The organism is Nostocoides vanveenii, from assembly GCF_039531165.1.
Lineage (GTDB): Bacteria > Actinomycetota > Actinomycetes > Actinomycetales > Dermatophilaceae > Nostocoides_A > Nostocoides_A vanveenii.
Genome location: NZ_BAAAPN010000019.1, coordinates 1 through 55,940, shown reverse-complemented (window position 1 = coordinate 55,940; position 55,940 = coordinate 1). Strand labels below are relative to the sequence as shown.

At 68.1% G+C, this 55,940-nt stretch carries 56 protein-coding genes, 1 tRNA gene and 3 pseudogenes (1 of these 60 running past the window's edge); 27 read left to right on the top strand and 33 right to left on the bottom strand.

The window, feature by feature from the left end:
- The 7 genes from ABD209_RS03835 to ABD209_RS03805 form a co-directional block, all read left to right on the top strand.
- Positions 1–814, top strand: partial view of a ParB N-terminal domain-containing protein gene (locus ABD209_RS03835; protein ID WP_344062365.1) — the 3' portion only. Its footprint begins 182 nt before the window's first position; only the last 814 of its 996 coding nucleotides appear in the window; its start codon lies off the left edge, out of view; the stop codon is at positions 812–814.
- A 36-nt stretch (positions 815–850) separates the two neighbouring features.
- Positions 851–1,543 carry a hypothetical protein gene (locus ABD209_RS03830; RefSeq protein WP_344062362.1) on the top strand — a complete coding sequence of 231 codons (693 nt, stop codon included), beginning with the start codon at positions 851–853 and terminating at the stop codon, positions 1,541–1,543.
- Between the two features lie 13 nt (positions 1,544–1,556).
- Entirely contained in the window at positions 1,557–3,167 is a 1,611-nt protein-coding gene (locus ABD209_RS03825) for a M23 family metallopeptidase (RefSeq protein ID WP_344062359.1), read from the top strand.
- Positions 3,168–3,173: 6 nt separating this feature from the next.
- A complete protein-coding gene (locus tag ABD209_RS03820) occupies positions 3,174–3,440 on the top strand; it encodes a DUF6112 family protein (RefSeq protein WP_013601305.1) in 267 nt (88 codons plus the stop codon).
- A 169-nt stretch (positions 3,441–3,609) separates the two neighbouring features.
- Positions 3,610–3,906: a DUF6112 family protein gene (locus ABD209_RS03815; protein ID WP_227007205.1), complete on the top strand. Its 297-nt coding sequence runs from the start codon at positions 3,610–3,612 to the stop codon at positions 3,904–3,906.
- Positions 3,907–3,937: 31 nt separating this feature from the next.
- Entirely contained in the window at positions 3,938–5,299 is a 1,362-nt protein-coding gene (locus tag ABD209_RS03810) for a conjugal transfer protein TrbL (protein ID WP_344062430.1), read from the top strand.
- 3 nt (positions 5,300–5,302) lie between these two features.
- On the top strand, positions 5,303–6,772 hold the full coding sequence (locus tag ABD209_RS03805; RefSeq protein ID WP_344062345.1) for a PrgI family protein: 1,470 nt from the start codon (positions 5,303–5,305) through the stop codon (positions 6,770–6,772).
- Positions 6,773–6,782: 10 nt separating this feature from the next.
- On the opposite strand, the gene ABD209_RS03800 is transcribed toward ABD209_RS03805, so the two are convergent.
- On the bottom strand, positions 6,783–8,000 hold the full coding sequence (locus tag ABD209_RS03800; RefSeq protein ID WP_344062342.1) for a hypothetical protein: 1,218 nt from the start codon (positions 7,998–8,000) through the stop codon (positions 6,783–6,785).
- A gap of 110 nt (positions 8,001–8,110) precedes the next feature.
- On the opposite strand from ABD209_RS03800, the gene ABD209_RS03795 reads away from it, so the two are divergent.
- The 8 genes and pseudogenes from ABD209_RS03795 to ABD209_RS03760 form a co-directional block, all read left to right on the top strand.
- On the top strand, positions 8,111–8,941 hold the full coding sequence (locus ABD209_RS03795) for a hypothetical protein (protein WP_344062339.1): 831 nt from the start codon (positions 8,111–8,113) through the stop codon (positions 8,939–8,941).
- Positions 8,938–10,422 carry an ATP-binding protein gene (locus ABD209_RS03790; protein WP_344062336.1) on the top strand — a complete coding sequence of 495 codons (1,485 nt, stop codon included), beginning with the start codon at positions 8,938–8,940 and terminating at the stop codon, positions 10,420–10,422. The genes ABD209_RS03795 and ABD209_RS03790 overlap by 4 nt, the downstream gene beginning before the upstream one ends.
- Positions 10,419–10,967: a hypothetical protein gene (locus ABD209_RS03785; RefSeq protein ID WP_344062333.1), complete on the top strand. Its 549-nt coding sequence runs from the start codon at positions 10,419–10,421 to the stop codon at positions 10,965–10,967. Before ABD209_RS03790 ends, ABD209_RS03785 begins: the two co-directional genes overlap by 4 nt.
- The gene (locus ABD209_RS03780) at positions 10,964–12,766 is read left to right on the top strand and encodes a TraM recognition domain-containing protein (protein ID WP_344062330.1); all 1,803 of its coding nucleotides are present in this window, start codon (positions 10,964–10,966) and stop codon (positions 12,764–12,766) included. The genes ABD209_RS03785 and ABD209_RS03780 overlap by 4 nt, the downstream gene beginning before the upstream one ends.
- Positions 12,767–12,828: 62 nt before the next feature.
- Positions 12,829–13,269 carry a single-stranded DNA-binding protein gene (locus ABD209_RS03775; RefSeq protein WP_006591932.1) on the top strand — a complete coding sequence of 147 codons (441 nt, stop codon included), beginning with the start codon at positions 12,829–12,831 and terminating at the stop codon, positions 13,267–13,269.
- A 37-nt stretch (positions 13,270–13,306) separates the two neighbouring features.
- Positions 13,307–13,846: a hypothetical protein gene (locus ABD209_RS03770; RefSeq protein ID WP_344062427.1), complete on the top strand. Its 540-nt coding sequence runs from the start codon at positions 13,307–13,309 to the stop codon at positions 13,844–13,846.
- A 4-nt stretch (positions 13,847–13,850) separates the two neighbouring features.
- Entirely contained in the window at positions 13,851–14,078 is a 228-nt protein-coding gene (locus ABD209_RS03765) for a hypothetical protein (RefSeq protein ID WP_344062320.1), read from the top strand.
- Positions 14,079–14,260: 182 nt separating this feature from the next.
- Positions 14,261–15,301, top strand: a pseudogene (locus ABD209_RS03760) (recombinase family protein); the annotation flags it as partial.
- 243 nt (positions 15,302–15,544) lie between these two features.
- Here the strand turns inward: ABD209_RS03760 and ABD209_RS03755 are convergent.
- From ABD209_RS03755 to ABD209_RS03730, 6 genes are all read right to left on the bottom strand, one after another.
- The gene (locus tag ABD209_RS03755; protein WP_344062317.1) at positions 15,545–15,817 is read right to left on the bottom strand and encodes a hypothetical protein; all 273 of its coding nucleotides are present in this window, start codon (positions 15,815–15,817) and stop codon (positions 15,545–15,547) included.
- A gap of 97 nt (positions 15,818–15,914) precedes the next feature.
- A tRNA-Ala gene (locus ABD209_RS03750) sits at positions 15,915–15,987 on the bottom strand.
- A gap of 228 nt (positions 15,988–16,215) precedes the next feature.
- Complete coding sequence (locus ABD209_RS03745) at positions 16,216–16,854, bottom strand: histidine phosphatase family protein (RefSeq protein WP_344062315.1); 639 nt, start codon at positions 16,852–16,854, stop codon at positions 16,216–16,218.
- Between the two features lie 7 nt (positions 16,855–16,861).
- Positions 16,862–17,269: a ribosome silencing factor gene (gene rsfS / locus ABD209_RS03740; RefSeq protein ID WP_324388353.1), complete on the bottom strand. Its 408-nt coding sequence runs from the start codon at positions 17,267–17,269 to the stop codon at positions 16,862–16,864.
- On the bottom strand, positions 17,256–17,867 hold the full coding sequence (nadD, locus tag ABD209_RS03735) for a nicotinate-nucleotide adenylyltransferase (protein WP_425564560.1): 612 nt from the start codon (positions 17,865–17,867) through the stop codon (positions 17,256–17,258). Before nadD ends, rsfS begins: the two co-directional genes overlap by 14 nt.
- Positions 17,868–17,929: 62 nt before the next feature.
- Positions 17,930–18,148, bottom strand: coding sequence for a hypothetical protein (locus ABD209_RS03730; RefSeq protein ID WP_344062310.1), 219 nt, complete (start codon positions 18,146–18,148; stop codon positions 17,930–17,932).
- Positions 18,149–18,714: 566 nt separating this feature from the next.
- Between ABD209_RS03730 and ABD209_RS03725 the strand changes: the two genes are divergently transcribed.
- Together ABD209_RS03725 and ABD209_RS03720 are read left to right on the top strand one after the other, a co-directional pair.
- Complete coding sequence (locus ABD209_RS03725; protein WP_344062307.1) at positions 18,715–19,680, top strand: glycosyltransferase family 2 protein; 966 nt, start codon at positions 18,715–18,717, stop codon at positions 19,678–19,680.
- Positions 19,677–20,540 carry a spermidine synthase gene (locus ABD209_RS03720; protein WP_344062304.1) on the top strand — a complete coding sequence of 288 codons (864 nt, stop codon included), beginning with the start codon at positions 19,677–19,679 and terminating at the stop codon, positions 20,538–20,540. Before ABD209_RS03725 ends, ABD209_RS03720 begins: the two co-directional genes overlap by 4 nt.
- 6 nt (positions 20,541–20,546) lie before the next feature.
- On the opposite strand, the gene ABD209_RS03715 is transcribed toward ABD209_RS03720, so the two are convergent.
- Together ABD209_RS03715 and ABD209_RS03710 are read right to left on the bottom strand one after the other, a co-directional pair.
- The gene (locus ABD209_RS03715) at positions 20,547–21,242 is read right to left on the bottom strand and encodes a class I SAM-dependent methyltransferase (protein WP_344062301.1); all 696 of its coding nucleotides are present in this window, start codon (positions 21,240–21,242) and stop codon (positions 20,547–20,549) included.
- Positions 21,242–22,522 (bottom strand): glutamate-5-semialdehyde dehydrogenase, encoded by a 1,281-nt coding sequence (locus ABD209_RS03710; RefSeq protein ID WP_344062298.1) that lies wholly within the window; start codon positions 22,520–22,522, stop codon positions 21,242–21,244. The genes ABD209_RS03715 and ABD209_RS03710 overlap by 1 nt, the downstream gene beginning before the upstream one ends.
- A gap of 112 nt (positions 22,523–22,634) precedes the next feature.
- On the opposite strand from ABD209_RS03710, the gene ABD209_RS03705 reads away from it, so the two are divergent.
- Both ABD209_RS03705 and pdxY read left to right on the top strand, forming a co-directional pair.
- Positions 22,635–23,144, top strand: coding sequence for a hypothetical protein (locus tag ABD209_RS03705; protein ID WP_344062295.1), 510 nt, complete (start codon positions 22,635–22,637; stop codon positions 23,142–23,144).
- A 58-nt stretch (positions 23,145–23,202) separates the two neighbouring features.
- Positions 23,203–24,057: a pyridoxal kinase PdxY gene (gene pdxY, locus ABD209_RS03700; protein ID WP_344062293.1), complete on the top strand. Its 855-nt coding sequence runs from the start codon at positions 23,203–23,205 to the stop codon at positions 24,055–24,057.
- 127 nt (positions 24,058–24,184) lie between these two features.
- Here pdxY and proB read toward each other — a convergent pair whose 3' ends face one another.
- The 7 genes from proB to ABD209_RS03665 all read right to left on the bottom strand — a co-directional run bounded on the left by proB (position 24,185) and on the right by ABD209_RS03665 (position 34,092).
- Entirely contained in the window at positions 24,185–25,264 is a 1,080-nt protein-coding gene (gene proB, locus ABD209_RS03695; protein WP_344062424.1) for a glutamate 5-kinase, read from the bottom strand.
- Between the two features lie 257 nt (positions 25,265–25,521).
- Positions 25,522–27,042 carry a GTPase ObgE gene (gene obgE, locus ABD209_RS03690; RefSeq protein ID WP_344062290.1) on the bottom strand — a complete coding sequence of 507 codons (1,521 nt, stop codon included), beginning with the start codon at positions 27,040–27,042 and terminating at the stop codon, positions 25,522–25,524.
- 241 nt (positions 27,043–27,283) lie between these two features.
- Complete coding sequence (gene rpmA, locus ABD209_RS03685; RefSeq protein WP_344062287.1) at positions 27,284–27,550, bottom strand: 50S ribosomal protein L27; 267 nt, start codon at positions 27,548–27,550, stop codon at positions 27,284–27,286.
- Between the two features lie 34 nt (positions 27,551–27,584).
- On the bottom strand, positions 27,585–27,893 hold the full coding sequence (gene rplU / locus ABD209_RS03680) for a 50S ribosomal protein L21 (RefSeq protein WP_344062284.1): 309 nt from the start codon (positions 27,891–27,893) through the stop codon (positions 27,585–27,587).
- 351 nt (positions 27,894–28,244) lie between these two features.
- Complete coding sequence (locus ABD209_RS03675; protein WP_344062282.1) at positions 28,245–31,688, bottom strand: Rne/Rng family ribonuclease; 3,444 nt, start codon at positions 31,686–31,688, stop codon at positions 28,245–28,247.
- Between the two features lie 149 nt (positions 31,689–31,837).
- A complete protein-coding gene (locus tag ABD209_RS03670; RefSeq protein WP_344062279.1) occupies positions 31,838–32,545 on the bottom strand; it encodes a TIGR03936 family radical SAM-associated protein in 708 nt (235 codons plus the stop codon).
- Positions 32,546–32,670: 125 nt separating this feature from the next.
- Positions 32,671–34,092, bottom strand: a complete 1,422-nt coding sequence (locus ABD209_RS03665) for a C40 family peptidase (RefSeq protein ID WP_344062276.1) — start codon at positions 34,090–34,092, stop codon at positions 32,671–32,673.
- A gap of 528 nt (positions 34,093–34,620) precedes the next feature.
- On the opposite strand from ABD209_RS03665, the gene ABD209_RS03660 reads away from it, so the two are divergent.
- On the top strand, positions 34,621–35,397 hold the full coding sequence (locus tag ABD209_RS03660; RefSeq protein WP_344062273.1) for an SDR family oxidoreductase: 777 nt from the start codon (positions 34,621–34,623) through the stop codon (positions 35,395–35,397).
- Between the two features lie 13 nt (positions 35,398–35,410).
- Here the strand turns inward: ABD209_RS03660 and ABD209_RS03655 are convergent, their stop codons facing one another.
- The 13 genes and pseudogenes from ABD209_RS03655 to ABD209_RS03595 all read right to left on the bottom strand — a co-directional run bounded on the left by ABD209_RS03655 (position 35,411) and on the right by ABD209_RS03595 (position 43,261).
- Entirely contained in the window at positions 35,411–35,929 is a 519-nt protein-coding gene (locus ABD209_RS03655) for a pilus assembly protein TadG-related protein (RefSeq protein WP_344062270.1), read from the bottom strand.
- On the bottom strand, positions 35,926–36,381 hold the full coding sequence (locus ABD209_RS03650; RefSeq protein WP_344062267.1) for a TadE family protein: 456 nt from the start codon (positions 36,379–36,381) through the stop codon (positions 35,926–35,928). Before ABD209_RS03650 ends, ABD209_RS03655 begins: the two co-directional genes overlap by 4 nt.
- Positions 36,378–36,785 (bottom strand): TadE family protein, encoded by a 408-nt coding sequence (locus tag ABD209_RS03645; RefSeq protein WP_344062264.1) that lies wholly within the window; start codon positions 36,783–36,785, stop codon positions 36,378–36,380. The genes ABD209_RS03650 and ABD209_RS03645 overlap by 4 nt, the downstream gene beginning before the upstream one ends.
- A gap of 8 nt (positions 36,786–36,793) precedes the next feature.
- On the bottom strand, positions 36,794–37,009 hold the full coding sequence (locus tag ABD209_RS03640; protein WP_344062261.1) for a hypothetical protein: 216 nt from the start codon (positions 37,007–37,009) through the stop codon (positions 36,794–36,796).
- Positions 37,010–37,057: 48 nt separating this feature from the next.
- The gene (locus ABD209_RS03635) at positions 37,058–38,008 is read right to left on the bottom strand and encodes a type II secretion system F family protein (protein ID WP_344062258.1); all 951 of its coding nucleotides are present in this window, start codon (positions 38,006–38,008) and stop codon (positions 37,058–37,060) included.
- Complete coding sequence (locus tag ABD209_RS03630) at positions 38,005–38,877, bottom strand: type II secretion system F family protein (protein WP_344062255.1); 873 nt, start codon at positions 38,875–38,877, stop codon at positions 38,005–38,007. The genes ABD209_RS03635 and ABD209_RS03630 overlap by 4 nt, the downstream gene beginning before the upstream one ends.
- 3 nt (positions 38,878–38,880) lie before the next feature.
- Positions 38,881–39,147: pseudogene (locus tag ABD209_RS03625) on the bottom strand (CpaF family protein); the annotation flags it as partial.
- Positions 39,148–39,314: 167 nt separating this feature from the next.
- On the bottom strand, positions 39,315–39,626 hold the full coding sequence (locus ABD209_RS03620; protein WP_344062253.1) for a hypothetical protein: 312 nt from the start codon (positions 39,624–39,626) through the stop codon (positions 39,315–39,317).
- A gap of 69 nt (positions 39,627–39,695) precedes the next feature.
- Entirely contained in the window at positions 39,696–40,118 is a 423-nt protein-coding gene (locus ABD209_RS03615; RefSeq protein ID WP_344062250.1) for a hypothetical protein, read from the bottom strand.
- A gap of 184 nt (positions 40,119–40,302) precedes the next feature.
- Positions 40,303–41,160: a hypothetical protein gene (locus tag ABD209_RS03610; protein WP_344062247.1), complete on the bottom strand. Its 858-nt coding sequence runs from the start codon at positions 41,158–41,160 to the stop codon at positions 40,303–40,305.
- A gap of 150 nt (positions 41,161–41,310) precedes the next feature.
- Entirely contained in the window at positions 41,311–41,823 is a 513-nt protein-coding gene (locus tag ABD209_RS03605) for a hypothetical protein (RefSeq protein ID WP_344062244.1), read from the bottom strand.
- Positions 41,816–42,520, bottom strand: a complete 705-nt coding sequence (locus ABD209_RS03600) for a hypothetical protein (RefSeq protein ID WP_344062242.1) — start codon at positions 42,518–42,520, stop codon at positions 41,816–41,818. The genes ABD209_RS03605 and ABD209_RS03600 overlap by 8 nt, the downstream gene beginning before the upstream one ends.
- 108 nt (positions 42,521–42,628) lie before the next feature.
- Positions 42,629–43,261: a ubiquitin family protein gene (locus tag ABD209_RS03595; protein WP_344062240.1), complete on the bottom strand. Its 633-nt coding sequence runs from the start codon at positions 43,259–43,261 to the stop codon at positions 42,629–42,631.
- 428 nt (positions 43,262–43,689) lie between these two features.
- On the opposite strand from ABD209_RS03595, the gene ABD209_RS03590 reads away from it, so the two are divergent.
- The 3 genes from ABD209_RS03590 to ABD209_RS03580 all read left to right on the top strand — a co-directional run bounded on the left by ABD209_RS03590 (position 43,690) and on the right by ABD209_RS03580 (position 48,581).
- Complete coding sequence (locus tag ABD209_RS03590) at positions 43,690–44,004, top strand: hypothetical protein (protein ID WP_344062237.1); 315 nt, start codon at positions 43,690–43,692, stop codon at positions 44,002–44,004.
- Positions 44,005–44,149: 145 nt separating this feature from the next.
- Complete coding sequence (locus tag ABD209_RS03585; protein WP_344062234.1) at positions 44,150–46,093, top strand: site-specific DNA-methyltransferase; 1,944 nt, start codon at positions 44,150–44,152, stop codon at positions 46,091–46,093.
- 1 nt (position 46,094) lies between these two features.
- A complete protein-coding gene (locus ABD209_RS03580) occupies positions 46,095–48,581 on the top strand; it encodes a DEAD/DEAH box helicase (RefSeq protein WP_344062231.1) in 2,487 nt (828 codons plus the stop codon).
- Positions 48,582–48,626: 45 nt separating this feature from the next.
- Here ABD209_RS03580 and ABD209_RS03575 read toward each other — a convergent pair whose 3' ends face one another.
- Positions 48,627–48,866, bottom strand: coding sequence for a helix-turn-helix domain-containing protein (locus ABD209_RS03575; RefSeq protein WP_344062228.1), 240 nt, complete (start codon positions 48,864–48,866; stop codon positions 48,627–48,629).
- Positions 48,867–49,144: 278 nt separating this feature from the next.
- Here ABD209_RS03575 and ABD209_RS03570 point away from each other — a divergent pair, with 278 nt between their 5' ends.
- Positions 49,145–50,293, top strand: coding sequence for a hypothetical protein (locus ABD209_RS03570; protein WP_344062225.1), 1,149 nt, complete (start codon positions 49,145–49,147; stop codon positions 50,291–50,293).
- Positions 50,293–51,081, top strand: a complete 789-nt coding sequence (locus ABD209_RS03565; RefSeq protein WP_344062222.1) for a hypothetical protein — start codon at positions 50,293–50,295, stop codon at positions 51,079–51,081. Before ABD209_RS03570 ends, ABD209_RS03565 begins: the two co-directional genes overlap by 1 nt.
- Positions 51,082–51,085: 4 nt before the next feature.
- Here ABD209_RS03565 and ABD209_RS03560 read toward each other — a convergent pair whose 3' ends face one another.
- Together ABD209_RS03560 and ABD209_RS03555 are read right to left on the bottom strand one after the other, a co-directional pair.
- Positions 51,086–51,451 (bottom strand): hypothetical protein, encoded by a 366-nt coding sequence (locus tag ABD209_RS03560; protein WP_344062219.1) that lies wholly within the window; start codon positions 51,449–51,451, stop codon positions 51,086–51,088.
- A 309-nt stretch (positions 51,452–51,760) separates the two neighbouring features.
- Positions 51,761–52,066 carry a helix-turn-helix domain-containing protein gene (locus ABD209_RS03555; RefSeq protein ID WP_344062215.1) on the bottom strand — a complete coding sequence of 102 codons (306 nt, stop codon included), beginning with the start codon at positions 52,064–52,066 and terminating at the stop codon, positions 51,761–51,763.
- Between the two features lie 171 nt (positions 52,067–52,237).
- On the opposite strand from ABD209_RS03555, the gene ABD209_RS03550 reads away from it, so the two are divergent.
- A complete protein-coding gene (locus ABD209_RS03550; RefSeq protein WP_344062212.1) occupies positions 52,238–53,329 on the top strand; it encodes a hypothetical protein in 1,092 nt (363 codons plus the stop codon).
- Between the two features lie 26 nt (positions 53,330–53,355).
- The gene (locus ABD209_RS03545; RefSeq protein ID WP_344062209.1) at positions 53,356–55,236 is read left to right on the top strand and encodes a hypothetical protein; all 1,881 of its coding nucleotides are present in this window, start codon (positions 53,356–53,358) and stop codon (positions 55,234–55,236) included.
- 273 nt (positions 55,237–55,509) lie between these two features.
- On the opposite strand, the pseudogene ABD209_RS03540 reads toward ABD209_RS03545, so the two are convergent.
- Positions 55,510–55,836, bottom strand: a pseudogene (locus ABD209_RS03540) (ATPase, T2SS/T4P/T4SS family); the annotation flags it as partial.
- Positions 55,837–55,940: the final 104 nt, after the last annotated feature.

The following is a 55,940-nucleotide window of genomic DNA, read 5'->3' as shown; positions in this document are numbered from 1 at the left end:
CCTGGCCGCGATCAAGAAGCTCGGCTGGCGCACCGTCAACGTGTGGGTTCGCAGCGGCCTGTCCGACCGGCTCGGGCAGCTCCTCGCCGAGCAGGACGACAACATGCTCCACAAGCCATACACCCAGCTCGAAGCCGCCGGCCTCTACCGCGAGATCAAGCAGGTCATGGCCGAAGACGCCGCCCGCCGCAAGAGCGCGACCCAGTTCAGCAGCGAGAACCAGCCCGGAAACGACGGTGGTGCAAACTTTGCACCACCGTCGAGCGGGCCACTCGGGAAGACCCGTGAACAGGCGGCGGCGATGATTCCCGGCGGTGCCTCCCACACGACGTTGGAGAAGATCGGCTACCTCGAAGACATCGCCAACAACCCCACTCAGCCCGAGACTCTGCGCGCCGAGGCCGCCGCCGGGCTGGACCGGATTGAGGCCGGCGATCCGGTGCATCCGATCTATCAAGCGATCCGCGATGCCGACACCACCGAGCGGGAGCGGCGCGAGGCCGAGCTCCACGCCCGCGCCGAAGCAGCCGTGGCCCGCGCGAAGTCGATCAAGAAGCGCACCCCACCGCAACCACTGCCGCTCGTCACGGGCGACGGGCAGCCCGTCCGCTATCCGCTCCGGGCGTTCGTCCAGACCTGGGGCAAACTGGCCGCCTGGTGGACCCACTACAACGCCGACACCCTCGCAGGCGAACTGACCGACGAGCAGTTCGAGAACTTCCTCGCCACCGCCGACGGCACCGTCCGGTTCGCCGACGCCCTCCGAGCCGCCCGCGAAGGGGCGGCGGAGCGGCCACGACTCCGCGCGCTCTGACCACAGACCCCGGTGGTGGGTGCGCACCTGCTCGGCATGAGCCCTGCACCCACCAATCCCCGGAACCGCCGCCGACTCGTCGCCCTCATCGCCACCGGCATCGTCCTGCTGCTCCTCGCCGGGGTCGGCGTCTACGGACTCCTCACGGGCCCCCGCAGCAACACCAGCCCCGATCCCGACTCGCAGCCCGGCCCGGTCACGACGGAACCGCCGACCGCGGCCCCGAGCACGCCCCGGCCGCCGCGGGTTCCAGCGGTTCCGCGTTCGGCCGATCCCGAGACTTTCGCTCGGGGCGTCGCGTCCACTCTGTTCGCCTGGGACACGGCCTCGGGGCTGTGGCCGCTGGACTACACCTCGGCGATCCTCACGGTCGGTGACCCCAGCGGAGACGAGCAAGCCGGGCTCGCCTCCGATATCGCCGCGTACCTGCCGACCCGTGACGCCTGGATCGAGCTGCGGCAGTACGCCACCCGCCAGCACCTCACCATCGACACCGCCTACATCCCCGACGCCTGGGCCGACGCCGTCGCGCAGGCCCAGCCGGGGCAGCTCGCTGTTGGCACGACGGCTGTCACGATTGAGGGCACCCGGCGTCGTGCCGGGGTCTGGAACGGCCAGCCGGTCACCAGCGAGCATCCGGTCGCGTTCACGGTGTTCGTCGTCTGCGCCCCGACCTATCCGACGTGCCATCTGCTGCGGCTGTCGCAGCTCGACAACCCGCTGCGTTGAAGGGGTTGTCGTCGTGTTCCGCAAAGCCTCCATCGCGGCCCTGGCGCTGCTGTTCTTCGCCCCTGCCGCAGCACTCCTCGGGATCGGGGTGCTGATGAACCCCGCTGCCGCGTACTGCGCCACCCCCGCCGGAACCGTGAACCTCGGCCCGATCCCGGACTCACTCACCGTGAGCACCGCAAACGGCGAGACGTTCACGCTCAGTCGTCAGCAGCTCACGCACGCGGCCACGATCATCGCGGTCGGCAACGGCATCACCGACGTGGGCCGGTCGGGAATCAAGATCGCGCTGATGGCAGCGCTCACCGAGTCCACGCTGCGGATGCTGACCAACACGAGCGCCTACCCGGAGTCGGCGAACTATCCGAACGACGGCAACGGCGGCGACCACGACTCGCTCGGCCTGTTCCAGATGCGTCCTCAATCCGGCTGGGGTTCGGTCGCCGAACTGATGGACTCTAACTATCAGGCGCGAGCGTTCTTCGGCGGGCCGACTGGACCGAACTACCCCTCACCGCGCGGCCTGCTCGACATCCCCGGCTGGCAACAGATGGACCCCGGCGAAGCCGCCCAAGCCGTCGAGGTGTCCGCCTACCCCGACCGCTACCGCAACTACGCGCCCGTCGCCGACAGCATCCTCACCGCCCTCACCAGAGGAGGCAGTACCGCTGGCGGAGTGGGTGGCCCGGCGGTCTCGTCGTCGCGGGTGGTGTTCCCGCTGCCCGAGGGCACCTGGGTGCTGACCTCGCCGTTCGGGATGCGGGTGCACCCGATCACGGGCGAACGGAAGATGCACACCGGCACCGACTTCGCCGCGGCCGATGGCACACCGATCCTCGCCGCCGCGGACGGCACAGTGACCGTCGCGGAGTTCTCCGGTGGGTACGGCGGTCTCATCGTCATCGAGCACACCATCGACGGCAAGACCGTCGCGACCGCGTACGCGCACATGTGGCAGAGCGGCATCCACGTCCGTCGTGGTGACCGGGTGAGCGCCGGGCAGCACATCGGCGATGTCGGCTCCTCCGGCATGAGCACCGGCGCACATCTGCACTTCGAGGTCCGGCCCGGCGGCACCAACGGCGAGGCCACCGATGCCGCCGCCTCGCTCAACGAGCACGGGCCCGCGAACCTGCCGACGGCAACCAGCGGTTCACCCGCCGCCTGCAACAACACCACCGCGGGCACACCGACCGGCGTCGACGGGGACCCCGACCGGCTCGTCGACGATCCCACCAGCTCGGGCAAGATCACCGCCCGCATGCTCCACCTCTACGAGCAGACCCTCGCCGCGTTCCCCGACACCGGCTGGGGCTGCTACTCACCGCGCCCCGGCACAAAGTCCGAGCATCCCCTCGGCAGGGCGTGCGACATCACCTTCGGCAACCGCATCGGCCAGCGACCCACCCCGACACAGCTCGACGCCGGCTGGAAGGTCACCAACTGGATGAAGGACAACGCCGACGTGCTCGGCGTCGAGTACCTGATCTGGCAAGGCCAAATCTGGTCAGTCGCCCGCGACGCCCAGGGCTGGCGACCCTACAACGGCGGCGGCATGCACGACCCCGCCTCCATCACCGGGGGCCACTACGACCACCTCCACGCCACCGTCAAAGCAGGGTGATCGGCGATGGGTGTCTTCCCAGACTTCGACGGGCTCGGCGGCATCGGCGACCTCCGCGCCGTGGTTGGCGCGCTGCTGACGTTCGTCCTGATCGTCGCCGTCCTCATGCTGATCGTCTCCGCGATCGTGTGGGCGATCGCCACGGCCCACGGCAACTACGCCACCGCCAGCAAAGGCCGAATCGGAGTGCTCGTCGCGGTCGGCGCGGCCGTCCTCGCCGGAGGCGGCGTGGCCTGGATGAACTGGCTGCTCAACCTCGGCCAGCAACTCTGACTCTGAACCTCTCTGAGCTCGATGCCCACGTCCTCGCCGACGTGGGCATCGCTGTGTCTGCTGTCGAGGGGCTGCGGGTGCACCTGTGGCGTGTACCCCGTCTGCGAGTTCGTGGGCGGGCCGCCCGTCGCCAAGGAGACCTACCGTGTTCGATCTGCTCGCCACCGTCATGTCCGCGCCGCTGCTGGTGCCGATGGACATCAACATCGACCCCAACACCAACGGCCTGCCAGGGATCAACCAGCTGCGCACCATCGTCGGCGCGGTGATGACCATCGGCCTGATCCTCAGCGTGCTCGCGCTGATCGTGTCCGCGATCGTGTGGGGCTTCGGCGCGAACTCCTCGAACCCGCACCTCGCCTCGCGCGGGAAGATCGGCGTCCTCGTTTCCTGCGGCGCTGCGGTGATCTGCGGCGCGAGCGTGACGCTCATCAACTTCTTCTGGAACGTCGGCCAGTCCGTCTGACCCCGCCTTTCGTCGAGAGCTGGTGTTCGTGATGGGCGTGTGCGACGTTCCCGTGATCTCCTCGGTCTGCGATGCCGTCGGCGAAGGAGCCGCGTCTCTGGTTGCGGCCCCGTTCGACTGGCTCGCCCAGGCGATGGGTGCCGCCGCCGGGTGGCTGTTCGAGGCGGTCTGGTCGGTCTTCGACACCACGACGCTGGTGGATGTCACCAAGCCCGGCTACATCGCCGTCTACAACCTGCTGTTCGGCATCGCGGTCTTCGTGATGCTGATCTTCTTCTGCCTCCAACTCATCACCGGTCTGATCCGCCGCGACCCCACCGCCCTCACCCGCGCCGCCCTTGGCCTGGCGAAGTCCGTCCTCGGGTCGTTCGTGGTCATCACGCTCACTGCGTTGCTGCTGGAGGTCGTCGACCAGCTGTGCATCGGGATCGTGCAGGCCGCCGGGGAGACCACCGAGTCGATGGGCGACAAGATCGCGCTCCTCGCCGCAGGGCTGGTCGGCATCAACATCGCCGCCCCCGGTGTCGGAGCGATCATTACGATCTTCATGGCAGGACTCGCGATCACCGCCGCCGCGATCGTGTGGCTGTCCCTCCTCGTCAGGAAAGCGCTCCTGCTGGTCGCGGTCGTGTTCGCGCCGCTCGCCTTCTCTGGTGCCTCGTGGGATGCCTCGCGGGGGTGGATCGGGAAGTGGGCGATGTTCGTCGTCGCGCTGATCTGCTCCAAGCTCGTGCTCGTTGTGATGTTCCTCGTCGCGATCACCCAGGTCTCGGCACCCATCGATTCGGACCTCGCCTCGGTCAGCGACCCCATCGCGGGGATCGTGCTGATGGCGATGGCCGCGTTCGCCCCGTACCTGACGTACAAGTTCATCGCGTTCGTCGGGTTCGACATGTACCACGCGATCGGCTCGGAGCAGGACGCCAAGAGCGCACTCAACCGTCCGATCCCGGTCCCGGCCAAGCCGCAAGGCGGCGGCGACCCGAAGAAGGTGCTCGACGGAACCAGCGGTGGCGGCGAGAACGCGGGTGGAGGCTCTGGCGGTGGGAGCAGCGCCCCGCCACCGCCGAAGACCCCGGCACCGGCACCCGCCGCCAGTGGCGGAGGGGCCGCAGCAGGTGGAGGCGGCGCAGCCGCAGCCGGTCCCGTCGCAGCAGGGGTCGTGGTCGGGGCGAGTGTCGCCAAGGGTGCCGCGACCGCCGGGCCGAAGGCCGGAACCGCGTTGGGAGCCCAGGGCGAGCATGCCGCCGACGCGGCCGCGCAGACACCGCCACCGCCCGCCGCATCGCCTGCGGCACCGCCGTCGAGTCCGGCACCACGACCGCCGAGCAGCGACCCGTCACCGCCGCCGAAGCAGCCCCCGCCGCCAGCGCCCCGCCCACCGAAGGAGTAGACGATGAGCAGCACGAACAACGACCGGCCCACCGCGGGCGAACTCGTGCCGGTGAAGTTCTCCCGCCTCACCCGCCGCGGTGTCCTCCTCGGCCTGTCGCTGACCCAGCTCATCACGCTCGCCATCGGCGGAGCCACGCTCATCGGCGCGTTCTACGCCGGCGGCGGGATGCTGCTCGCCTACACCGCCCCCATCTGGGTACTCGCCGCCGCGCTGACATGGATACCCATCGCGGGCCGGCCCATCGTGGAGTGGCTGCCCATCGCCTGCTGGTGGCTGTGGCGCACCACCGGCGGGCAGCTGCTGTTCCTGCGCAGGATCGTCGTCCCGCGTCCCGTCGGCACCCTCGCCCTGCCCGGCGACATGGCGCGACTGCGCGAGTACACCGATCCCGACACCAACGCCGGGATGATCCACGACCCCCACGCCGCCACGTTGACCGTCGTGTGTGAGGTCACCCATCCCGCGTTCGTGCTCCTCGATCCCGGCGAACAGGAACGCCGCGTCAGCTCCTGGGGCCGAGTCCTGGCCACCGTCTGCCGATCCGGGCGAATCGCGACGCTACAGGTTCTCGAACGCACCCTCCCCGACTCCGGAACCGGACTCGCCGAATGGTGGGCCACCCACGGCACCCCGGACGGCTCATGGGCAGCCGACACCTACGCCGAACTCATCCACCGTGCCGGACCCGCCGGCGAACGCCACGCCACCACGCTCTCGCTGTCACTGGACATGAAGACCAGCGCACGGCAGATCAGGACCGCCGGAGGCGGGATACGCGGGGCCGCCGCCGTGCTGCGGCAAGAGATGAACACCCTCGTCGCCGCGCTCCGCTCCGCCGACCTCTCACCGTCGGGATGGATGACACCGGGGCAGATCGCGGTGATGCTGCGCTCTGCCTACGACCCGGCGATCGCGGCCACCCTGGAACGCCACGGCAGGCTCGGCCAGTCCCTCGCCACGGCCGGGCCAGTTGCGGTCACCGAGACCTGGGGCAAGCTGCGCACCGACTCCGCCCACCACGCCGTGCTCTGGGTCAGCGAGTGGCCCAGGTCGCTCGTCTATCCGGGGTTCCTGTCGCCGGTACTGCTGTCCACCGGCATCCAGCGGTCGTTCTCGCTGATCTGCACACCGATGCGCTCCGACCAGGCCGCACGTGACATCCGCAAGAAGAAAGTCGAGCACATCTCCGACCAGGCCCAGCGCGCGAAGATCGGCCAGATCGAAGACGCATCCCAGACCGCCGAATACCACGACGTGCTCCAGCAAGAAGCCGACCTCACCGCCGGACACGGCATCCTCCGCTACACGGGCCTCATCGCCGTCTCAGCACCCACCGTCGAAGAACTCGACGCCGCCGTCGCCGCCATCGAGCAAGCAGCGATCCAAGCCTCCTGCGAGACCCGGCTCCTCGTCGGCCAGCAAGCCGCAGCGTTCACCTGCGCCGCACTCCCGCTCTGCCGGAGGGTGTGACTTCAGTCATTCAGGCGTCTCCGCCAGACGATCCCTTCGAGTCGCCGTTCTTGAGGACCGCCCCGACGACGAGGGTCCCGATGCCCAGGACACCCACAGCAACATTCGGCCCAGCCTCTGCTGCGGCGTTTCGCAACTGCTGCGGATCGCGCACTGCGTCTCTCCAACGAGTGCTGGTCAGCGCTTCCCGGTCGGACTCGATCGCAAATGGCGTGTGGAAGTCGTCAATGGAGTCGCTGACGGTGTTGATCGAGTTGATTACCTTGCGTGCGGCGCGGGCATGCAGCACGACGTTCTCGCGCGCGACACCACCAGCCTGATCGAGGCGAGTCATGAGGTGCCCTGTCTTCAGGACGATCTTGCTGCGTCGCTGCTGGAGCGCAACATCGAGACCGATCCGATGTCCATCCAGCGAAGCCGGCGCTGTGTCGAAGACATGATCCAACTCCAGCACCGCATACTCGTTCTGCAACTGGAAGCATCGCGCAAGCACGGCGAGCCAGATGCCGACCTCTGCTTCAATGTCCTGGGTCGCCCTTGCGAGTGCACCCACGCCCGACTGGTCGTTGGCCTTGTCGGCGAGGGCTTCCAAAGCACGTAGTGCGTCTGCTTGGACCTCGGCGATTGTGCCCACCTCGGTCTTGACTTTGTCCCAAGCGGTTTCGCGGTCCCCGCCGTGTTCGCGTATCGCCATCGCTTCGTCGATGACGAAGCTGACGCGATCCATCTTGGCGAGGACTTCGTCCCTTTGCCTACGGCGTACGTCGTCGAGCTTTCCGTCGATGGTGACAAGAAGTTGCTTCAACTCCTGTGCCTCTTGCTGCCGAGCAACCTGAGCCATCACTCCGGCAGCGCCGGAGAGGATCGCGGGGTTCATGAGAAGTGATGCCGGACCATGCTCGATCTGAATCCACTTGCTGATGGAGCCGGGGTCGCCCAGCATCGCGTGGCTGATGCCCTTGGTCTTCGTAGGCATCAGGCCGAATTCCTTGACCTGCTCGGCCGACTCCTTGGTGAGTCTCACGTACCGGCCAGCGTTCTCAGCGATGTTGGATGCCGCTTCCGCCATCTTCGACCCCGTGTCGAGCATTGATCCGACCCTGTCGAGACGAAACTCACGGGAGATGGACAACAGCCCCGCTGAATCAAGGAAGCGCTCGACGGCCGACGGGTTGCCGATGACAGCCAGCCCCTCGCCGTCATGGATCAACTCGATCTCATCAGCCACCTGCCGCTCCTCCTCTGTGTGCGTCCTGACTCAAGAGTATTCGTGACCGCCGACAGCCGAGTGGGAGTCCTGCGCACCTCCAAGACACACGACGCGCTAGGAGGCCCATGATGCCCACGTTCTTCGATTCGACTGCCGATGCTGCTGAGGCGTCCGAGGCGCTGCGGGGGCTCGCGCACGCGAGTCGGGAGTTCGATCAGCCTGCCGAGATGTACGGGGTGATCGGTGATCTGTCTTCGGGGATGCGGTCGCTGCGGCAGGCGCTCGACCAGATCGCCGATGTTCATGAGCGCAAGGCCGCGCACGCCTTCAACGACGCCGGCAACCACGAGGCAGGAGTGCGAGACGCCCTCACCACTGCGGAAGAACTGCGTCAGGCCGCGAACCTCGTTGACCAGGCGTACGACCGGCTCGCGAAAGGCTTCATCGCCGCCGGGCGAATCGGCTGGCACTCCGACCCTGTCGTCAAGGAGGAGGTGCCGTCGCGGTGGGTCAGCGTGGTCTTCCTGCAAGGCGAGGAGGCCGACCGGCCGTTGCGCATCCTCGGCGAGCTGGGGCATGTCGATGCGGTGGACTACCTGGCGCAGTGGGACTACGGAGACGAGACCACACGGGCCGCGCTGGAGAACGGGTACGTCTACGACGAACCCGGCCAGGGCACCAACGATCGCGTGGTGCTCTCGGGCGACTACGCACTGGTCGTCAACCCGCACGTCGGCTACGTCTCGCTGCTGCGCCGCTACACCGAACCAGAGGCAGAACCCCAGGATGCCGAACAGGTCGGACCGGCTCCGGTACAGGGCGGGCCGGAACTGCTGGATTCGTACTCGTCGCCGGGCGCTCCGAAGCGGGCCGACCTTCCGGCGGCGAAGCGGGACGCTTCGTGGTTCGAGCCGGCCAAGATCACGGCAGTCAAGCAGGCGCGGGGGCTGGTGCTGTGACCCCGGATCGCGAGCGGCTGCACACCGCCGTTCTGGTGGCACCGTCGAAGGAACGCCGGAAACTCCGCAAGCAGCGCCGTCGCGCAGAAGCCCGCTTGCATGCCGAGCAGCGTAAGGCTGCGCTCGCTGCCGCGAAGGAGAAGGCCGAGCAGGGGCGGGCCGAGCGGCGAGCCACGATCTACCTGCCGAAGGCCGGCGAGCCAGGTGCCGCGCGGTTGCGGACGCCGGGCCGGTTCCATCTGACGCGCCATCAGGACACCTCTGCCACCTTGGCGGGGGCGTATCCGTTTGTCGCCGAGGGTGGCCTCGGTGCGGATGGGGTGTTCGTGGGTCAGGATCTGTACTCGGGTGGGAGCTTCGTTTACGACCCGTGGGTGTTGTACGCGCGCGGGATCATCACTGCCCCGAACGTGGTGCTGGCTGGGATCGTTGGCTCTGGGAAGTCGAGCCTCGCCAAATCGCTCTATACGCGGTCGTTGCCGTTCGGGCGGCGCGTGTACGTTCCCGGCGACCCGAAGGGCGAACACACCGCCGTCGCCAACGCCGTCGGCGGACGTGCGATCGTGCTCGGCCACGGGCTCAACACCCGGCTGAATCCGCTCGATGAGGGCCACCGACCCGCCGGGCTGTCGGATGAGCAGTGGGCCTCGACGGTTGCGGCCCGGCGTCGTGACCTGATCGGCGCGCTCACCGAGACCGTGCTCGCGCGAGGGTTGTCGCCGTTGGAGCACACCGCGATCGACATCGCACTGACCCAGACCGTGCGGGAAAACGACGTGCCGATCCTGCCGATGGTCGTCGAACGCATCCTCGCCCCCAGTTCGGATGCCGACGGCAGGTTGGCCGAGGACGGCCGGCTCGTAGGCCACGCGCTGCGCCGTCTCGTCGCCGGTGACCTGGCTGGGCTATTCGATGGCCCGTCCACGGTCAGGTTCGATCCATCGTTGCCGATGATCTCCCTCGACCTCTCCCGGGTCACCGAGAACTCGACCCTCATCTCGGTGTTGATGACGTGCTCGTCGGCATGGATGGAGTCCGCGCTGCTCGACCCGAACGGCGGGCAGCGGTGGGTGATCTACGACGAAGCCTGGCGGCTCATGTCCCACCCGGCGCTGCTGCGGCGGATGGACGCGCACTGGCGACTCGCCAGGCACTACGGGATCGCGAACATGTTGATCTTCCACAAGCTCACCGACCTCGACAACGTGGGCGACCAAGGCTCCGCCATGCGCTCCCTGGCCAACTCACTGCTCGCGAACGCCGAGACGCGGATCGTGTACCGGCAGGAGTCCGACCAGCTCGGGCCGACCGCAACCGCTCTCGGTCTGACCGGCACCGAGCAGCAGCTCTTGCCGAACCTTGGCGTCGGCCAAGGCCTGTGGCGGATCAAGGCCAGGAGCTTCGTCTGCCAGCACCAACTCCACCCCGACGAGCTCGCCCTGTTTGACACCAGCAGCCGCGCAGCAGGAGGCTACCGATGAACCTCACCAGCCCGCGCCGATCGGGCCCGAACGACGACGATGCGACGGCTCCCGTCGAGCTGCCGCACGTCCTCGTCACTGTCGCCGCAGACGGCACCCTCACCGCGACGGTCGATGGAGCACCGTTTCCGTCGCCGGACGCGACCCCGTGGACGCGGGCGACGTTCGGGCCGCTCATGGATGCCATCACCAAAGACCACACGATCGCGGTCCGAGTCGAGGTGCGCGAGAGCGACGGGAGTGTCTTCACCGATATCCTCCGCACCCGCAGGCCCCGACGCGCCGTGGTCTCGTCTGAGGCCCCTGTGCCGGAGACTCGTCAGAGTCGCCACGCCCGACGGGTGCCACGTCTGGCGGAGGTCACCGCGGGCGGGTTCGTGCCGGGCGAGGATGTCGCCGTCGCGACGATCGTCTCCCGTACCGACGCCACCGGGACAGGCGAAGCGCGGTCGCTCATCGACCTCGACGACCTGCCCGACGGCACACACGAGATGATCCTGTTAGGGCGTATCTCGGGCACGCTCGCGGTGCGGCGGCTGACATGAACCAGCGGCAGGCCGGGGGTATGGGCGACGAACTCACCAACGCCGCCCTGATTGGCCTGATCGGCACGTTCGGGATCGCTCTCGTCCTCCGCGCCGCCGGCAGCGTCGCCGCATTCCTCACCGGCACACCACAGCCCGACGCCGGCGCAGCAGCGGGGCTCGCCGTGCTGTTCAACCCCGGCGACCCGGCGACCGCGCTCGGTGCCGACGGGCTCAACCCAGTCGTCTACTGGCTCGTCAGCACGGCACTGCTCGTCGGACTGGCCGCCGGGACCGTCTGGGTATGGATCGTTCTGCGCCGACACACGCGGAAGACCGAGACCGACCCGCACCAACTCGCGGGGATCGCGACCAGCCACGAGGTCAAGACCGCAGCATCCGCGAAGGCACTGCTTCACCGCGCGGCCACTCTGCGGCCCTCCTTGCAGACGCCAGCACCGCAGGATGTCGGCTACCTCCTCGGTGCCAGCCGTAGAACGAAGGTATGGGCATCGGTCGAAGACTCGATCCTGCTGATCGGCCCACCCCGCTCAGGCAAGGGCCTGCACGTCGTCATCAACGCGATCCTCGACGCACCCGGCGCGGTCGTCACCACCAGCACGAGGCCCGACAACCTCACCGCGACCCTCCGGGCCCGACGCCGCAAGGGCGGGCCGGTCGCCGTGTTCGACCCCCAACACCTCGCCGAAGGCATCCCCGCAGGACTCCGATGGTCACCCATTCGCGGCTGCGACGACCCGCTGACAGCGATGATCCGCGCCAACGGCCTCGCCGGCGCCACCGGCCTCAGCGCTGGCGGGGTCGAGTCCGGCGGGTTCTGGGAAGGCAAGACCCGCACCGCACTCCAGTCGCTGCTGCACGCTGCCGCGCTCGACGGTCGCCCGCCCGCCGAGCTGTTTCGGTGGACCCTCGACCCCAGCGCTGCGTCGGAGGCCGTCGCCATCCTCAACTCCCACCCGAATGCGGCGATGGGCTGGGACGACTCACTGGGCGCGATGATCGACGCCGACCCCAAGACCCGCGACAGCATCTGGCAAGGCGTCTCCCTCGCCCTCGCCGCCCTCGCAGACCCGCGCGTACTCGATGCCGTCACACCAGGCCCACACGAACACTTCGACCCCGAGACCTTCCTCACCGAACAAGGCACCCTCTACCTCCTCGCCACCGGTGCCGGGGCAGGAGCCTCCGCATCGCTGATCGCGGCGTTCGTCGAAGACCTCATCGAAACCGCCCGCCGGCTCGCCGCCCGCTCACCCGGGGCACGGCTTGACCCCCCGTTGCTGCTCGCGCTCGACGAGATCGGCAACCTCGCACCGCTGCCGTCACTGCCGACGCTCATGGCCGAAGGCGGCGGCACCGGGATCACAACCATGCCGGTCTTGCAGTCCCTCGCCCAAGCTCGCGACAGGTGGAGCGAGCACCAGGCCGGCGCGATCTGGGACGCCAGCATCGTCAAGATCATCCTCGGCGGCGCATCCAACAGCCGCGACCTCCAAGACCTCTCCACGCTCATCGGCGAGCGAGACGAGTACACCGACAGCGTGACCCTCGGCGACCACGGAACCCGCTCCAACCAGCGCTCGATCCGCCGCGTCCCGATCCTGCCGCCAGACCGCATCCGAACTCTGCCATTCGGCACCGGCATCACGATGTTGCGCTCCGCGCCGCCTATCGTCACCGACCTCCGCGCTTGGCCGACCCGCGCCGACGCCGCACAACTCCGCAGCGATCGCGACGAACTCGAAGCACTGCTGCGCCCGTCGCCCCGCCTCCTGAACTTGGGCGCTTGGGTGCCGTAGCGCACCTGCCTGACAGAGCGACCCACACGCAGTTGGTCGCCCGAGTTCAGGAGGAGGCCATCATGGCCATTCACACCCAGGAATCGCTGTCAGGCTTCATCGCCTCGGAGCCGTTACTCACCGAGACGACCAAGGGAGACGCCAGGTTCTTCGCCCGTATCGGCAAGGAGCACTTCCGCCGCGAGGACGACGGCTCGTTCACGCAGACCGAAACGACCTACCACCACCTGGTGATGTTCGGGCGTTCCGCTGAGCACGCGCACGCGAACTTCGCCCAGGGCGACAACTTCGTCGCCGAGGGCTACACCCGGCCGGTCAACTACGAGCGCAATGGTCAGGCGATCGAGGGCGAAGAGTTCGTCGCCAAGAAGATCGGCCATGACGCCGCCCGAACCCGCTACGAGGTCGACCGGACGCCGCGCAACGGAGTCGGTCGGGATGCAGCGGCGTACGACCCGACGCAGCGAGCCGCAACCGCGGCGCACGCCCCGGTCAGCATGTGAGATCGGGAGCCACGGCATCATGAGCGATCAGCATGAGATGGATGAGCCGGACGTCTTCGACTCACCGCCCCGCGTCACCAGCGCGGACATGCCCGAACCGCCTCACCCCGTGAACTGGAACCTGCTGACAGCGCACGAGCTGGAGCAGGAATGGCTCGCGCTGAACCGATGGGTTGACTGGCTGCGACGCACCTACGGCCTCACCGTCGCGGTGGTGCCGCCGTTCTGGCACCACCACCCTGAGATGGTCTGGGAGCTGTCGGCACTGCACCTGCACTGGCTGGGTGCCTACGACCCCGAGCAGAACGCATCCGCGCCGCTCGGCTGGCATCGTGACTTCGCCGACGCGCGAGAGCGGCTTCGCTACTGGGTCACCGCCTGCGGCACCCGCGGCGACCGCGACCGCCCGACCCGGCAAGCTGTGTGGCCCGGTGAAGACCCAGCTCCCACGATCCAGGACTTCACCTTCACTGACCGGGACACCGAGTTCGTCGAGTTCGTGATCGCGCAAGTCCGCAAGCGCCAGGAGGCCGAAGACGAGTTCTACGCCAACCTGGCCGACGACGAGATGCCGTAGACCAATGAGCCGCTACACGAAGAAGACAGATCGTCGCCCGTACGAGGAGCGGTCGTTCTCCGTCCGGGCCGTCCACCGCGAACGCGCCGACCTGCACAAGCTCGCCGAGGTTCTCATCCGGCTGACGTTGCAGGAGACCGGCGAGAGCCGCGCGGCCCGCGAGGCCGTGCGGGTGCCCGACACCTACCGGGCGGCGACGGATGGCCTGGCCGCTTCTGAAGCCGCCCGGTAGAATGAACCCTGCAAGCCTCGCGATGCGGGGTGTTGTGGCCTAAACCTCGCCGCTCGGCGGGCAACACGCACCGAGACCATCGGGTCTCGCCCTACAGCCTTCACCGGCTGCTCTCACGATCAACACCCCTCCCACGAACAGTTGGGAGCGCGAGGGTCGAACCGCGTGAGAGTGAGCCCCGGATGACCACCATTGCCGATGATCCGGCAGCCAGCCTCATCGACCCGCCCAAGACTGCGGCTGCCGCCGTGTCCTACCTGCGGGTCTCCACCCGCGAGCAGGCAGAGAAGGGCGGGACCGACGAGGGCTTCTCGATCCCGGCCCAGCGCGAAGCGACCCGGCGCAAGGCCGAACAGCTCGGCGCCGGCATCGTTGAGGAGTTCGTCGACGCGGGCGCCTCAGCCAAGTCGTCCGACCGGCCCGAGCTGATGCGGATGATCCAGTACGTCAAGGCCAACAAGGTCGCGTACTGCATCGTTCACAAGGTCGACCGGCTCGCTCGCAACCGCGCCGACGACGTGAGCATTCACCTCGCACTCCAACAGTGCGGGGTCATGCTCGTGTCCGCGTCGGAGAACATCGACGAGACGCCCTCGGGGATGTTGCTGCACGGCATCATGTCCACCATCGCCGAGTTCTATTCCCGCAACCTCGCCACCGAGGTCGCCAAGGGCATGAACCAGAAGGCCATCGGTGGCGGCACGAACGGGCGCGCCCCCGTCGGGTATCTGAACGTCCGCAAGCGCGACGAACTCGGCCGTGAAGTCCGCACCATCGAGCTCGATCCCGAGCGAGCGCCGATGATCGAGTGGGCGTTCAAGGCGTACGCTTCGGGCAACTGGAGCGTCAGCCAACTGCACGACGAGCTCACCTCGCGCGGGCTGCGGAGCCTGCCGACTCCGAAGAGGCCGGCGAAGCCGCTGGCTGTGTCCACCATCCATCGACTCCTGACCAACCCGTACTACAAGGGCGATGTCATCTATCGAGGCACCCGCTACAAAGGCAACCACCCGGCGCTCGTTCCTGCCGAGGTCTGGTACCAGGTCCAGTCTGTGCTCACCGCGCACCAGTGCGCCGTCGAGGCAACCCAAGTCCACGGCCACTACCTCAAAGGCACCATCCACTGCGGCCGGTGCGGCTCCCGGCTCATCGTCTCCAACGCGAAGAACCGCCACGGTAACGTCTACTGCTACTTCGTATGCTCCGGCCGGCACTCCAAGCGCACCGACTGCACGCGCCAGGCGATGCTCATCGAAGATGTCGAGAAGCTCGTCGAGGACTACTACACGCGCGTCCAGATCACGCCCGCCCAGCAGGATGCGCTCGCGGGCATGCTCCACCACGAGTTCGATCGGCTCATGGCTGCCGAAACCGAGGAACTGGAACGCCTCACGACCAACCGCGACCGGCTCGAAAGCGAGCAGGATCGCCTCATGCAGGCGCACTACGCCGACGCGATCCCGCTCTCAGTGCTCAAGCGCGAGCAGGACCGCATCGTCGCCGAACTCGACCAGGTGACCCGCCGCATCGATGCCCACTTCGGCGACTACGCCGAGGCCCGCGCCCACCTCGACGACGCCCTCGGCCTGCTCGCCAACTGCGCCGACATCTACACCCGCTGCGACGACACCAACCGGCGGCTGTGCAACCAGGCATTCTTCACGAAGGTCTTCATCGACGAGGACAACGAGCTGCGCGTCGAGCACAACCGACCTTTCGAGATGCTCCTTGATCCGCAAGTCAACGCCAACGCTCTGACCTGGGCGGCAGACGCACACAAGGCCCGAACCTCGGCCAGCGTTTCCGTTGGCAAGGGTTCGAGCCTTGTGCGTGGGGTGGAGCTGAGGGGATTCGAACCCCTGACCCCCTCCATGCCATGGAGGTGCGCTACCAACTGCGCTACAGCCCCGTGCTGCCGGTGTCGGCGAGCAACCTGCGGAATATTACCCGGCCGCACGCACCTAACCCAAATCGCCGAGTCGATGGCCGTCGACTGGCACCCGTCGTGGCCAAGTGCGGCAACAGCGTGCGGCCTCGCCCACGCAGAGCGTCGGACCCATACGACCCTGAACCGGCCTCTCGACGACCCTGAACCGGCCTCTCGACGGGGTTGGGCGGGATGCGGATCAGCTGCCGGTCAATGGGCGCTGGGGTTTGGTGACAGAGCGCGGAGGTTCCAGCCGGCGATCCGCCAGCCGGTCGTGCCCTCGACCAGGTCGGCCCATTCGCAGTTGCCGGGAACGGTCAGCAGGCGCGAGGTCGTGAGCGTGTCGAGGCCCAGGAGCAGCGCGGCGATGATCTTGATGGTGCCGCCGTGGCTGATGATGACCGCGCACTGCGAGTCCGGGAGCGCGCCGATCAGTTCGGCGAGCGCCGGGCGGACGCGGTCGGCGACTTCAGAGGGGCCCTCCCCGTCGATCCCGCGCCGTTGCTCCTCGCCACGCAGCGCCCGCTGTCGCTCCTGGGGATGGAGCGCGATCACCTCGGCCGAGGACAGTCCGGTCCACTGGCCCACGTCGAACTCGCGCCAGCGCGCGTCCAGGTCGAGCGGGAGCCCACACACGTCGGCGAGCGCCCGGCCGGTGACCGCGGTCCGCTGGAGGTCGGAGGCCACAACCCGCACCGGCCCGTAGGCCGCAACCACCGGCGCGGCAGCGGCCGCCTGGGCGATGCCACGCTCGGTCAGCGGAACATCCAGATGGCCCTGCCAGACACCGGTCACATTGGCCTGGGTCTCCCCGTGCCGCAGCAGGATCAGGCGACGTGGCGCGGCCATACGCGAATCAGCGGGCGTCGGCGGCGGCTGAGCCGGCGGCCGGCGTCTGCTCGGTCCCGACAACGCCGAGGTCGAGTTGCGGGCAGTCGCGCCAGAGCCGTTCGAGGTCGTAGAAGTTGCGTTCGTCCTCGTGGAAGACGTGGACGACGATGTCGCCGAAGTCGAGGAGCACCCAGCGGCCCTCCCGGGCGCCCTCGCGACGCAGCACCTTGGCACCGGCCAGGCGCACCTGCTCCTCGATCTCGTCGACGATGGCGGCGACCTGGCGTTCGTTGCTCGCCGAGATGATGACGAAGGCATCGGAGAGGGGTAACTGTCCGCTGACGTCGAGGCCGACGATGGTTGCGGCGATCTTGTCTGCGGCTGCCTGCGCGGCGGCGCGGGCCAGGGTCGTGGCGCGGTCAGATGCTGGCACTGCTCTCCTTGGGCTCGGCCGCGTCGGCAGGCGTGTCCGCCGCATACAGCCGGTATTTGTTGATGTATTGCACGACACCGTCGGGCACGAGGTACCAGACGGGTTCGCCCTTCGCCACGCGTTCGCGGCAATCAGTAGAACTGATTGCCATCGCCGGAACTTCCTGCAGGTGCACGCGGTCGGCCGGCAGGCCGTGTTCGGTCAGCTCATAGCCCGGCCGGGTGACGCCGACGAACTGGGCCAACTCGAAGAGTTCGTCCGCGTCCTTCCAGGACAGGATCTGCGCCAGTGCGTCGGCGCCGGTGATGAAGAAGAGTTCCTGATCGGGGCGCTCTCGGTGCAGATCCCGCAGCGTGTCGATCGTGTAGGTCAGGCCGGGCCGGTCGATGTCGACCCGGCTGACCGTGAACCGGGGATTGGAGGCCGTCGCCACGACGGTCATCAGGTAGCGATGCTCGGCCGCGCTGACCGACCGCCCGGATTTCTGCCAGGGCTGCCCGGTCGGGACGAAGACGACCTCGTCTAGACCGAAGAGCGAAGCGACCTCACTTGCGGCGACCAGGTGACCGTGGTGGATCGGGTCGAAGGTGCCGCCCATGACGCCCAACCGGGCGCCCCGACCGGCAGCCACGAGCGCCGTCGAGGAGTCGGCGTCGCCGGTCAGTGGTGGCCGTTCTCGGAGCCGTGCCCGTGAGCGTCGTGGCCGTGCCCGCGGCCCGGCTGACCGAGCTTGGCGGCGGTGCCGCGGAAGAACCAGAGAACAGCCAGGCCGAGAGCGAACAGCGCCAAGGCGATCACGGCATACAGATAGGCCGGCATCGGCAGTTCGCGCAGGTGTTCTTCGCCCTCGGCGGCGAACTGGACAATGCTCATCGACATGGCCCAACCTTAGCGCGCCGCCGCCACCGGCCGCCCCCGTGCACGAGCGCGCCCGTTACCCGGCCGCGGGTTCTCCACCAATTTCGCCCACAGACCTGTGTAAGACGCGATGCCCGAACGGGCGGCGTGTGGATAACCGCGCGCGTCGCGGTGGACAGCCCGTGGAGGTCGTTGCACGCCAGGGCGGTGGTGACTTTAATGGGTCCGTACGTCGGGTCGATGCGCCAGCAGTAGTCGGCCCGGTGTTCGGTGGAGGAGATAACGAGGCATAGCTGTCGCGCTGCGCGGCGGCCCTGGGACGAAGGTCCGACAGCTCGCGGACGACGACGCGAGGGTGCCACGAGGCGACTTCACCGCAGATGGTGTCAGTTCATTGCGGTCATCGTCCCCGGTGACCTGTAGTGGCCAGCGTCGCCTGGCGGCCCCGGCTCGCGCCGCAGGCCCTGGCAGTACTCCGGCCCCTCGGTTCTCATACATCGAGGGGCCGGTGTCGTCTCGTCCTGGACTCAGTTCCGCACAGCCGGCGCACACCGAAGACTCAGGCTGGCCTGCGTAGAGTGACCGCCATGTCCGTCCCCGAACTGAGCATCGTCGTTCCGATGTTCAACGAGGAGGCCGTCCTGCCGCTGTTCGCGGCGCGCCTGCGGCCGGTCGCGGACGGACTGGAAACGGCCTACGAGGTGGTCGCCGTCGACGACGGCAGCAGCGACGGCACGGCGATCGCGCTGCAGAAGCAGCGCCGTGTGTGGCCGCAGTTGCGGGTGGTGCGCCTGCGCGCCAATGCCGGTCACCAGGCGGCGATCTCGGCCGGTCTCGCGCTGGCGACGGGGGCGTATGTCGTCACCCTGGACGCCGACCTGCAGGACCCGCCGGAGGTGATCGCCGAGATGCTCGCCGTCGCCCGCGCGGAGAGCGTCGACGTCGTCTACGGCGTACGCAGCGACCGATCCAGCGACTCGAGATTCAAGCGCGTCACGGCGCGCGCGTTCTATCGGTCCATGGACGCCATGGCGGGCACGGCCGCGCCGCGAGATGCCGGCGACTATCGCCTGATGTCGCGCGCGACCGTCGAGGCGGTCAATGCCCTGCCGGAGTATGGCCGAGTTCTCCGCTTTGTCGTGCCCGCCCTCGGCTTTCCGTCGGCGTCGGTCACCTATCGCCGGGAGGAGCGGGCGGCTGGCTCGTCGAAGTATCCGTTCACCAAGATGCTGCGCCTCTCGATCGACTCGATGACCGCCTTCTCGCTGGCCCCGCTGCGCTTCGCCACCCTCCTCGGTCTCGTCGGCGGAGCCGCCTCGCTCGCCTTGTTGATCTTCGCCTTGTATGCCCGCGTCCGCGGCCACGTCGTCGCCGGTTGGACCTCCACCGTCGTCGTGGTCTCCGGTGTCGGCGCGGTGCAACTGCTCGCGCTCGGCATCCTGGGCGAGTACGTCGGCCGGCTGTATGCCGCGGCCCAGGCCCGCCCCAGCTACTACGTCGCCTACGACTCGGCCACGGGATCGGCCAACCCGGCGGCGACCCGGCAGCCGTGAGCGGCCAGCGCCGGGGGCGTGCGGCGCAGTCGTCGCCGGAGCCGGAGGCCGCAGCCCGCGTCGAGCCCGATGGGCACGGCGGCGCGACGGTCTGGGTGAGCGGGCAGCCGCAGTCGCACGTCCAACTCGACGATCCCGGGCTGCTGGTCTTCGAGTACGTCCAGCATCTCGGTTTGATCGTCGACGTGCTGGCCGAGGACGTGCCGCCTGAGCGCGGCCTTCGGGTCACCCACATCGGCGGTGCCGGTATGACGCTGCCTCGCTACGTCGAGCACGTGCGGCCCGGATCGCCCCAGATCGTCCTGGAGCCTGCGGCCGCCGTCACCGAGGTCGTACGGCGCGAACTCCCCCTCCCCCGCGGGCACCGGATCCGGGTCCGAACCGCCGGCGGGCGCATCGGGGTCGCCGGCATGGCGGCGGGCAGTGCGGATCTGGTCGTCCTGGACGCCTTCGCCGCTGGCAGCGTGCCGGCGGAGTTGACCACGAGCGAGTTCGTCCGCGACGTGGCTCGCGTGCTGCGGCCGGGTGGGGTGTTGGCGATGAATATCCCGGACGAGCCGGGCCGGGCCTACCTCGCGCGGGTAGTGGCGACGCTGACGGGAGCCGCCGCATACGGGCAAGTGGTCGTGATCGGCACGCACGATGTGCTCAAGGGCCGGAGGTTCGGCAACTATGTCGTCGCGGCGGGCGACCTGCCGCTGGCGACGGTGTCGCGCGCCGTCGCGCGCTGCCCTGCGCCGAGCGGGCTGTGGACCGACGAGCACGCGCGACGGCTGGCCCGCGCCGCGCGGCCGCTGACGGACACCGATGCCCAGGGTTCGCCGGCGCCACCTGACCCGGGCCGCTGGCGCGCCCGCTGAGTGCCGTCAGGCGACCGGGTGAGCGGTGGCGAAGAGCGAGACGCCGGGAAGCGACTTCACCGGCAAGTGACGCTCCAGTGCGACAACGACGCGAAGGGCCGCGTTGACCGGTCGCGGCATCTCCTCCAAGTCACTGCCCGAGCTGGCCCGGCGGCGCAGGGCCACCGTCGGACGCAGCAGGACGTTCCACGACCACAGGTCATCGACGACAAAACCGCTCCGGGACAACAGATCTGTCAGCGTGGCCCTGGTGTAGCGGCGCACGTGGTCCACCGCGACATCGTGCTCCGACCACAGCCGTGGGTCGGCGGGCACGGCGATCTGGAAGACCCCGTCGGGACGCAGCACGCGACGCACCTGCCGCACGGCCGCATCGTGGTCGACGATGTGCTCCAACACGTCGTAGGCGACGACCAGGTCGAGGCTGCTGTCGGCGACCGGAAGGGCCGTCGCGTCGCCGCGCACCACCTCCAGCCCGCGCGAGCGACCGACGAGCGCCCCCTCTTCGCCGTATTCGAGGGCCGCGACCTCCCAGCCGGCCGATTGCAGGACGCGCGTGTTGCCCCCGCCGGCCGCACCGATGTCGAGGGCCCGGCCGGGCGGCCTACCGGCAATCGAGCGGGCGAGCAGGTGACGACGCTCGGCATACCACCAGTGGGTGTCTTCGAGCGCGGTGAGTTTGCGGACTTCGTGGCCGCGCATCAGACGCGCACGTGCCCGTCGCCCTCGACGATCCACTTGGTCGTCGTCAGCTCCGGGAGGGCCATCGGGCCGCGGGCGTGCAACTTCTGGGTGGAGATGCCGATCTCGGCACCGAAGCCGAACTCGCCGCCGTCCGTGAAGCGGGTCGACGCGTTGACCATGACGGCAGCCGCGTCGACCTCCGCGCTCCAGCGCCGGGCGGCCGAGCGGTCCTCGGTGACGATCGCTTCGGTGTGGCCGGAGCCGTAGGTCCGCACGTGCTCGAGGGCGTCGTCCAACGAGCTGACGACGCCGACGGACATCTCGAGCGCGTGGAACTCGGTGGCGAAATCGTCATCGGTGGCGACGGCAAAGGGGACCCCGGCCTCGGTCGCGATGGCGCTTGCGCGCTCGTCCGTATGCAGCACCACGCCCGCGCCGGCGAGTTCGGTCAGGGCCTTGGGCAGGAAGTCGGGCGCGACCGATTCGTGGACGAGCAGCGACTCGGCGGCATTGCAGACGCTGGGCCGGTGGGTCTTGGAGTTCATCGTGATCGCGAGCGCCTTGTCGAGGTCGGCGGCGCGGTCGACATAGACGTGACAGTTGCCGATGCCGGTCTCGATGACCGGGACCGTGGAGTTCAGGACGACCGAGTTGATCAGGTCGGCACCGCCGCGCGGGATCAGCAGGTCGACCAGGCCGCGGGCCGTCATCAGCGCGCGGACAGCGTCGTGGCCGCCTTCGAGCAGGCCGATGGCGTCGGGGTTGACCCCGTGTGCGGCAAGGGATTCGCGCATGACGTCCACGAGGACACGGTTGGAGTCGGCTGCCGCCGAGCCGCCGCGCAGGATCACGGCGTTGCCGGATTTCAGCCCCAGGCCGGCGGCATCGACAGTGACATTGGGGCGGGCTTCGTAGATCATTCCGACGACACCCATCGGGACGCGGAGCTGCCGGATCTGCAGGCCGTTGGCGAGGGTCGAGCCCCGGACGATCTCGCCGACCGGATCCGGCAGCGCGGCAATGTCACGCAGGGCGTCGGCGATCGCGGTGACCCGCTCCGGGGTCAGGACGAGGCGGTCCTGAAGGCTGGCTGGCATACCGCCGTTGCGACCGCGCTCGAGATCGACCGCGTTCGCCGCGACGATGCGGTCGGTGGCCGCGTCGAGGGCGTCGGCGAGGGCGTGCAGCGTTGCGTCCTTCGCGGCGCGCGACATCAGCGCGAGTTCGCGGGCGGCGACTCGCGCCCGGCCGGCCAACTGCGCAACTGCCTCGGTGGCGTCGGGGGAAACACTCGTCATACGGCAAGGGTACGGGCGACGCGAGCGCGCGCGCATCGCGTCCGCCTGTGCGAGGGTGGTCGCTCACGCCGGGCGCAGAGCCCGGCGCACCAGTCCTGGGGAGGACTTTGCCATGTCTCGTTCGTCGATCGCCCTCGCCGCTGCAACGGCCGCCGCTCTGATTGTGGGCCTGAGCGCTCCCGCCCAGGCGGCGCCCGCCGAGCGCCTATGCCGCGGGACCATCACCGGGGCGACCACCGGCTCCATCCGGGTGCCGGCCGGTGCGGCCTGCACGATCAACAATGCCAACGTCCGCGGGGCGATCAATGTCGACGCGCGGGGCAGCCTGACGGTCAACGGCGCGGTGATCGACCGCAGCGTCACGGCTGTCGGCTACACAAAAGTCTCGGTGACGAACTCCCGTGTCGGCGGCGCGATCAGCCTCAGCACGGGCGGCGCCATCGCTTTGACCGCGGTCGTCGTTGCCGGCAGTGTCACGCTCACGGCCAACCGCCAGGGCACCAAAGTGCTGAAGTACAACGCGATCTCGGGCAAGCTCTCCTGCACCAACAACGCCCCGGCACCGACTGGCGTCGCGAATGTCGTCTCGGGCGGGAAATTCGGTCAGTGCGTGCGCGTCTGAGGCAGGTGAGCGGCGGGCGCGCCCGGGGGCGCGGCGGGGCATACGGGAGAATGGCCCGGTGACCACGATCGTCTCCATCCAGTCCTCCGTCGCGTATGGCCACGTGGGCAACTCCGCGGCCGTCTTCCCCCTGCAGCGGCTGGGGGTCGAGGTCTGGCCCGTCTACACCGTGCACTTCTCCAACCACACCGGGTATGGCGCGTGGCGTGGCCCGCTGCTGGCGGCCGAAGACGTGCGGGCGGTCATCACCGGGATGGAGGAGCGCGAGGCGTTCCCCGAGGTGGATGCGGTGCTATCGGGCTATCAAGGCGGCAGCCAGATCGGCGACGTCATCCTCGACGCCGTCGCCCGGGTCAAGGCGGCCAACCCGTCGGCCATCTATGCGTGCGACCCGGTCATGGGCAATGCCAAGAGTGGCTGCTTCGTCCACCCCGACATCCCGGTCTTGCTGCGTGAACGCGTTGTGCCGCAAGCAGATCTGATCACGCCCAACCAGTTCGAGCTGGGCTTCCTGACCGGGACCGAGCCGGAGACGCTCGAAGACACCCTCGCCGCGGTCGACCTGGCGCGGGCGATGGGCCCCTCCACCGTGCTGGTGACCTCAGTGCTGCGCCCCGACCGGCCGGCCGACACCATCGAGATGCTCGCCGTCCACGGCGAGGAGGCCTGGATCGTCCAGACGCCGCAGTTGCCGATGAAGGCCAATGGCTCCGGCGATGTGACCGCTGCCCTCTTCACCGCTCACCTGCTCAACTCGGGCCGCCCCGATGAGGCGCTGGCCAAGACGGTGTCGTCGGTCTATGCCCTCCTGAAGCGGACCCTGGACTCCGGCCGCCGGGAGCTGCGACTGGTGCAGAGCCAGGAAGAGATCGCCCACCCGGCCATGGAGTTCGTGCCGACTCGGGTGCACTGACCCCCTACCCGAAAAGCGAGCGAGTTGCCGAGCCCGATGTCGAGGCGCCCGGCCCTGGCGTCGTCGATGGTGTTGGCCCCCGGCGAAGGCGGGCGGCTGGCTCTGCGCCTGCCCGTGTGACCCGACCTCAGCGAACGACGAGGTTGTCGCGGTGGACGACCTCGCGTTCGTACTCGGGTCCGAACTCGCGGGCCAGTTCCTTGGTCGAGCGGCCGAGCAGCTTGGGGATCTCCCCGGAGTCGTAGCTGACCAGACCGCGCGCGATGATCGTGCCGTCGGGGCCGGCGATGTCGACCGGATCGCCCTCGGTGAAGGAGCCCACTAGCCCGGTGATCCCGGCGGGGAGGAGGGACTTGCGGCGCTCGACCAAGGCCGCAACGGCACCGGCGTCGACCACGAGAGTCCCGCGGGCCGCGGTGGCGTGCGCGATCCACAGCTTGCGGCTGGCCTTGCCGACCGAGTCCGGCAGGAAAATCGTCCCCACATCCTCGCCGGCCAAGGCCGGACCGACAGCGGGTGCCGCGCAGAGCACGGCCAGAACGCCGGCGGAGTTGGCGATCGCCGCCGCTTCGATCTTGGTGGCCATGCCCCCGGTGCCGACCATCGACCCGGACCCGCCGATGCGGACCTGGTCGAGATCGGACAGTGACCGGATCGCCGGAATGCGCTGTGCCCCAGGCTCACTCGGCGGCCCGTCATAGAGCGAGTCCACATCGGTCAACAGGACCAGCGCCTCGGCGCGCACCAGATGGGCGACCAGCGCCGCGAGCCGGTCGTTGTCGCCGAAGCGAATCTCGTGGGTCGCGACGGTGTCGTTTTCGTTGACGATCGGCACGATCCCCAACTCCAGCAGCCGGTCGAGCGTGCGCCGCGCGTTGGTGTAGTGCCCCCGCCGCGTCACATCGTCCGCGGTCAGCAGCACCTGCCCGACCGTAAGCCCGTATGCCGCGAACGCCGCCGTGTACGCCGCCATGAGTGCGCCTTGGCCCACGCTTGCCGCGGCCTGCTGGGTCGCCAGGTCGCGCGGCCGGCGGGTCAGCCCCAGCGGACCGATCCCGGCAGCGATGGCGCCGGAGGAGACGAGCACGACCGGCTCGCCCCGCAGCCGGCGCTCGGCGAGCACGCCGACCAGCGCCTCGATCCGGGAGAGGTCGAGCCGGCGCCCTCCGTCGGTCGTCAGCGACGATGACCCGACCTTGACAACCATGCGGCCCCGGCCCGCGACCCGGGCCCGGGCCGCGACGACATCGGCCGCGACGACATCGGCCGCGCTGTCCCCGGCCGCCCCAGCGGCTGCCACGCCGACCACTGCGGCGTTGTCGTGCGCGAGAGCGGACCCGCCACCCGCCACCTCAGCGTCGGCGGACCCGGAACTGTCGGCAGCCACACCGAGCGAGGAGTCGGCATACGGAGGCATTTGAGGGAAGTGTCCCGCCCCCGAAGCAGCCGCGACCTCGTGGTGGGTCATCCCGCGTCCTGACCGGGATCGATCCAGTGCCCCGACTTACGCTCGGCATCCAGCTCGGCGCGCGTGCGCGAGACGGCCGCCTTGCGCTTGTCGAACTCCTCGCGGCGCTCGATATTGGTCCGCCGCGAGTGGTCGGCCAGCCGCCCGTCGGTCCCGCGGCCACCGAGCAACTCGGCGCCACCGACCATGGTGGGATCCCAGTCGAAGACGACGGCATTGTCGGCCGGGCCGATGAGCACGGCCGAGCCGGCGACCGCTCCCGCCGCCAGCAGCGCCTCCTCGACGCCTGCCCGCTGGAGCCGGTCGGCCAGGTAGCCCACCGCCTCCTCGTTGCTGAAGTCGGTCTGGCGCACCCAGCGCGAGGGCCGCTCGCCGACCACCCGGAAGACCTCGCCGTCACCGGTCATCTCCCGCACGACCGTGAAGCCCTTGTCGTCCACCGACTTGGGGCGGATCACGATGCGCTGCGGCACGATCTCGCTCGCCACCTCGACCCGCGCGGCCTCGACGGCCCGCGCGAGGGCATACGTCCATTCCTTGAGGCCGAGGTGAGCGACGGCGGAAACGATGAACACGTCATACCCACGCTCGCGCAGGTCGGGCGTCACCATCTCGGCGAGCTCACGCGCCTCCGGTACGTCGGCCTTGTTCAGGACCACCATGCGAACCCGCTCGGAGAGCGGACGGCCGCCGAGCAGGTCACCGGGCACGTAGGCCGCCAGCTCGGCCTCGATGACGTCGAGGTCGGTCAGCGGGTCGCGCCCGGGCTCGAGGGTTGCGCAGTCGATGACGTGCACGAGCACCGAGCAGCGCTCGACGTGGCGCAGGAACTCCAGGCCCAGGCCCCGGCCTTCGGACGCCCCGGGGATCAGCCCGGGAACGTCGGCCACCGTGAACCGGACGTCACCGGCGGTGACGACGCCGAGATTGGGCACGAGCGTCGTGAACGGGTAGTCGGCGATCTTGGGGCGCGCCGCGGAGATCACCGAGACCAGCGAGGACTTCCCCGCCGAGGGGAAGCCGATGAGCGCGACATCGGCGAGCGACTTCAACTCCAGGACGACGTCCAGCGACTCACCCGGCTCCCCCAGGAGGGCGAAGCCGGGTGCCTTGCGACGGGTCGACGACAGCGCCTTGTTGCCCAGGCCGCCTCGACCCCCGCGGGCCACGGTTACTGAGGCGCCCGGGCCGACCAGATCGGCCAGCACGCCGCCGTCCCGGGTGGTCACCACGGTGCCCTCGGGCACCGGCAGGATCAACGAGGCACCATTGGCTCCGTCACGCTCGTCGCCGGCACCGGGGCGGCCGTTCTCGGCGCGCCGGTGCGGGCTGCGGTGATAGTCGAGCAGGGTGGTCGATTGTGGGTCGACCACCAGGACGACATCGCCGCCATTGCCTCCATTGCCGCCGTCCGGGCCGCCGAGCGGCTTGAACTTCTCCCGGCGGATCGAGGCGACACCATGGCCGCCGTCCCCCGCGGTCGCGTGCAGCACGACGCGGTCGACGAAGGTGGTCATGGGTACTGCCTTCCTGCTCAGGTCCTAGGTCGTGTTAGGAAACCACGGACGGACAGCGGTCCCCGCGAAGTAGTGCAGCTGGGTCCCACGCTCTGCGTGGGCCGAAGGAGCGAGGGTCCCACGCTCTGCGTGGGCAAACTTCGGGGGGTGGTGCTCGGGGCGGATGCCCGGGAATGCGGAACGGGGCGAGCCGAAGGCCCGCCCCGATTTCCGGAAGGTATGCCGCGGCATACCGTTCGAATCACTCGGCGGCCGCAGCCACCGGGACGATGTTGACGACGCGACGACCGCGCTTGGTGCCGAACTCCACGTGACCGGCGGTCAGCGCGAAGAGGGTGTCGTCGCCACCGCGGCCGACATTGTCGCCCGGGTGGAAGTGGGTGCCGCGCTGGCGGACGATGATCTCGCCGCCGCCGACCAGCTGGCCGCCGTAGCGCTTGACGCCTAGGCGCTGGGCATTGGAGTCACGACCATTGCGGGTCGAGGACGCTCCCTTTTTGTGTGCCATGTCTGCTGAGTCCTTGTCTCGACGTGTCCGACGCTCAGGCGTCGATCGCGGTGATCTTGACCTGGGTCAGGTGCTGACGGTGACCCTGGCGCTTCTTGTAGCCGGTCTTGTTCTTGTACTTCATGATGGTGATCTTGGGGCCCTTGGCGGGCCCGACGACCTCGGCCTTGACCGAGACCTTGGCCAGCTTGGCCGCATCGGAGGTGACGGTTGAGCCGTCGACCAGCAGCAGCGGGGTCAGATCGACAGCGTCGCCGGCCTTGCCGCCCACCTTGTCGATGAGCAGGACGTCGCCGACGGCGACCTTCTCCTGCCGACCACCTGCGCGAACAATCGCGTACACGTTGAACTCACTTTCGTTAAGCCTTGGGCACACACTCTCGAGTAACCGGCCGATAGCTACCCCGCACACGGGACATCAGCTCGGTGGGCGCACCGAGGATCAATCATACAGGCCCCGCGCCCATGGTCGGCGCGCACGCTGGCCGCGAGCAACATCTCGCCGGCTACCGAGGGACACGCGCCGGGGCTCCTCCCCGCTCGGCGAGCGGAGAGGAGCCCCTCGGTGTCGTTCGGCGAAGCCGTCGCTCAGAGCTTGCGCGGTTGCGCGGAAATCGTGCGCTGCACCGCATTCGCCCCGAGTTGGGCCTGACGTCCTTGGGCGGGCAGAACTGCCCGAGGTCGGGTTTCCCGGCTACGAACCCGAGGGACGCGGAGGGCCGGCGGGGGCGGTTGCCCGGCCGCGGCGGCGTCGACCCTGGGCCCGCGAGCCACTCCCCGATTGCCGTATGGCACTCGGGTCGCCCTCGGCGCCCAAGGCAGCGTCCGGGTTCTCGGCGCCGGCGTCGTCGCCGGCCGGCAGTTGCGCAGCGGAGTCGTCGGACTCGGCCGCCGCCTGGCGGTCGGGCTCCGCCGGAGCCGATTCGGTCCCCGCGCCCTGATCCCTTGCCGCCTCGGCATCCGTCGAGCCCTCCTCCTCGTGCGTGTCGGCGTCATGGGTGTCAGCCCAGGTGACCACCGGGTCACTGTCGGCGTCGTGGGCGGCCGTGGCCGCGGGCATACCGAAATCGGTGTCGTCGGCCGGCGCGCCGTCGACATCGGCGTCGTTGTGTGCGACGGGTGCCGTGGTCTTCATCGCTGCCGCGTGCGCCGCGGCCGCGATCTGCGCGGCGGTCGGGCCCGTGCGCACGGGCGCCGGCTCGGGCGCCTTCGCGGGGTCGGGCTGGCGGCCACGCGAACGGCTGCGCGAGGACCGGGACGACGTGTCCGAGGGCTCGCGTTCGTGGTCGTGGGTTTCGACGGCGTCCACGGGAGTGGTGCGCACGATCACGCCGCGACCGTGGCAGTGCTCGCACGACTCGGAGAAGACTTCCAAAAGCCCCGACGCCACCCGCTTGCGAGTCATCTGGACCAGCCCGAGCGAGGTCACCTCCGCGACCTGGTGTTTCGTGCGGTCGCGACCAAGGCATTCGAGCAGGCGCCGGACGACCAGGTCGCGGTTGGACTCCAGGACCATGTCGATGAAGTCAATGACGATGATGCCGCCGATGTCGCGCAGGCGCAGTTGGCGGACGATCTCCTCGGCGGCTTCGAGGTTGTTCTTGGTGACGGTCTCTTCGAGGTTGCCCCCGGAGCCGACGAACTTGCCGGTGTTGACGTCGACCACGGTCATCGCCTCGGTGCGGTCGATGACCAAGGAGCCGCCGGAGGGCAGGTAGACCTTGCGATCGAGCGCCTTGGTCATTTGTTCGTCGATCCGGTGCGCGCTGAAGATGTCGCGCGCATCGGTCCACTTGGTCATCCGTGCGGCGAGGTCGGGCGCGACATCGTCGACATAGGTGCTGATCTCGGCCCAGACGTCGTCGCCGGAGACGACGAGCGAGGCGAAGTCCTCGTTGAAGACGTCGCGGATCACGCGGACGGTCAGGTCGGGCTCGGAGTAGAGCAGCGTCGGCGCGTTGCCCGTCTTCTTGCCGGACTTGCCGGCCGCGGCCGCGCTAACTCGCTCCCAGGTTTTGGCGAGCCGCTCGACATCACGCCGCAACTCCTCCTCGCTGGCGCCCTCGGCCGCGGTGCGCACGATGACGCCGGCGTCGGCGGGGACGATCTCTTTGAGGATGGCCTTGAGCCGAGCCCGCTCGGTGTCGGGCAGCTTGCGCGAGATGCCAGTCATCGAGCCCTGCGGCACATAGACCAGATAGCGACCCGGCAGTGAGATCTGCGACGTCAAACGCGCACCCTTGTGCCCGATCGGGTCCTTGGTGACCTGGACGAGAACGGACTCCCCAGAGGTCAGGACGTTCTCGATGCGCTTGGCCTCACCGGTCTCAAGACCCGCGACATCCCAGTTGACCTCGCCGGCATAGAGCACGGCATTGCGGCCGCGACCGATGTCGACGAAGGCGGCCTCCATCGAGGGCAGGACGTTCTGGACGCGCCCGAGATAGATATTGCCGGCCATCGACGCATTCGTCGTGCGCGAGACGTAGTGCTCGACGAGGATGCCGTCCTCAAGGACGCCGATCTGGGTGCGGCCGTCGAGTCGGCGGACGACCATGACGCGCTCGACGCTCTCGCGGCGCGCGAGGAATTCCTTCTCGGTGATGATCGTGCGGCGCCGGCCGGCCTCGCGTCCCTCGCGGCGGCGCTGCTTCTTGGCCTCCAGCCGCGTCGAACCGCGCACCGAGGCAACCTCGTCGCGAGCCCGGCGCACCTCGCGAACGCGTGTCACCGTGCCGGGCGGGTCCTCGCTCTCGCCTGCTGCTCCGGAGCGGCGGCGGCGGCGCCGGCGGCGGGCCGGGTTGTTGGCGTCGTCGTCAGCGGCCTCGCCCGCGTCCGTATGCCGTTCGCTCCCCTCCTCCTGCGCACTCGCCTCGGACGCCTGTAAGGCCTCGTCGGCCTCCGCGCCTTCGGCGTCGGATGAGTTCGCGCGGGCGCGGCGACCGCGGCCACCGCGGCGGCGCCGACTGCGCGATCCGGTCGCCGAGCCGTCGTCGGCGGCGTCGGTTTCGGCGCCCTCCGCGGGGTCGACGTCCGCCTTCTCTGCGCTGTCGTCGTCGCCGGCCCGGGCGCCGGAGTTCTGGATATCGGCGCTCCCGGCACCGGAGTTCTCGCGGGCGTTCTCGCCATCGGCGCTCTGGGCGGCGGCGCTCTCGAGGGCGGCGTTCCGGGCGGACGTGGTGGCGCCGGCGCGCCGCGAACCACGACGTGACCCGCGGCCGGCGCCTACGGACCGGGATTCGTCCTCGGTGGCTGCCGGCTCCTTTTCGCGGTCGAGGACGACCTCATGCTCGGCCCCGGAGCCGTCGGCTGCGGCAGAAGGCGTCGTGGACGACGGCACGGTGACGGCGGCACCGGCCGGGCGCGAGGCGCGGCGGCGGGCCGGGGCTTCGGGCGCCTGGAAGAGCAGGCCGAACGCGCTCTGCTGCGGGCGGGGCGATTCGGGCTCGTCACTTGCGGGCTGCAGCGCGCTTGAACCGTCAGCGCGCTCGCTCATCGCTTCGCCGCGGCGGTCGGTCTCCGCGCCTTCGGACCGGTCGGCGACGAGGTCAGTGGCCGCGTCGCTAGCAGCGTCGCGCTCGGCATCCTCGGCGTCCGACGTGCCGCCGTCGGCGAGACCGGCCACCTCCTCGCCATCGTCTGCCGGGCGGTCCGCGGCGGCGGGGTCCGCGGCGGCGGGGTCGGCTGCTGTCTCGGACTGGGCGTCCTCGGCGTCGGCCACTTGGCCGATGCCCAGGTCGCTCTGGGCGGCTGGGCCCGCCGCGCCGGATTCGCCCGGCGCGTGCTCGCCTGATCCACCATCGGTGATCTGCTCAGCCGTCTGCTCCGTGCCCTCGCCGGTAGCGGACTGCGCCACCTCGCTGGCGGCGGACTCGGCGACTTCGCCGGCATACGCCAACTCTAGGTCGCCGCCGGGCCCGGCCGGGGCGGTCGCACGCCGACGCCGCTTGGGTGCCGCGTCGCTGTCGGCGGTCTTTTTGGCCGCGCGCTTGCGAGGCGCCGCCTTCTTCGTACCCGTCGCGCGGATCGTCGTCTCGGTGGCCTCCGCGGATTCGCCCGAGGCTGGAACGGCCGGCTCGCCGGCAGCCGCCGCTGATGCCTCGGACGAGAGGTCGCGGTCGTTGGTCGTGTCGCTCATCGCGCACACCTTCCGTCACCACGCGGCGGCGCCCACACCGGCCGGTTCGAAGTCCGGCCCCGTCTCCGCGTGCTGCGGGTGAGTCGCGCCGGCCGGAGCCGACACGGAAGTCGTCTAAGTTCCGCGGAGTGCGGTTCGCGCGTGGCGCGTCACCGGCCCGAGGCGGCGCCATCCTTGTCGGCGGCCAGGGGATCGGCCACCTGCGCGCTGTCCGCCAGCCACGGCCCCTGCGCCAGGCGAGTCACCCGGGGGGGACTCGAGGGCACGAACCGGACCAAATCGCGCAGCGCGCTCAGAATGTCGTCGGGGCGAACGGCTGGTGTGGTGTGCCGAACGACCACTCGAAGTATCGCACATCCCTCCCCGGCGCCCACCTCAGCGTGCAGCAGCGCGTCGCCGACGTCGAGGCTCTTAGGGCCGGTCTTGAAGACCCGGCTGACGGTGACGTCGGGCAGCGCCGACAACTGCGACCAGGCGGCGTCGAGTGCCTCGACTGCAGTGTCGCGGAACTCGATTCGCCAATCGCTGGCTGCCAAGCGATCGGCCAGCGCACCCGGCCCGGCGGCCACGACCTCGATGATGTCGAGCCCGTCCGGTAGCGCCGCGTCGAGCGCTGCACGCAACTGATCGGGGTCGAGCACCTCGGTCACGCCGATCTCGAAGTACTCGGCCTCCGAGGCCATTCCCGTGGGCGCGCCACCGGCATACGAGATCTTCGGGTGGGGGTGAAAGCCGGCGCTGAAGGCCATCGGCACCTGGGCTCGTCGCAGCGCGCGCTCCAGGGCGCGGGCGAAGTCGCGCGTGGAGGAGAACCGGAGGCGACCACGACGGGCATACCGGATCCGGTAACGGGCCACGGTCGGTGCGGGCGGGGGGCCGTCTGGCCTAGGTGCGGGAGGCATAGCCGGACGATTATCGCGCACGACGGCACGGGTCGCTCCCTCTGCCGCGTCCGACCCCGTATGCCGTGGGGCGCGGTTCGTCAGCCCGGCCGGCCGCCGTAGGGCAGCAGATCGGAGCGGTAGATCGAGGCATAGCGCACGACTGCGCCCGTGTGCGGCGCTTCGATCATCTGCCCACCCCCGACGTAGAGGCCGACGTGATAGCTGCTCTCCCCCGTCGAACCGTAGAACACCAGGTCGCCGGGCTGTAAGGCGTCGATGGCGACGCGGGCGGTCTCGGCCCACTGCGCTCCGGTGTAGTGCGAGAGCGACACGCCGGCCTGAGCCCAGGCCCTCATCGTCAGGCCGGAGCAGTCATATGTGTCGGGACCGTCCGCCCCCCACTCGTAGGGCTTGCCGAGTTGCGCGACGGCAAAGGCGATGGCGGCGGCCGCCCCGCCGGAGGGCGGCGGTGGTGGGGGCTGGCTCGTCGTCGTGCTGCTGGGAGTGCTCGTGCTCGACGACGGCGTGGTGGTCGTGCTCGTCGAGGTCGGCCGCGTGGTCGTCGTCGACGTGGGCCGGGTCGTCGTGGTTGAGGTCGGCCGCGTGGTTGTGGTCGAGGTCGGGTGCGTCGTGGACGACGAGGTCGGGGTCGACGTGCTCGTGGTCACGGGGGGCGGCGTGCTCGACGGGCTCGATGTGCTGGAGTTGGTCGACTGGTCGTGCTCGGCTGCGGCTGCAGCAGCGGCGGCAATGGCGTCGAGTCGCTGCTTCTCCAGTTTGGCGGAGGTGTCGTTCAGCGCCGCGAGCCGTTTGGCCAGGCTCTCGCGCTCCGCCCCGAGCCGCGATGTCTTCGCCGACGCCACCGCGAGTTCGTCGCGGGCGATGCGATCGGCCTGGTCCGCACGGCGGCTGGCCTCGGCGCGGGCGGCCTCGGCTTGGGCAGCCGCAGCCTGCAGGCTCTGCGCGGTGCCGCTGACGACAAGCGCCGACTTGAGTTCTTCGTTCTGGTGCGCCGAGACCAGTTCCAGCGTCGCCGCCCGGTCGATGAGTTCCTGGGGGCCGCCGGCATCGAGCAGCGGCGCGAGCGACCCGAGCATCCCGCCCTGCTGATACATCGACGACGCGTAGTTGCGCAGGGACACCGAGGCGCCCGCCGCCTGGCCCTGCGCGGCATCGGCCTTGCGCTGCGCCTCGTCCGCGGCTTTGGTGGCCTTGGCCAGTTGCCACTTGGCGCCGTTCGCGGCCTCGCCGAGACGGGCCGCTCGCTCCTGCAACGCCGAGACGCTCGCGGCGGACGTCGCGTACTGAGCTTCTAGCGCGGCGACCCGCTGGCCCGCCGCAGCGGCTTCGGCTTTGGCCTGGGCCACCTCGCGGGCGGAGGGAATCCCGGGGTCGGCGTGCGCGGCATACGTGCCGCCGAAGAGGAGGGCCGCGACGAGAGCGGACCCGCCGACGAGTTGGAGGCGACGCACCGACGACGTGGGAAGCGCGGTGTGCCGCGGGCCCGGGCGTGACGCCATCGATCGCTCCTTGTCGGGGCCGGACTACCGGCCGCTCGCGGGGCACCGGGGGGAGGGCGCGCTAGCCGCGGCATTTCAGGGTACCGACGCTCAGATCCCACCCGTCACTTTCGTCACATCAGGGGCCGTGCGGAACTGGCCACGGGCGCTGGTCGGGAGGGATAACACGGATGTCTTTTCGCAGGTTCTGCGCATTTATCGATCATCTGTCTAGACCACATCACGAGTCGATAACGCTTCTTCCTGGCCTGCGCGTGCGGGCTACCCCGAGCGGACATCGAGTCCGCGCGATCGCGCGACGCCGCGCGCAGGCCTATGGCAGACTGGCCGTCGATGTGGCAGCAGGTTTAATCTTGCCCGCGTACACAGGAGCCGTCGGTAGCTTCGACTGCCGAGCACAGCATCCCCTTGACGCCGCGAGGTGGGAGCCAGTCGGCAACGACTGTCCTCGATGGCTCGGGTGATGGGCGGGGGCGCGGGCCATTGCGGCTCGGCGCCCCCGTCGTATTCCTGCCTACGATTGCCCGTATGACCGATCCCTCCTCTTCCCCGATCGCTCTGGTCACCGGCGGCGGCACCGGCATCGGCGCGGCCAGCGCGCGCCGGCTCGCTGCGATGGGATTCGACGTCGTCCTCACCGGGCGCCGCATCGAACCGCTGATGGCGACGGCCGCATCGATCGGCGCGCAGGCCCGGGCGCGGGTTATGGACGTCGCCGACGCCGAGTCGGTCGAGGCCGGCGTGGCCACCTTGGAGCGCTGCGATGTCCTGGTCAACAACGCCGGGGGCGCCCTCGGGTCCCAGCCGGTGGAGCACGGTGATGTCGAGCAGTGGCGCGCGATGTTCGAGTCGAATGTGATCGGCACCCTGCAGGTGATCAAGGCTACGCTGCCGCTGCTGCACCGATCCCCGCGGGCGACGATCGTCGACATCTCCTCGACGGCCGGGCAGATTGTCTATGAGGGCGGGGCCGGCTATGTCGTCGCGAAGCACGGCACTTCGGTGATCTCGGAGACGCTGCGGCTCGAGCTCGCCGGGACGCACATTCGGGTGGTGGACATCCGTCCGGGGATGGTGCATACGGAGGGTTTCGCGCTGACTCGCTTCGGGGGTGATCAGGTGGCCGCGGACAAGGTGTATGCCGGTGTGGACCGCCCCCTGGTCGCGGACGATGTCGCGGCGTGCGTGGAGTTCGTTGTCGGCTTGCCGCAGCATGTCAACATCGACGCGCTCACTGTGCGCCCGGTCGCGCAGGCCGCGCAGCACAAGGTGCACCGGGGTCCGATCGACTGGCAGACCTCTTGACGAGGCAGCCTCCTCACGGGTCGATGTCGGCGCGGGCGCGCGCCTCGACGGTCAGCGTGATGCTCGACCCGATCGCCTCCACCACGCTGGACAGGATCGGCAGGTCGGCGGTCCCGGTGACCACGACGACGGCCGTCTCCCCGTCCGGTGTGCCCGTCCCGCCGTCGACATGCCAGCTCTGCATCCGATCGGGCAGCGGGCGGGCCGCGAGATTCTGCTGCGCGGCAACCCACACCGTGTCGTCGGTCAGCGGCACCGCCTCCCCGATGCCGTCGACGTATGCCCGGTCCGAGAGCGCATCGGCCGCATCCAGAGCTGCGGCGTCCGCAGCGTCGAGCAGACGCATGCGCGCTAGTTGAGCGCTCGTGATGGTGACGATGCCAAGGGTGAGCGTTAGGGCAATCATGCACAGCCCGATGATCAAGATGGTGATCCCACCCTCTTCCGCAGCGTCCGGTGCGGCCGCGGGCGGCCGCTGTCCCCGCCCAGCGCATCCGGGAGCGCCGAGTCGACGCGCGTTCTCCAGGCTCATCCCACACCCCGGAATCGGTCGACGATCAGCACATGAGTGCTGCTGACCGGGACCACCAAGGGGACCACCGATCGCGCGAAGCTCGGGATCAGCGGCAATGGTACGGACACCTCGGCCCGCACCTCGACCCGGCCCTCCGGTGTCAGGCAGGGCGAAGTGGAGCAGGAGATGGTGATGCCGCTGTCGCTTGTGTCAAAACCCTGATCCGCGAACGCGATGAGCGCAGCCGCGTCGGCACGGAGGCCCGGGTCCTGTCCGTCGACCGTGGTCACGAACGCTCGACCGGCTTCGCGCGCGGCCTGCGCCACGGCATACGACCCGGCTTGCACGCGTGCGACCATCAGCGTCAGATAGATGAGGGGCACGAGCAAGAGCACGCCGAGAAAGACGAACTCCACGACGGCGCTGCCCTCGTCGCCAGCTTGGGCCTGCTCGCTGGGGTGGGAGATCATTGGCGCTCCTCGAACGCGCGGCCCACAACCTCCAGTTGCCCGTCGGGCCCGAGCGGACCGAAGACGGGCAACGGGGCCGAGACTCGGACAACGACGATGGCAACGCCCCCGACCGATTCGGTCGAGACGGTGATGTCCTGGCTGAAGCGCGTCGACAGGGACCGGTTGATCAGTTCGCGTGTCCGCGGAATTGCGTCCTCCGGGATGGCATCCGCTCGAGCCCCGAGCCGTGCGCCCTCTGCGGCGCACGAGATCAGGGTGTTGCGGATGTGCAGGGCGAGGCCGAGTTGAAAGACCGCCGCGAAGACGACGAGCAAGAGCCCGGCCACCATCGCGAAGTCGGCAACGGCGGCGCCGTCCTCACACGATCCCCGACCCGGTCGCGGTCGATGATCGGGGGCCATGAGTGAGATCAGTTGCCGCCGGGCTTGACGCTGTTGATGGCGTCTTCGAACATGGCCGACAACCGGTCCTGCGCGATCGCCCAGATGGCGGCGACCAGGCCGGCCGTCATGATCGTGATCAGCACCCATCCGGGGACGTCGCCGCGTTCGTTCTCGCGGTCGGTGAGGGCATCGCGGATCGCGGCGGTGAGCCGGAGGTGCGCCTTGATGAGGTAGTGCGACATGGTGTCTCCTTCGGTTGGTGCCGCGCGGCGGTGCGGGCAACGGGGTTGTTACATAGAGAAGTTCAGGAAGTCGAAGCCCGGGAAAACGGCGAACAGCACAGTGATTGGCAGGACGAGGAAGACGACCGGAATCATCATGCCGATCTCCTTTTTTCCGCCCTTCTCCATCAAATTGCGCCGACCTTCCTCGCGGACGTCCTGCGCCTGGGCGCGGAGCACATCGGCCAGTGGTGTCCCTCGCTCGACCGCGATGACGACGCCGTCGACGAAGCGGCTCAAGGAGGTCAGCCCGGTTCGCTCCGCCAGTCCTTCGAGCGCCCGCGGGAGGCTGGCGCCTGCGCGCGCGTCCGAGAGGCAGCGAGCGAGTTCGGTCGCCAACTCGCCGTGAGCCAATCGGCACACCCGCTCCAGGGCGCCGACCGCACCTTCGCCGGCGCCGACAGCCAGGGCGAGAAGCTCTGCGACTGTTGGGAATTCGGTGAGCATGATGCTCTCGCGCCGGTTGGCCTGGTAGCTGAGCCATTGGTCCCAACCGACGACGCCGGCGGATGCGCCCACGGCGATCATGAACAGCACCAGCAGGGACGACGCCCCGCTGCCGAGGAAGAGGGCCACGCCGACGACCGCGCCGGCCAGAGCGCCTGCCGCGCCGGCCAGCACCTGCTCGGCGCGAAATCGGTCGATATCGGCGGGTTTGCCCGCGCGCAGTTGCCGATAGCGAACCGATTCGGCACCACCGAGAATGCGCTCGACAAAACGCGCCAGGTCGCGCACGAGAGGCCGCCCGAGCACGGCGACCACTCCCGCGGGCGAATGGGTTTCGCGTTGCCGCAGGCGGGTGAAGATTGCGGTGTCGACGAGGTAGGGAGCCATGCGGGACTCCAGGGTCGGGCGACGGCTTGCCGGCAGGAAGCGGATGATCGTCACCACGCCGATCCCCAGCGCGAAGCCGACAAGGGCACCCCAACGCCCCGGGCCGAAGGCGAGGACGGGATTCATCCCAGGACCCGCTGTTCTTCCGGGAGGCGAGCGATACGCACCATCAGGCGGTAAGCGATCAGGGTGCAGGCACCGCCCGCCACGAGCACCAGCGTTCCGGTGCGCGAGGCGTATGCCTGCACGGCCTCCGGCCGCGTGCACATCAGCGCAAGAACGATCCAGGGGGCGGCAACCGCAAGTCGTGCCGCGTTCAGGGTCCAGGACTGCCGAGTTTCTAGCTCGGCCCGCGTGTGAGCGTCATCGCGCAGGAAGCTGCTCAAGGTGCGCAACAGTCGCCCGAGGTCGCTGCCCCCTACCTCGCGCGCCATCCGTAGAGCCTCGACCAGACGGTCTCCGACGGGGTCGCTGAGATACGCCTTGAGGTTGTCCAAGCAGTCGTTGAACCGGCCGCTCACGCGGTAGTCCTCCGCGAAGCTGGCGAATGCCGGGCGCAACTCCATCGGGCCGCGAACGGCCAACTGCGACAAGGACTCCGGCAGCGCCAGTCCGGCGCGCACGCCCGAGGTGATGTTGTCGACCGCATCCGGCCACAGATCGCGCAGGGCAGCGCGCCGGCGCCGGGCCTTCATACGGACCAAGGCAATCGGCCCGTAGGCCGCCATCGTCGTGAAGCACAGGGCGATCGACGCCACGCCGACAAAACCCATGAAGAGCACGAAGGTCAACGCGGCACCCAGGGCACATGTGCCTAGCAGGGCTCGTGGACCGATGGCGCTGTAGCCGGCCTGGACGAGTTCGTCACCGAGGCGGTCCAGGCGACTCCGGCGGGCGGCACGTGTCGTCGGCGGTCGCGGAACGGGAACCCAGCACGACCACCACATAAGGAAGATGCCGAGTCCGAAGAAGAGTCCGAGGACGAGTGGCGGCAAGGCTCACTCCCCCTTGGCGAGGAGTTCGGGGAGCCGGTAGCCGGCGGCGTCAAACCGCTCGATGTGCGGCGGGAAGCCGTCAGCGCGCTGCAGCTCGCCGCCTCGACGCACGAAGATGTCGGCCATTTCGACAACGTCACCCTCGCACCGTCCTGGAATAGCGGCGATCTCGCGCACGCGCCGGACACCGTCGCGTTCGAGGGCCGTGTGAATGACCAGGTCGATCGACGAGGCGACGGTAGGGACGACAAAGCGGCTGCTGACGTTCTCGGGCCGTTTCGCGAATGGGTGTGACCTGCGGTGATGCGGTTTGGGCGTGTGCTCGTTTACACGGGTTGACCGGGTTTTTTACACGGTTGAGGTGTTTGTGCTGGTCAGCGCGTCGCGGCGGGTGGTCGGTGAGCGTGTGCCTGCGCGGGCTGTTTCGATTCGTCGCTCTAGTCGAGGTCGTCGGCTGGGGTGCCGCAGTCGATGCAGGACTCGTCGCCGGACAGGTCCGCGCGAATGTCGTCGTGGGTGCAGTCCCCGATGAACTTGGTGATGATGTGCCCGGCTTGGGCGAGTCCTTCGTAGCGGCCGTCAGCGTTCTCGAACTCGTGGTACATGTCGGCGTGGACGTACTCGTCGGATTCCTTCTCCGCCGCGTCACGCGCCGCGCGGATCTCATCCCGCAACGCAAGCAGATCCGCGAGCGGGATCGTGTCAGGTGTGCTGGTGCTGAGCGGGGTGTTCGTGTCGGTGTCGTCCATGACATGGAGCGTCCCGTCGGTGGATGACACGTCTGCCCGTCCGTGATGTGTCCGCCCTCGCTTGTCGGTTCAGGGTGGTGTCAACGTGACGCCATCGGTCGTGCCGCGTATCGCGAGAGGGATCATCTTCTGCCAGCTCCGCGTGAAGTAGCGCGCCGCGTTGCTGTACGGACCCTCACCCGGTCCTGCCATGACAACAAGCCGACCACTGTCCAAGCATCGCTGCACCCATTCGTTCGGATGATCACTATCGAAGCTGACCGTGGCGAGCACGGCTGGTTCTCCCTCAGCGGCCGCATCAAGCAGCACAACATCGTGCTGGTGGCGTGTCAGATCCGCGATGGGCGGCGACCCGTCCGGCATCTCAGCCACCTCCCCAGGCCGGCGGAACCCGAGCCCGTGGAGCACGTTGGCGCCGCCAAGGGTTGACTCAGGAATCCACAGACGGCTTACCTCTTCGCGGCCTGCCACGATTCTCACTGCCCTGCTCATCCACCCAGTCTTCTCGGTCAGTGTCGATGGGGCCAGTCGGGCGCTGTCGGGCGTGAAGGAAACCTTCGGTTGTGAAGGCGACGGTCGATGCGTCGACCGTGCTGACTGTTTCACCACGGAACGGGAGAAGATCGCTCATACCTGAGGTGTCGGCCGGATCAGCAGGCCAACTGACATCTGGGAACTACACAGCGTCACCGGAGTCGGGGTCGGGGTCGGGGTCCAGACTCTCGTCACGCGCATCGGCTGGTTCGCGTGAGTCGACCTGCACCAGCAACGGTGTCGCAGCCGCCCACTTGGCCTCCATCTCCGAGGCCATCGCATCTGCTGCAGCTTTCGGAAGCGGCGTGACGATGCTGCTCGCCCTGCCGCGCGCGATCCCGTTCAACGAGGAGCCGATCGTTGACACGCGCCCGTCGCCCGCGATCACCAGACGGTCATGCAAACCATCGGAGGCCCGCACCTCGATCCCACGGTCGGGCATCCCGCTTAGATACGTCGCGATCGCTGCTCGTCGCGGGGCTGTGGACGAACCGTCGCTCATCAACACGCGGCTGACTTGGGTGCGCGCGAGCACGTCAGCGCAACCCTGAAGGTCGAAGTAGGGATCCACGAGCATCGCCTCCCCCATTCCTGACAACTCCCCGATCAACATCGGATAGGACAGCGGGTTGTCATGTTGGAGAACGACGACCTGCAGGGCCTCATCGTCGGTTGCGTCCGCCGACCGTAGTAGCGCCCGCCCGAGCGGTGTGAGCCTGCAGCCGCCTCCACCTGACACGGCGGTTGACTCGACCCACCCGAGCCGTTTCAAGTGGGGAAGCGTGCCCTCAGACGTGCCCGCCAACTGCGACATGGTGGACAGGAACGAGCGGAACCCCTCGCTATTCGCCAGGCCGCGAGCCAGGGAGCCCCCCTCCACGCGGGGGTTCGGATCGTTCAGCCACAACTCAACCGCGCGTTCTGTGGGGGCGTGACCGCCCTGCGTTGCCGCGTCGATGAAGGCGAGCGCACGGTGTTGCCGTTCGGTGAGGATGTCCACCGGGTCGACGGTGCCAGACGGATGGTGCGCGCGACAACTTTGCGACGTCGAATCCGCTTGGTGCCGCACAACTCCCAGTCTGGCCCGATGTGCGCCCTGCTACTGAGGGCGTCAACCAGGCTTCTCTCGACCTGGTTAGTCGTGCGTGGGCTAAACGCCGTCGGCGTCGGATCTTGCGCTAATCGTCTCGTCGTTGGGAGCGGCGCCCATTTCCCGTCGCAGGTACGGGAGAAGTATCGATGGCAGGCCAAGCTCGGTCGGCAGGCGGTGTAGCGCGGAGCGCACGTACGGGTAGACCATGAACAGCACGTTCCCGTTCAGCAGGAGCGACACCGCTTCAGGTGACGGTTGGTCGCCCTCAGCGAGTGTGAGTTCAACGATGTGGGTTGCGGTGAGACGAGCGATCGGTGTTTCCGTCGCCTGATCGGTCGGGTCGGTCGCCGCGTACTGGATCGTGTTCGTGAACAGCGCGAGGACGACTCCATCCTCGATCACGTACTTAGGTTCGTCCCGTTGGAGGCTGACCGTCATCTCGCTCGGGGGTGTGCGGAAAACCTCCCCAGCGACCTTCTGCAACCGAATATCGCGGACCTCGGTGCGCTCGACCAGGTTCTCAACCTCGCGAACGAGTCCGCTTCCCTGCTCAGTCTCCGCTTCAGGCACTCTCTCGCTCCAAGACTCCGCCCTGGAGAACCCTCAGCCTGGGAGTCCGCACCGTGATCGGATGGAGCACGACCTCGACGCCGTGGTCACGGCTCGCAACGGCCTGACTCCAGTGCGTGACAAGCAGCCGGTGCAGTCGTGCTTCCACGGCCGACAGGACATCCGAATCCCACGCGGTAGCGGTGACGGTGCGCCACTGACGGTCAAGGTAGCTCGTCACCTTCGCGAGGCACGCGTCGATGTGCGCGACGGTGGCGTCGTCAGGCAAGTTCTCGTCCATGTCGATGCCGTAGACGTTCTTCAACCATGGCAGAACGTCAGACCACAGCCACACCTTTGACGGGCGACCGTCCCCGCCGACCGTGTCGTACGGGGCAGGGAACGCGGCGTCACCGTCACGTTGCGTCCACTTGCGGACTGCTTCACGGGACACGCCGACACGACCGGCAATGTCTGACGCGGTGACAAGGTCGCGGTGGACACGACGAACGTTCACACCGGGCAGGTAGTGCTCGACAGCGCGAGCGGCCTCAACCACGTCGCCCGGGACGTCGTCGGAGTCCACGTAGATCGTGACGGTGACGAGCCCGTCGACTGAGCCCCACAGGTAGTCCGCGAAGCGCTGCTCGATGACCGTCGAAGTCTGCTCATCGTCCAAGTTAAGCCCTTCAACCTGAAGACACACTTCCGTGAGCATCCCCATCTCCTTCACCCGGTGCAGGCGTCACACACTACAAGCATGAGGTTGGCAAACGTCAACCTGATACGGGTAACTGTTGCACAACTCTCAAAGTTCCTCGGACGGTTACGCCGACCGCGCGGCGACGATCCGGGCTCTCAACTCGTCCGCCCATCCCTTCAACCGTTTGACCTCACCGGACGGGAGCCGAGGTCGCTGCAAGGCGTCCCGGGCCGATCGGACCTGCCCATCCGCCGCGTCCAGAGCTCCGGCTTGCGCGTCGTGTCGCTCGCCAGCAGCCGCGAACGCCGCGGCGGCTTCCTGCTCAGCGTCCTCAGCCTGAGCAAGGAGAAGGCCGAACTCGTCCCATGCGGCGCTCTGTGACACCAAGTCGTCGGCCGCGTCCAGAAGTTCCGCGCGTCGCTCAAGCTTGTTCTTCAGAGACAGCGCGTCGGCCGCATCGATCAAACGCTCGGCCTTCGTGAGCAGCGCCTCGATGTGCGATACCGACTCCGCGGCGACCGTCCCATGGGGGCACCGTTCAACCTTACGGCGAGCGGTCTTTGCAGGGCCTTCAGGCGCTGTGCCGGACGAATAGATCGGATAATCGCAGGACCGCGCCGGGCAGTAGATGTGGCCCCACCCGTGACCTTTGATCTGGGTAAGTGACCAGCCGTAATCGCGCGCCATGTCCAACGCGTCCCGCCACCACGGCTTCGGGTGCCGAGGCCACTTGTCGGTTGGCGCAAACTCCGGCACGTCGTCGCCGCTCCTCCCCAAGCTGGTGCATGCCGTGCGCATGCGGTGGACAGTCTCCCAGATCGGGCCGACGCGAGATTGGCAACTTATCCACAGGTGTGTCGTTCGTCGGCCTTGCAGGTGGGCATCTCCCGCCCCTAGCCTGACGTTTCGTGAACACCCGCGACCGACGGTAGCCCCGCTCTGGGGCCGCCCACGATCCCCTTGAAAGGGGCGGTCGCCATGTTCACTCGCTTCGCGGACTGGTTGTGTTCAGTCCGGATCCCTGCTTGGACCGCCCGGGTCGGGCAGCCCTGGGACACGTACGACAAGGCTCCCTGGAACCTTTACAACGTGTTGTGGCGTGGGCAGCAGGTCCTCGCTCGCCGCGTCTATCGGAACGTCCCATGACCGGCGCGGGGCGCGAGGCTTGGCCTGTCATCCCGCCCATGAACGGCGACTTCGCCGCCGCGCACACCGTCGTCACGGTCACGTGGCCGTGGGGGTGGGAGTCGGGGTGGATCGAGTGCCCGGTCTGCTGCGCGACGCCGTCCCGCGTTGAATGGTTCACGGACCTCGTCTACTTCGACTACAGCTTCTTCGGCAGGGTCGCGATCCCCCGCACCCCACACGGGTTCCTGGAGCAGTGGCTCGCGTGCTTCGCGACCAGCCCCGACGACGAATGGCTCAAGGCGTTGCACGCGTTCGAGGAGGAAGGGTTCGTCGTGGATCGGGCCGAGCACCCCTGCCCCATGGAGGTGTAAGCCAGATCTGTCCAAACGCGACCCTCGCGACGACACGTGGCACCCCGAGCGGGCGCGGGCGAGCGGTCGGCCGATAACGTCACAGCACGCGCCTACGATGAGCGCGACCCGAGACCACTCCCGGCCGACTACGAGGGCATGACGGATGAAGCGAAACCCCAAGGGACGCCTTGAGCTGACTTGGACGGGCAAGGACATGGCCCTCATCCCGACCGAGAACGGCAAGTACGACTACGCATGGGTCGACCCGAACGACCCCCGCGCCCTCGAAGTGAAACCCATTGAAGTCCTCGAGCGGGTAGGTGCTACTGACGGACCGACCGGAGCTGACGAGAACCTTCTCGTCATCGGAGACTCCGGCGACGCGCTGCGTGCCCTCGGGACGATCCCCGAGTATGCGCAGAAGTACGCCGGTCAGGTCAAGTTGGTCTACATCGACCCACCCTTCAACACAGAGCAGACTTTCGAGCACTACGCCGACCAGTTGGAGCACAGCATCTGGCTGACGATGATGCGGGACCGCATTCGGGACATCAAGCCGCTGTTGGCCGAGGACGCTTCCGTGTGGGTACATCTTGATGATGCTGAGGTGCACAGGATGCGACTACTCCTTGACGAGGAGTTCGGGGCCGAGCACTTCGTGGCTGAGATTGCTTGGCAGAAGTCAGACACCTTACGAAACGACTCGCAAGGCTTCTCGTCTGACTTTGACATTATCTTGGTGTATCGCACATCAATGGGCTGGAGTCCCAACAAGATGCCCCGTCCGGACAGCATGAACGCCATATACAAGTCGCCGGACGGTGATCCCCGTGACTGGTTCAACGCGGGACCTACGGCACCTGGTGCGCGAACCCATCAAGGAATGGTCTATGCGGTCCAGAACCCGGTGACTGGCGCTCTCCACTACCCCCTGAAGAATCGCTGCTGGGCTCTCGGTCAAGCCGACATCCTTCACATGCTGAGTGAGTACGCCGACTACGAGTTGCGGATCATTGACGACACGGAGCGGCGCGCCGAAGTATGTGGTCTACCAGCATCGCAGATGAGAGAAGACGTGCCTGCGATCATGCTTCGCGGTGACCTCGACGAGGCCCGTGAAAGCGCCACGGAACGACACCAGGCAGGTCAGTGGCCCACGTTCTACTTCACGGGCGAGCACGCGCGAGGTGGGCCGGGTAAGAAGACCTATATCCCCACTCAGGGAATACCGCCACGCACTTGGTGGCCCAACTCCGAGGTGGGCAGTAATCGGACGGCTAAGACGGAAGTAAAGGCGTTCACTAAGGGACTGGCTCCGTTCTCAACTCCCAAGCCAGAGGCCCTCATCCAGCGCGTGATCTCCCTCGGGACAGCACGCGGTGACCTGGTGCTCGATTGCTTCGCTGGCTCTGGGACAACGGCTGCGGTCGCGCACAAGATGGGCCGTCGCTGGGTGACGGTAGAACTGAGTGAATCCAACGTCGGGCACTTCACAGGCCCACGTCTGAAGGCTGTTGTGAATGGAGAAGACCCCGGTGGCGTCACATCCAAGTCTGAGCGAGTACCTCTTGACGACCTTCCCGAGGGGATTACTGCCCAAGATGCCCAGTCGTTCAACAACCTGCTGAACAAAGTGGCCAAGGGACTGGACGGTCTCGACGCTGCCACTCTGAAAGCACTCCGCACCGCGACCAAGACTCGTGACGACAAGACCGTGCTCTGGGAAGGTGGTGGTGGCTTCACCGTGGCCAAGATGGGTCCCTCGATGTATGAGGTGGACGATGAGGACGGCTCGGTCTACTTGTCCCCGGAGGCGACGAACGGTGCGTGGTCGAGGGCCATTGCAGGGCAGTTGAAGTTCACGCTCACGCCCGACGATCCCGTGTTCTGCGGTGTGCGGAATCGGCAGCGTCTGGCGGTGATTGATGGAGTCGCGGACGAGAATGTGGTGCGTACCGTGGTGGAGCACCTGGGGCCGAAGGAGAGGGCTGTGATCGTCGCTAAGGGGGTCCTGCCGGAGGCCGCTGAGCTGTTGCAGGACCTGTCGCCCGGTTCAAGGATGCGGAAAGCCCCTGACGACCTGTTCCCGAAGGGCACGGTGAACTGACATGACCGTGGACATCACCTACGACGAGGCCCTCATCGAGGAGATCGCCGCGCGCTTCGATCTGCGTAAGCCCAACCAGGACGCGCTCACCGAGATCGTGCAGCGGATCGCTGATGGCGGAATCGACTATCAGGAGATGGTTGCGGACCTCGCCACGGGTGTCGGCAAGACGTTCCTGATGTCGTCGCTGATCGAGTACCTGGCTCAGCAGGGTGTCCGTTACGTTCTGGTGGTCACCCCGGGTTCCACGATCCAGCGCAAGACCCTGGCGAACTTCGACGCGGCGTCGGCTAAGTACGTGGCCGGGGCTGACATCGCCCCGTTCATCGTCACGCCGGACAACTTCCAGGCAGCCAACGTCGGCTCCGTGCTGCGCAACCCGCAGCGGCTGAAGGTATTCGTCTTCAACGTGCAGCAGTTGATCCGCCCCACCGACAAGGTGAGCCGGAAGGTGCGCTCCGAGGACGAGAATCTCGGGGATGCCCTCTACTCGCACTTGGAGAACGCTGACGACCTGTTCGTGATCGCGGACGAGCATCACGTGTACCACGACAAAGCGGCAGCGTTCTCCGCCGCGATCCGAGACTTGCACCCGGCCGCACTAGTCGGCCTGACGGCCACACCCGACAAGGCGGATTACGCGAAGGTCGTGTTCCAGTACACGCTGGGCGAAGCGATCGCTGACGGGCACGTGAAAGTCCCGGTCATCGTGTACCGGAAGGACGGGACGAAAGACGAGCGGACCCAACTGCGTGACGCGTGCCAGCTCCTCGGCCATAAGGAGCAGTCGTACACCGCGTACCGTGACGCAAACCCTGCCGCGGCTGCGGTGAAACCGGTCCTGTTCGTGGTGTGCCAAACGATCGAGCACGCTCAGGAGGTCGGCCAGATCCTCGCTCAGCCAGGGTTCATAGGCGACGGGTCGCACGTGTTGGAGGTGACGTCACAGTCGTCCGACGAAGCGTTGGACGCTCTCGCGAAAGTGGAGGAACCTGACTCTCCAATCCGCGCGATCGTGAGCGTGAACATGCTCCGCGAAGGGTGGGACGTCAAGAACATCGCAGTGATCGTCGCGTTGCGTCGTCTCGCATCGCAAACGCTGACCGAGCAGATCCTCGGACGCGGACTCCGGCTCCCGTTCGGAGCAAGAACCGGGGTGCCGGACGTCGACCAGGTCGACCTGGTAGCGCACGACTCGTACAAGCAACTGCTCGACCAGAAGGACGTTCTTCGTCAACGCATCCAACTTCCCGCGACCGCGGTCGAAGTGGACGAGCACGGCTTCGCGACGACCGCGACCGTGGACACCTCTCAACCGCACGCCGGCGACACCCAACCGGCGACGCCTCCGTCGGGAACGTCAGGACCGGATGTCGAGCCCAGTCAATGGGCACTCTTCGACCTTGACGAGCCCGACAGCGGCGACGAAACCCGGGTCGGGGACGGTCTCCTGTTCCAAGAGACGGAGAGCCGTGTGGACGCACCCACCCCAACGGAGGTGGGCAGGGTGAAGAAGGCCCCACAGATCGTGTTCCCTCGCCGCGAGTCAGTCCTCGACTACGCATCGTTCAGCCTGTCCGACATTCCCGACGGGGACGCTCAAGCCGCTGGCGCAGCGTTCATCAAAGAGGTGCCAACCTTCATCTTCCGAGATGCGTTGGAGGCGACACGAAGCGGCGATGACGTTGTCATCAACCGAGTGCAGCAGCACGTGGAGGAAGCCAACCAGGAACTCGCCGGGCTGGACACGGTACGCGCGGAACTCGCGGAAGCGATCCTCCAACAGCCAGAAGTGCCGAGAGAGCAGGCAAGCAAGGGCGCGGCCCGACGCCTGGTCACGGCGTTCCTGAGAGGCGCTGGTGTCACAACGGAGGACGCGACCGCGGAGTGGGGCACGAAACGGCGACAGCAAGCCGTGGAAGGCATGCGGCAAACGATCCGAGCGGCGATCGTGAACCGGAAGAAGGAAGTGAGGTATCAGATCCGACCGGTCACTCTCCCGCTCGAACCTGTCCTGTCGCCGGGGAACGTCTTCGACGCATCCAACGACAAGTTCGTGAAGCACGCAGCGTTCGGCGGATGGAAGAAGAACGTCATGCCGTTCGCGTCGTTCGACGCGGGCAGCACCGAATGGGAACTTGCGCACCTCCTCGACACGGACCCAGCAATCTATTGGTGGCTCCGGGTGTACGTCGGCGGGCAAGCGTTCATCCCCACCGAGAATGACGGGAACTACTTCCCCGACTTCGTCGCCCTGGACGCTGACGGCGGCTTTTGGCTGATCGAGGGGAAAGCCGACAAGAACGCGAACGATGCGGACGTGCTGCGCAAGAAGGAAGCCGCCGAGAAGTGGGCGCGGTACGTGCGAGACTCGCGAACTAGCGACGCCCCCTTCGGGTCGTGGCGTTACGTGTTCGCCACGGAGAGCAACATCAAGCAGGCGGGCGGCTCATGGAACGGCCTGCTCACCGTGACAAAACCAGAGTAGACACCGCCTCGGTCTTGAGCGGACATCAGCGCAGGCGGACGCCTGCTACTTCCACACTCCATCGGTGATGTCGTCCAGCGTCACGTCGAGTGCCCTGGCGATGAGCACCCAGGTTCGGAGGGTGCCGACGTTCCGACCGGCGGCTATGTCGAGGAGGCTGCGTCGGGCGAGACCTGTCCGGGCGGCGAGCTCGTCGTAGGTAAGACCCGACTTAACGCGGGCGCGGTCGAAGGCGGTTCTGAGGCTGCTCAGGTCGGGTTCGGGCAGGGGTTCGGTTGGGCGCACCCGGCTAGCCGCTCACGATCTGGACACCCTGTCAGTGCGTAAAACTGCCCTTCCGGTTGACATGCAACATATCGGACGGTTTTCTGAAGCGTCCCTGTCCCGCCCGCAAGCTATAGGGGGGTCCGCTGATGCGTGCCGTGCTTTTCGTGACCGTCGCGACGGTCACCGCAGTCTTGTCTGGTTGCTCGTCAACCAACCCGTCGTCCCAGCCCGATTCGTCCTCGCCGCCGCTTACATCCACAACCACGACGCAGGTGACGGATGCAGCCCCTTCGTCCGTGCCCGGTGTTGAGCCAGGCACGGCTTTCGCGGGGAGCCCTGCGTTCGTCCTGTCCAGTGAGGCCACGGACGGGAAGCCCGTCACCGTCGGTGACTTGCTGGTCTCGCGCACGTCGGACGGGACGTTCGCCGCGTATGACGGGACGGGGAAGCTCGTCTGGGAGCATCCCGGTCTCGCGGGTCTGGATGTGTCGGTGAAGCCGGAGATTGTTCCGCTCAGCGACAGCGTGTTCGCGTTGGTCGCGGAGGTTGAGACGGCAGGCACGGGCGCAGGGAAAGCCACACGCGCCTTCAATGGCGTGGTCGTCAACGCGAAGACTGGCGCGGATGTGAATACGTTCACAGTCCCGATCACGGGGTCACCGGGCAGCCCGCTGACGACGGCAGGTCTGGTTCTTCCGCCCGGTGACGGAGCCGATGGGCAGCCGTCCACGATCGTGAACTCGGACGGGTCAACCGCGCCCGCCGCGCCGATCAGCATCAACGCGAAATACGCGCCGATCGCCTCAACCCCGGCCTACGTGAGCGGCGGGACAGTCGTGCACGAATGGGCGGGCACGAGCAGCGCAGAGGTCCGTGCTGTCGTCGGTTTCGGGACGAAGGACTGGACCTCGTTCGCCACACACCCGGTCGGAGTGGACGCGACAACCGGTCAGGTTCTCGCAGTCACACTCACAGGTCGGATCGTCGCGGCATGGGCACCCACAGGCGCGACAGGCGGGTTCGGATCGAAACGTGAAGCGATCATCGCCGTGCTCGACGCGGACACGGGGAAGACGGTCGGGTCGCCGCTCGCCTGCGCGGGCGTCACCGTGCAAGGCGAAGCGAACGGGGTTACCTCCCCAAACGGGACCTTCGCGGCGGTCCCATCCGTCGCCGCCGTGAACACGGAGACCGGGGTCGGTGTCTGCTTGGGCGCGTCGAAGGACGTCTACCCGGTCGAGCAGGTCAGCACCGTCACCGACCAGGGTTTCGTGTACGGCGAGGTCAACAACAAGCCGGTCCAGCTCGACCTCGCTCACGCGCCCAACAGCACGGTCGAGGACCTGCCCGGAGCGACCTCTGCGCCGACCGTGACAGTGGGCGAACTGGTCGGTTTCGTCGGCTCAGACGAACGCACCATCGCGTTCTACCAGAGGGGGAACTGATGAACTCGAAGAAGATCCTCACCGTCTCGGTGGCGTTCGCTGCTGGCGCGGCGCTCCTCGCGGGCTGCAGCAGCGGGAACGGCGTGGCTTCCGAGACAGCCGGCTCAACGCCCGTGTCGAGCAGCGCGACCACTGCGGCGTCCCCGACTTCCACGCCGACCCTGTCCTCACCTCCCTCCCCGGCCAACAGCGTCACGGTTACCGAGGCAGCGCGGAAGGCGTACCCGAACGCGGGGACGGCCGGCCCGTGGGCGGTCCAAGCAGCTCAGGCGATGGCGACGAACGAGAAGGTCATGCGGTGCGCGTCGTTGCAGTTCTCGAATCTGTCGATCAAGGACTTCCAGTACCTGTTCCCGTACATGGACAGCTACGGGAAGCGGTACACCGAACAGGCGTGGACGGTCATGGAGTCGTTCGACAAGAACAACAAGACCGACCTCGACCACCTCACCCGTCTGCGGTCCCTCACGATGTTCTGCGCGGACTTCGAGGGCTACTCGCTCCGCACCCCCGCCGTGTCCCTCCCGCAGGTTCAGGGGGAGGTCACGGTCGACGTGGACCCGACCAACCAGACGTACCAGGGCAAGACGCTGCTGAAGGTCAGCATGACCACGACACAGAGCATCAACGTCACGCAGGACACGGACAGCGCGCCGATGGTGTTCCCGTTCCACCGTGACGTGACATTCTGGCTCGGCCCGAGCGCGGCCGGCTCGGGCTGGCTGATTCATCAGTACGGCGGGTCCTATGAGATGAGCGCAGCCGTTCCTGACCCGACCAAGCCGTAGCGAGTCACGGCTGACGACCGGTCGCCACGCGGATCATCTCGAGCAGGTGACCTTGAGCTCCGACCAACCATTCATCCAGGTTCGTGATCACGTCCAGTAGGAGTTCCGTGTCGGGAAGCGCGTCCAACGCGTCCTGGACCTCTTCGGTGAGGATGCCGCGGCAGGCGCTGATGTCGTCGTGGGCGCCGTCGAGGTGTTCAAGGAACTCGGGACTGAACACGCTCGTGGTTCGTCGTTGGCGGTACGCCGCGCTGTTCTGTCGCATCTGCTCGCGTCGTCGTTCCGCGCGATGCTCGGCGCACAGACCGAGGGTCCCGACGATGGGTTTGCCGCAGTAGTAGCAGCCGGTCGCGGGCTGGGACGGGGTCACCCGGCCGTGTCTACAGGTCCATGACGGCGCGGGTCAACGTGATGACGTCATCAACGTGTCACCCTCCGGGGCGATCGTCCTGGCATGACCAACCGCAGGGCCAGGCCGGCCTCCCCGCTAGGGACAGAGGCGCGCGTCCAGCGCGCTTCCAGCGCCCGCGGTGAGACGCGCGGCAGGTCGGTGGGCGACGGCGCGGTCCCGGCAGTGGGTGTCGAGTTCGTGTTCTCGCGTCCGGAGCGTGCGAGCTTGCGCGGGACCCCGGGCCGCGGGCTGTTGACGGTCGCGGACGTGATTGGGGCGTGTGACGCGCTATTTGTTCGGACGTTGAGTGTGCGTCCCGCTCGGCCGGGTGAGCGGCCAAATGCTTTGTTTCAGCCCGCTCTCTATCAGCGCGATCGTTCGGGCGTCCGGCCACGCGTCGCCGCTGACGAGTCGGGCGAGGGATCCGTGGTTCACGCCGACTTCGCGAGCGACGTCGCGGATGCTGCGGCCTTTGGTGGCGGCGAGGAGCGCGAGGACGGTCAGTCGGATCGCGTCGGCGGCGGGATCGGTCGCGTGCTTGTCGGGCCAGGACGTGGTGTACGTCTTGGGGGCGGGTCGGCGGGGCGCGGCCATGGGGTCAGCGTACGGGCGGCGCGGGTCGGGTCGGACGGTTCGCCGCGCCGGGCCGGTCGGGCGGCGGGGAAGTTCTACCGTCACAGCCTGTCCGTTCCAGTAGACAGTCTCACCGCGTCTGCTGTACGTTCTAACGTACACGGGTTGCCGGTTGGGTGGCACCCCCTCAACGTGCCGCAGGAGGTGACCTTGCCGCGCCACCACACCGACCGCCGAACCGTCACCGACGCCACGATCAACCTGGTTCACCAGTACCGCCCGATCGACATGCCGACCGCGCGGTGGGACGCGATCCGCGAGTACGTGAACGACACGACCGTCCGGTTCCTCCCGCACACCGCAGAGTCCCGCGTGAAGGTGCAGCGGACGATCGCGGTGTACGTCGACTGGGCTCACCACACCGTCGAGCGGGACCTGACCGATGAGGACCTGCTCGACCCGGAACTTGTTGTCTACTTCGTCGCGAACGCGCTCCCGGGCATGTCGAAGTCGACGTGTCAGCAGTACCGCGCGGTCCTCCTGCGAGTCGTGGACCGTCTCCTTCCCGAACGGCGCCGCCTGCTGAATGTTCGCTCGTTCGGGAAGAACCCCGCGATCGTTCCGTTCACGTCTGCGGAGCTGCGGCTTGTTCTCCGCTGGCCGATGGAGCAGGGCACGCCGTACAAGCGGCACGCCGCCGCGTGCCTCGTCCACTTCATGCTCGGCGCGGGGTTGCGGCACAGCGAACTGATCGATCTGGTCCGTGAGGACGTGGTCGAGGACGACCGGGGCGTCGTCGTCACCGTCCGCGCCGGCCGGAACCCTCGGGTCGTGCCTGTCCTCGGCGTCCATGAGGACGCGGTCGTGGTCCTGGCTGGGTGCGTCGCCCCGGGCGCGCACATCTACCGCGCGGACCAGTCCGCGCGCGGGGTTAGCGCCACATCCGCGTGGGTGCAGACGTCGCTGCGTCCGTGCTTGGGGCGCGGGTTCAACCCGCACCGGGCGCGGTCCACATGGATTGTTGGTCACCTTGACCGTGGCGTGTCCGCGTCCGCTCTGATCGTCGCGGCCGGCCTGACCTCGTTCACGGGGCTGCAACGTTACGCGCCGCACGTCACCACCGTCCCGGTGGAGCAGGTCCGGCGTGAGCTGTCCGTTCTCGAGTTGGACCGTCGGAAGAGCGCTGCATGGTGGGTCGAGTCGGCGGAGTACCGGCACGCCCGCAACTCGCAAGCGCAGATCCGGGCGCGGCAGCGGGAGCAGTTCCGGCAGGGCGTGTCATGAGTTACTTCCCTGACGAGAAGCGCGGCGTGTACGACGACCACGTGTTCGCAGGTCGTGACCTTGTTGCGAAGTGCCGCGCCGCTGCGGACGCGACGGGTGCGGCGCGGATGCTGGACGAGTGGGACGCGAAGGACAAGCGGTCCCGGTCGAAGTTCCAGCGGGGCGGGCGGAAGCCGTGGCTGACCACGGAGCAAGTGATCCTGCTCCGCCTGATCTGCGCGCAGTACGGCACGTTCGAGTACCAGTCTGTGGCTGCACTCATCGGGTGGGGCATGAGCAAGAAGATGATGGCGGAGCTCGGGATCGTCATGCCGCGCAAGATCACGCCGGACAAGTTGTACAAGCGGGTGTGGACGTCGATCAAGCACGCCGAGTCGATCATCGACCCGTACAACGATTACAGCATCTACAGGCGTCGTACGTACGCGGAGTTCGACGCGTACATGGAGAACGTGGACCCGGCCTTCGTGCAGGAGCGGATGGAACGGTCCCTACTGTTCTTGAACGCGTTCACGCAAGCGATCTGGAAGGTCATGCCGCCGTGGCTGCGTGGCCGGTGCGACGGGCATGTCGCGGTCGACGCGACGTTCGTGCAAGCCCCGGCTCGTCCCGGCTGGGGTAAGGACCGTGCACCGGAGCGGTTCGCGTCAAGTGACCCGCACGCCGCCGTTTACGCGCGTCAGGGCGATCACGGCATGACCGCGGAGAATGAAGCGTCGGTCGGGAAGAAGCTCACGAAGGTCGGGTGGGGGTACGAGGCGACGTTCGTCGTCTCCGTCGCGAACGACCCGACCCGGGAGGCGACGTTCCCGAGCTTGATCGTTGGCGCGTCGTTCGACCGGCCCGGTCGGGAGCCCGCGTTGAACGCGCTCGCCGGGATCCGCGCCGCGCGCCGCGCGGGCATCCCCGTGAAGACCGTCACCGGTGACCGGGCGTACGGGAATCACCCGAAGGTGTCGAAGTGGGCTCTGCCGTTGCGGAAACTCGGGATTGACCAGGTCTTCGACATGCGCTTCCGTGACCTCGGTCGCTACGCCATCGTGGACGGTGCGATGCTTCTTGAAGGGAACCTCTACTGCCCGTGCATGGCGCACCGTGACGACCTGATCTTCGCGACGTTGGACTACCGCTTCGGCCGGCAGGTCGTCGCCCAGGCCGGCCCTCAGAAGGGGAAGACCGTTCACCGGCGCATCACATGGACCGAGTGGCAGAAGCTCATCAAGGAACGAGCGAAGTTCCTGCTGACACCGCACGGCCGGGTCGGGAAGGACGGGAAGGCCCGGTACCGGTGCCCCGCGATGGGCCCTAACCCAACCGTCAACTGCCCCCTCCGGAAGAACCCTGACAGCAGCGACGCGCAGCTCCCGCTCGGCAAGAAAATGCTCCCCCTCACCGTCAACCGGGGCGGGTACTGCAACAACAAATCCGGGATCAGCACCGCGAAGCCGCACCCCCAGAACGCGGTCAACCCGAAAGACCCGAACTGGAAACCCGCCGACGACGACCAGATCATCGCCCGCGAAGTCCAACACTTGCAGTTCGGATCCGACGAATGGATCGCCCGGTTCAGCGTCGGCCGGCAAACCATCGAATCCGTGAACGACCGCGTGAAGCACCGCACCGCCCTCCGGTTCGACAACACCCAAGGTCGGCGCGCCCGCGGTTACGCCGCGACTGTCTGGTACACCGCCCTCGCGGTCCTCACCTACAACATGAAGCACCTCGCCCGGTTCCTCACGAATATCACCCCCGTTGACCGTGACGGACGCGGCCCCGTCAAGAAGAACACGGTGCGCCGCCGCGACGAACACAACGGCTACGACACACCCCGCGGCGTCCCCAACACCCAACCGGTCGACCCGGACGGCATCCCACCCGACGGGTACGAACAACCCGACGCCGCCTAAACCCCCACTCGCACCACCAGGACGCTCACCGCTGCCCCCACACAGGCGAAACGCGTGGTGAGCGTCCCCTCACGCGCCCCAAGCGTCGGCCGGCCAGCCCGACCCAGCACCGCCGACCCGTCGACTGCCCCTCCGGCCCGACCTGCGCGCCCCGACCGCCTCTCCCCGACACGGAAACCGGCGCCTACCACCCCAAACTCGGCCCGCGCGACCCTCCAAACACGTCTCAGACCCATTCAGGAAACAAGAACCCACCCATTGACGAAACGGCCCGTTCTCGCCGGCCAGGAGCGGGAGCGTGCACATCTTCACGACGGCCTCGCGCGCACTGTTGGCGTGCAGGGTTGCCATGCCAGGCAGCCCAGAGTTGAGGGCAATGAGCAGGTCGAGGGACTCGGCCTGGCGCACCTCGCCGACGATGATTCGTGACGGGCGCATGCGTAGGGCCTCCTTGACGAGTCGCCGCAAGGGCACCTCTCCGGTTCCCTCCAGGGAAGGCTGGCGGCATTGCATCGACGCCACGTCTCGCTGGGGGATCTTCAGTTCGAAGACCTCTTCGGCCGTCACGATGCGCTCACGTGGCGGGATGGCAGCGGAGAGATGCTCCTATTGCGTGTCAAGCCTTTGGGGAGGGGGAGTTTCAGGCGGCGGCGAGCCAGGCTCTGTAGCGGGTGGCGAGTTCGTCGTTGGGGCGTCTCCCGAGT

Excerpts from the sequence above, each read along its gene's own strand:
- ABD209_RS03830 (WP_344062362.1), top strand. The coding sequence starts at position 851 with ATGAGCCCTGCACCCACCAATCCCCGGAACCGCCGCCGACTCGTCGCC.
- ABD209_RS03820 (WP_013601305.1), top strand. The coding sequence starts at position 3,174 with ATGGGTGTCTTCCCAGACTTCGACGGGCTCGGCGGCATCGGCGACCTC.
- ABD209_RS03815 (WP_227007205.1), top strand. The coding sequence starts at position 3,610 with ATGTCCGCGCCGCTGCTGGTGCCGATGGACATCAACATCGACCCCAAC.
- ABD209_RS03810 (WP_344062430.1), top strand. The coding sequence starts at position 3,938 with ATGGGCGTGTGCGACGTTCCCGTGATCTCCTCGGTCTGCGATGCCGTC.
- ABD209_RS03805 (WP_344062345.1), top strand. The coding sequence starts at position 5,303 with ATGAGCAGCACGAACAACGACCGGCCCACCGCGGGCGAACTCGTGCCG.
- ABD209_RS03795 (WP_344062339.1), top strand. The coding sequence starts at position 8,111 with ATGCCCACGTTCTTCGATTCGACTGCCGATGCTGCTGAGGCGTCCGAG.
- ABD209_RS03785 (WP_344062333.1), top strand. The coding sequence starts at position 10,419 with ATGAACCTCACCAGCCCGCGCCGATCGGGCCCGAACGACGACGATGCG.
- ABD209_RS03780 (WP_344062330.1), top strand. The coding sequence starts at position 10,964 with ATGAACCAGCGGCAGGCCGGGGGTATGGGCGACGAACTCACCAACGCC.
- ABD209_RS03775 (WP_006591932.1), top strand. The coding sequence starts at position 12,829 with ATGGCCATTCACACCCAGGAATCGCTGTCAGGCTTCATCGCCTCGGAG.
- ABD209_RS03770 (WP_344062427.1), top strand. The coding sequence starts at position 13,307 with ATGGATGAGCCGGACGTCTTCGACTCACCGCCCCGCGTCACCAGCGCG.
- ABD209_RS03765 (WP_344062320.1), top strand. The coding sequence starts at position 13,851 with ATGAGCCGCTACACGAAGAAGACAGATCGTCGCCCGTACGAGGAGCGG.
- ABD209_RS03745 (WP_344062315.1), bottom strand. The coding sequence starts at position 16,854 with ATGGCCGCGCCACGTCGCCTGATCCTGCTGCGGCACGGGGAGACCCAG.
- nadD (WP_425564560.1), bottom strand. The coding sequence starts at position 17,867 with ATGGGCGGCACCTTCGACCCGATCCACCACGGTCACCTGGTCGCCGCA.
- ABD209_RS03730 (WP_344062310.1), bottom strand. The coding sequence starts at position 18,148 with ATGTCGATGAGCATTGTCCAGTTCGCCGCCGAGGGCGAAGAACACCTG.
- ABD209_RS03725 (WP_344062307.1), top strand. The coding sequence starts at position 18,715 with ATGTCCGTCCCCGAACTGAGCATCGTCGTTCCGATGTTCAACGAGGAG.
- ABD209_RS03715 (WP_344062301.1), bottom strand. The coding sequence starts at position 21,242 with ATGCGCGGCCACGAAGTCCGCAAACTCACCGCGCTCGAAGACACCCAC.
- ABD209_RS03710 (WP_344062298.1), bottom strand. The coding sequence starts at position 22,522 with ATGACGAGTGTTTCCCCCGACGCCACCGAGGCAGTTGCGCAGTTGGCC.
- ABD209_RS03705 (WP_344062295.1), top strand. The coding sequence starts at position 22,635 with ATGTCTCGTTCGTCGATCGCCCTCGCCGCTGCAACGGCCGCCGCTCTG.
- proB (WP_344062424.1), bottom strand. The coding sequence starts at position 25,264 with ATGGTTGTCAAGGTCGGGTCATCGTCGCTGACGACCGACGGAGGGCGC.
- obgE (WP_344062290.1), bottom strand. The coding sequence starts at position 27,042 with ATGACCACCTTCGTCGACCGCGTCGTGCTGCACGCGACCGCGGGGGAC.
- rpmA (WP_344062287.1), bottom strand. The coding sequence starts at position 27,550 with ATGGCACACAAAAAGGGAGCGTCCTCGACCCGCAATGGTCGTGACTCC.
- ABD209_RS03675 (WP_344062282.1), bottom strand. The coding sequence starts at position 31,688 with ATGAGCGACACGACCAACGACCGCGACCTCTCGTCCGAGGCATCAGCG.
- ABD209_RS03665 (WP_344062276.1), bottom strand. The coding sequence starts at position 34,092 with ATGGCGTCACGCCCGGGCCCGCGGCACACCGCGCTTCCCACGTCGTCG.
- ABD209_RS03660 (WP_344062273.1), top strand. The coding sequence starts at position 34,621 with ATGACCGATCCCTCCTCTTCCCCGATCGCTCTGGTCACCGGCGGCGGC.
- ABD209_RS03655 (WP_344062270.1), bottom strand. The coding sequence starts at position 35,929 with ATGAGCCTGGAGAACGCGCGTCGACTCGGCGCTCCCGGATGCGCTGGG.
- ABD209_RS03650 (WP_344062267.1), bottom strand. The coding sequence starts at position 36,381 with ATGATCTCCCACCCCAGCGAGCAGGCCCAAGCTGGCGACGAGGGCAGC.
- ABD209_RS03645 (WP_344062264.1), bottom strand. The coding sequence starts at position 36,785 with ATGGCCCCCGATCATCGACCGCGACCGGGTCGGGGATCGTGTGAGGAC.
- ABD209_RS03640 (WP_344062261.1), bottom strand. The coding sequence starts at position 37,009 with ATGTCGCACTACCTCATCAAGGCGCACCTCCGGCTCACCGCCGCGATC.
- ABD209_RS03635 (WP_344062258.1), bottom strand. The coding sequence starts at position 38,008 with ATGAATCCCGTCCTCGCCTTCGGCCCGGGGCGTTGGGGTGCCCTTGTC.
- ABD209_RS03620 (WP_344062253.1), bottom strand. The coding sequence starts at position 39,626 with ATGGACGACACCGACACGAACACCCCGCTCAGCACCAGCACACCTGAC.
- ABD209_RS03615 (WP_344062250.1), bottom strand. The coding sequence starts at position 40,118 with ATGAGCAGGGCAGTGAGAATCGTGGCAGGCCGCGAAGAGGTAAGCCGT.
- ABD209_RS03600 (WP_344062242.1), bottom strand. The coding sequence starts at position 42,520 with ATGCTCACGGAAGTGTGTCTTCAGGTTGAAGGGCTTAACTTGGACGAT.
- ABD209_RS03590 (WP_344062237.1), top strand. The coding sequence starts at position 43,690 with ATGAACGGCGACTTCGCCGCCGCGCACACCGTCGTCACGGTCACGTGG.
- ABD209_RS03585 (WP_344062234.1), top strand. The coding sequence starts at position 44,150 with ATGAAGCGAAACCCCAAGGGACGCCTTGAGCTGACTTGGACGGGCAAG.
- ABD209_RS03580 (WP_344062231.1), top strand. The coding sequence starts at position 46,095 with ATGACCGTGGACATCACCTACGACGAGGCCCTCATCGAGGAGATCGCC.
- ABD209_RS03565 (WP_344062222.1), top strand. The coding sequence starts at position 50,293 with ATGAACTCGAAGAAGATCCTCACCGTCTCGGTGGCGTTCGCTGCTGGC.
- ABD209_RS03555 (WP_344062215.1), bottom strand. The coding sequence starts at position 52,066 with ATGGCCGCGCCCCGCCGACCCGCCCCCAAGACGTACACCACGTCCTGG.